This window comes from Dyella japonica, assembly GCF_040545895.1.
In the GTDB taxonomy this organism is placed as follows: Bacteria; Pseudomonadota; Gammaproteobacteria; order Xanthomonadales; family Rhodanobacteraceae; genus Dyella; species Dyella japonica_D.
The window spans coordinates 454,280-511,714 of the sequence record NZ_JBEPMU010000004.1; the positions used below are offsets into that span (position 1 = coordinate 454,280).

The window sequence follows — 57,435 nt, forward strand, 5'->3', positions numbered from 1 at the left end:
CACCACGGCGAGCCGCATCACCAGCGGATAGCGCGCCAGCAGTTTCAGCGAGCCAAGCGGGTGCGCGCTGTGCATCTCGAAGCGCGGCGTGCGGCGTTCCTTCGGCAGCGATTCGGGCAACACGAACAAGCCGTAGAGAAAATTGCAGGCGGCCAGCGCACCAGCCACCCAGAACGGCAGGCGCAGATGGATGTCGCCGAGGAAGCCGCCCAGTCCCGGCCCGATGATGAAGCCCAAGCCGAATGCGCTGCCGAGGATGCCGTACGCCGCCGCGCGCTTTTCCTTGGGCGTGATGTCCGCAATGTACGCATTGGCGGTGGTGAAGCTGGCGGCCGTCATGCCCAGCACCACGCGCGCCACGAACAGCAGCCACAGCGTGGGCGCCATGGCGAGCACGAAAAAGTCGATGGCCAGGCCGGCGTTGGAAATCAGGATCACGGGCCGGCGACCGAAGCGATCGGACAGCGCACCCTGCACCGGCGAGAAGGCGAACTGCACGATGGCGAACACCGTGCTGAACACGCCCACCCACCACGCGGCGTTGGCGATGCCACCACCGGCCAGCTGCTCGATCAGATGCGGCAGCACCGGGATGACGATGCCGAATGCCAGCATGTCCAGCACCACGGTGACGAAGATGAACGCCAAAGCGGCTCGGCGACGTGGGTGGAGCTCGGGAGCGGAGGTCTGATCCATGGACGTGGCTGGCGGCGAGACGCGCACGATAGCCGATTACGTATGACCGCGTGTGTGCAGTGCGGAATAGTTCGCGGGCGGTCTTATCACTGCGGCGGCTGCGTCAGCTCGCGGGCGTCGAGGTAGCCGTCGTGATTGCGGTCCAGCTTGTGGAACTGCCGGCGCAGGTTGTCCTGGAACTGCTTGAGCGTGATCGGCTTGCCGTGGCCACCAGGGAGTTCGTCGGCTTCCAGCACGCCATCGCCATTGCTGTCGAGGCGATGGAAGCCCTCGCTGAGATGCGCCACGTACTCCGCTTCGCTCACCCGCCCGTCGCCATCGGTGTCGAACTCGCGCAGGTAGTCGGCCGGCGTGGATTGCGCCCAGGTGAGCAGCGGCACCAGGCAGGCACCGGCCAACACCATCAGGCGAACTGGCCGGCGCAGGATCATGCGGCTTCGGTCCGGCGACGCAGCACCGCGAGCGGTTGCGCCCAGGTCGCGCCAGGGCGGCGCTTGCTGGTGACCAGGGTGAGGTCGCTGGGCTGGAACACGTTGATGTTGTGCGTGGCCGGCGTGGTGAGGATGTACTGGGCGCGGGTGGATTTGAGGAACGCACCCACCTTGTCGATGTTGAAGATGTCCAGGTGCGCGAAGGGCTCGTCGATGAACACGAAGCCGCCGGGGCGGTCCTCGTCGCGCATCAGCGCCACCAGCAGCAACAGCGACTTCATCACCTGCTGGCCGCCCGAGGCTTCGCCGTCGTCCATGCCGATCCAGCCCTTCTTGTCGAACTCGAAGCGCACGTTGAGGCCGGCCTGCGCCAGCGCCAGGTCTTCGTTCACCAGTTCGGGCAGTTCCGTTTCCACGCCGATGCCGGCCAGGTCCGCCAGCACCTTCAGGTTGCGCGCATAGCGCTTGACCGTGTTGCGCAACACGTTGAGATAAGCGGCGCGCGCTTCGGTGGTGATGCGGCCGGCGCGCTCCAGGTGCACGCGGCGGCGCTGCAGATCGTCGCGCAGGCCTTCGTGGTCGTTGGCGTACTTGTCGCGCAGCGGCAGAACGCCGTCGTCGGTTTCCCAATGGCCTTCGTTGAGGCGGCGCTCGATGCGGTCGATCTCGCGGCGCACGGCGGCCGGCGATTCGTAGCGCTCGCGCAGTTCCAGCATGGCGCGACGCGAGCGATGCGCGGGACGCACGTGGCTGCGCTTGTGGCGGAAGGCCTTGAGGCGATCCACCTGCTCGTTGCGGAACTGCGCGAACTGGCGCGCGCTATCGGCCAGCTGCTGCTGCGCCTGCTTGTGTTCGCGCGCTTCGTTGTCGCGCTGGCGCGAGTTCTGCTGGCGCTTTTCGCGCACGCCTTCGTAATGCGCTTCGGCGGCGGCGTAGCTGTCGGCGCAGCGCTGCACGTCGTCCTGCAAGGCGGACTGTGCCTCGTGCGCGGCGGCGAATTCGTCGGCACGATCGGCCAGCTGGTTGCTGGCGTTGGCGCCGCGCAGCAGGCTTTCGGCGTCGCTGGCTTGTTCCTGGAAAGCCTTGCGTTTCTCGGCGATGGCGCGCAGCTGCTTCTCGATCTGCTGAAGGCGCTCCTCGCCCTCGCGCAACTGGCGCTCGCGCGCCGCGCTGCCGAAGTAGACATCATCCACGCCAAGATGGCGGCCACCGCGGCGTTCACGGAAATAGCCCTGCGGCGTGATCCAGTCCTGATCCTTGCCGAGCTTGGCGCCGTCGCTCACGTCTTCCACGCGGCGGATGCGGTCGAGCTGGCGCAGCAGCCATTCCGGTGCCGCCGCGGTGAAGTCCACCACTTCCAGCAGCGAACCGCGCGTGGGCGCGGTGGTGGGCGCGCGATCGGCCACCACGAAATGCTTGTAGCGATGCTCCTCGCCAAGACGCCACGCGGCCTCGCGATCACGCGGATGATCGAGCAGCACCACGTGGCGGAAGCCGGCGAGCACCGCTTCCACTGCGGCCTGCCAGCGCGGCTCGGTGATCTCCACGATCTCGCTGAGCATGCTGTGGCCGATGCCGGCATCATCCAGCGCACGACGGAACGATTGCTCGAACTCCGGCGTGTAGCGCTGGCCACGCCGCCACGCGCCGAGCTGCGCGGTGAGCGTGGACAGCTGCTCGCGCAGGCGTGCCTCGTCGTTCTGCAGGCGGCCGAGCTGGCTGCGCGCCTCGACGAGCTGCTTGCCTTGCTTCTCGTGATCGGCGCCGTCCTGTTCGGATACCAGCTTGCGCAGGTGTTGTTCCTGCTTGAGCAGGGTGGCGTTCTCGGTTTCAGCGCGGCGCGCATCATCGAGTTGTTGCTTGGCCTGCTGGCGAGCCTGGTCGGCCACGTGCTGTTCGCCGCGCAGCGATTCCTCGTTGGCATCGAGCGACTGCAGTCGCAACTGCAGGTCGACATCGCGTGCGGAAAGATCCCGGCATTTGCGCTTCAAGCCCAACAACTGCGGACGCGCGCCGCGAATGCCGGCATGCAGTTCAGCCAGTTCGGTGCGCGGCAGCGTCTCGGCCACGAGGTCGGCGTGTTCGCGCTTGAGCGCGTCCCACTCCTGCCACGAGCGCACGCGGCCTTCGGCTTCCTGCAGGCTCACGCCGATCAGCGAGAGCTGGTGTTCCAAGCCATGCAGTTCGCGATCGGCCTCGGCCTGTTCGTTGCGTGCGCGCTGGTAATCCTCCAGCACGGTCTTGTCGCCGAACACGTCGAACACCAGGTCCAGCAGCGCCTTCGGCGGCAGCTGGCACAGCTTGTCGGTGGCGCCCTGTTCCAGCGTGAGCACGCGGCGGATCGCCTGCGACAGGCCGGCGCCTTCCAACCGCACGCGGTATTCGCGCAGGCCAAGGAAATCGTTGCGCGCCTCGATCTCGTCCACGCTCACGTCGCCGCCCATCACGGCGTACTGGCGTTGCCATTCGCCGCCTTTCTTCTGGATGCGCACGGCCAGCGTCACTTCGCTGTCCATGATCGGGAAGAACGGACGCTCGCCGCGCGGCCCCGGCGTGTTGCCTACGCGGGCGCGCAGCCAGGCGAACGGTTTGCCGTTGTGGCGCAGGTAACTCTTGTAGTCGCGGTTGCCGGCGCAATCGATGGTGAGCAGCGTGCGCAGCGCGTCGAGCAGCGTGGTCTTGCCGGAGCCGTTGGGGCCCACCACGGTGACGATGTTGGTATCCAGCGGCAGGCTGAAACGCTGCCAGTAGTCCCAGTGGATGACTTCAAGGCTGCGGAAATCAAACATCGTGGATCACTTCGCTGTCTTCGGTTTCATCAGTGTCGTCATAAAGCGGTTCATCGTCGCTGCCGATGTCGTCGCGAGGCGTGAGCCCGGCGAGCAGGTCGCTCAGCGCGCCATCGAGGATGCGTCGCGCGGTGCGCTCGTAGTCGAACACCAGATCGAGCAGCGGACCTTCGGCCAGCTCGCCCTTGCGACGCACGATGAAACCGTGGCGTGAGAGCAGGCCGAGGTTGAAGTTCACGCGCGTCTTGCCGCCCAGCTTCTCGCCGAAGTCGGCCAGCAGCGTGCGTTCGGCCACGATGGGCGAGAGCGCTGCATCGCGCGAGATCGGCTTGCCCTCGGCGAACATCTGCGTCTGCGAGGCATCGGCTTCGGCCTGCTGTCGTTCCAGCTGGCGCTGGCGCTTGGGCAGCACGATCAGCGCCCACAGCACCACCAGCAGCGCGACGGCGTCGCGGTCCAGCTGCAAGGTGTTGGAGATCCAGCTGTCGCTGCCGCCGAACACGTGCTTTTCGTTGGCGCGCGCCACGGCGACGCCGATGAAGGCGGAGTAGGGATGCTCGCGCAGTTCCAGGCCCACCGCGGCGAGGCGGCGATCCAGTTCCTCACGGAACGCTTCGTCGAGCAAGGCCTTGCGCGCCTGCGCGTCGTCGCGCGGCAGCCAGCGTTGCGAGAGCAATCGCGCGACCAGCGCGGCAGTTTCGTCATGCATCGGTGTTCTTTTCCTTGCGAGGATGCAGGCGACCCGCGCTGACCAGCGCGATCGTCGCCAGGCCCGGATCGATCAGGCGCGGTTCGATTTCAAGCTTCAGCGGCAGGCGCGCGAGATCCGCCGTCGCGCCCTGCAACGCCGACGATTCGGGATCGCCGACCAGGCCAAGCAGCGAAAGGCGGTAGGCGCTCAGGGCGTAATCATTGCCGCGCAACGCATCGCTGAGTTCCAGCGGCGCCTGCAAAGCGGCGAGCTGTTCGTGCCATTCCAGCAACGGCGAAAGGTCTTCCTCGTCGATGGGCAGGTCGTGCGTGGTCGGCGTGCTTTCCGCGGTGGGCAAGGCATTGCTTTCGGCGGCGGCGCGTTCGCGTTCGAGCAGTTCGTATTCGGCCACGTCCAGCGCAATCTGGTCCTGCAGGAACGGCGGTTGCACCGGCAGCATGGCGGCTTCGTCCGCATGTTGCGCCAGTGCGTCGGGCGTGAGCGAGCGCAGCCACGCGACGAGGTCGGACGAAGAAAGCCCCGTGCGTCCCAAGTGCACGCGATGCTGGTCGATCTTGTTGAGTTCGCGCTGGAAGATGCCGGCCTGCCGCAGCAGCGCACTCTGCGCGCGACCCACGGCCTGCGCGAGGCGATGCGTGGTGGCGTCGAGGTCTTCACTGTCGGCAATGGCGCTGACGACTTCCGTGCCTTTTTCCACCCACGTCCACACGGAATCGAGGCGCTGCGCGGCGCGGCGAATGCGATGTTCGGAGCCCGACAGCACGGCGCGGTCGAAGTCTTCCTTCAGCTCCGACAGGCGCGACAGCAGATGCGCGAGTTCATCGGCGGACACGCGACCCACCGCTTGCCCGGCTGCGAGCTGCGCCGTGATGTAGCCGAGACCGTCCTCGTCGTCGCGCTCGAATTCGAGCAGCGTGGCGACGGCCGCGAGCGCCTTGCGGCCCAGCGGGCTCACGCGATAGCGCAGCGTTTCGTTGTCCCAGGTGAGCAGCTCGTGTTCCTTCAGGCGCTGCACCACCGTTTCCAGCTTCACCGGTTCGACGAAGGCGAGCTGGTCGCGGATTTCCGCCGGCGTCCATTCCGGCGCGTGGGCGCGTGCGCCCAGCGTGCGCAGCACCAGCAGGCGTAGCAGCACCTGCGTTTCGCTGCCATGGAACAGCGCGTTGAACGCGCGCAGCAGCGAGCGTCCGCGCAACAGCGGAAACACCGCCGGGAGATCCTCGGCGCTGATGCCTTCGCGCAATACGTCTTGCAGACGCTCGTCGGCGTCCGAACTGTCCAGCAGCTGCATCAGGGGCGCGTGCTCAGCGGCCTGCGCCATGGATGCCGATGAACTGGAGGAATTCCGAGCGCGTGCGAGCGTCGTCGCGGAACGCGCCCAGCATCTGGCTGGTGACCATCGATACGCCGCGCTTGTGCACGCCGCGCGTGGTCATGCATTCGTGGCTGGCATCGATCACCACGGCCACGCCGGCCGGGTGCAGGTTTTCCTGGATGCACTGCGCGATCTGCGCGGTGAGCTTTTCCTGCACCTGGAAGCGGCGCGCATAGGCGTCCACCACGCGGGCCAGCTTGCTGATGCCCACCACGCGGTTGGTCGGCAGATAGCCCACGTGGGCGCGGCCGATGATCGGCGCCATGTGGTGCTCGCAATGGCTTTCGAATTCGATGTCGCGCAGCACCACCATTTCGTCGTAGCCGGCCACTTCCTCGAAGGTGCGGCGCAGGTAGTCGCCCGGATCGGTGGCGTAGCCGGAGAACCAGTCCTTGTACGCCTTCACCACGCGCTTGGGCGTATCGAGCAGGCCTTCGCGGCTGGGATCTTCGCCCGACCAGCGCAGCAGCACGCGCACCGCTTCTTCGGCCTGTTCGCGGGTGACTTCGGTCGGTTCTTGACGCTCGCTCATGCGGGTTCCTTCGGGTACGCCTTACAGACGCATCAGTGTAACGCCCCCGTCAAGGTTTGACCCTGTGGATGCGGCACTCGCCAATGGGATCAGTGGCTTGCATGCCTGCATGACGGCCTGGGCGCCGGCAGATAGGCGTTCCTGCCGGCGCCGGCTAGACTCCGCGCACGCAATGACAGGGATGAGTTATGAAGCTCATACGTATCGCTTGGCTGTGCGGTTGGCTGCTGGCATGCACCGTCGGCACGGTGGCAGCGGAAGATGTCCGCAAGACGGCCGAGGCCGGCATGCTGGTGACCGGTTCCATCGAAGTGAATCCGGACGGCTCATTCCACGGTTACACGCTGGACCAGCCGGAAAAGCTGCCGCCGGTGGTGGTCAGCGTGATCGGCCAGACCCTGCCAACGTGGAAGTTCGATCTGTCCAATGCGGCCGCGGCCGTGGTGACGACGCGGATGAGCCTGCGCGTGGTAGCCAAGCCGATGGGCGAGGGCAATTTCCAGGTCGGCGTTCAGGGCGCAACGTTCGGTGGGCGGGACGCGCAGAACGGCCCGCGCGAGGATGTGGTCCATAGCAAGCAGATGGCACAGCCACACTATCCCCAAGCTGCCATTGCAGCCCGCGTAAGCGGTACAGCCTATCTCGTGCTGCGCGTCGGCCGGGACGGCACGGTACAGGACGTGATTGCAGAACAGGTGAACCTGGATCAGTACGGCACGCAGCCCGAGATGAAGCGCTACCGCAAGTGGCTCGCCGATGCCTCGCTCGACGTCGCCCGTCATTGGACTTTCAATGTGCCAAGCAGGGGCTCTCAAGTGAATGACCCGTTCTGGGTCATTCGCGTACCGGTGAATTTCAGTCTCGGCACCATGGGCACCCGGCCGGCCGAAACGCCCTATGGAAGCTGGCATGCCTATATTCCGGGACCGCGTGAGACACCGCCGTGGATCAGCAAGACGCTCGCCAACGAATCGCCGGATGCGTTGCCCGACGGCGCCGTGGGCGGCGGCGACGCGCGACTGCGACTGGTCACGCCGCTCAGCGGCGCTTGACGCCCGGCGTTACGCCACCGAACGGAACAGCGTCACGCGGCCAGCATCCGGTTCGCTGGCCGCACGCAACCACGGCTCGCTCGCCACGGCCGGCGTGCACGGCCCTAGCGTGGCGACGCGGATGCTGCGTCGGCGGGCTTCGTCGTGGAGCCGGTCGAGCATGTGCCGGAGCATGTCGCCGGTGAACGGCGTATAGAGATAGAACACCGTGCCGCGCGAGATATCGGCCTCGCGTGCGTCCTGCGCGAGGAAGGTGGCGCGCTCGATGCGCAGCGTTTCCGCAGCGCGGCGCGCGCTGGCCACGTACGCTTCTTCGCGTTCGATGCCGCAAGCCTTCGCATCCGTGCAGATCGACACGAGCAAGGGCACGTGGCCCATGCCGGAACCCAGGTCGACCAGCACATCATCGCGGCCAAGCCGTGCGCGATGAATCAGGTCGAGCACATGACGCACCGGCGTGGGCTGGTAGAACACCATCTCGGCTTCCAGCGCAGCGACGGAATCGGGCTCATCGAGCGACAGCACGTCGCCGATCAGCGCGTCGAGATGATCGTAGCCCCACGGTTCGCGCAGATCGTCGTGATGCAGCCAGCCGCGCAGCGCATGCGCGCCGGCACCTTGCATGATGGCGTGGCGGATGCCCTCGCACAGGCGTTGCTGGACGTCGGCAAGGACGCCAAGACGTTCGCGTGCGCGACGACGCAAGGTGTTGAAGACCGCACCCGCGGCGGGTGATTCCGCCTGTGGCTCGTGCAGCAGCACATCTTCCAGCCTGTCCATCGCCCGGATGCGCTCGCGCAGCTGCTCCGGCCGCTCCAGCGACCGGTCTCGCTCCACTTCGCAGACGAGGCTATGCAAGGCTTCCAGCATGACGTGACGAGATCCACTGAGGCGCAGCAGGGCTTGGATGTTGTCATGTCCCGGCTTGCCGCGAGTTGAACGCAGGTTGCTGCGATGTCAACGCGGATCGGGCACGAAATGTCCCGGGAACGGATCGGGTCGACCGGCCGGTGGTCGATCGTCGCCGGGAATCACGCCTTGCGCAACCAGGCGTTCGCGCGTGTCGTAGTAGAGCGTGATCGTCTCGTTCGGCGTGGATGAGGCGCGTTCGAAATCGGTATAGCTCACCACCGAGGTTTCCCGTTCGCCGTGGCCGGTGCCGATCGGGCCGCTGTCCAGCGTCTTGGCCGTTGCGCGTGCGGCCGATTCGGCCATGGCGGCGTCCGCAGCAGGCGCTGGTTGCGATGACTGCGCGTCCGGCGCGTTGGCGATCGGTTCGGGCAGGGCGGAGATGGGGCCGGGCATCGGCAACGGGCGGATCATGCGCCGTGGCAGAAACAGCGCGATGCCGATGACGCCCACGTTGGCGGGACGGTCGGTGCGCGCGGCGTAGCTGCGCGAGGCATCGGCGAAGACGAAGTCCGCCACTTCCGAGAGACTCTTGCGCCAGCCGAGGATATCGGTGCCCTCGTAGGCCTGCAGCACGTAGCCGGTCTGCGACCAGTCGGCGGTGTCGCCGGAAAGCACGTTCACGCCGTCCACCGAAAGCACGCCCAGCACGCGGCCACCGTGCTGGCTGCGCAACTGGATCTGGTAGCGATGGCCGGGCTGCCCGGCCACGTAGTAGCGGCCATCGTGGCGATAGACTGGCAGCTCCCGTTGCGAGGTGCGGTCGTAGACGCTCAGGTCCACCAGACGGCCGACCGCTCCCGCCTGCATGCTGGCCGCGAGCGTGGCCAGTCCGATAACCCATCTGCGCAAGCTGTTCATGCCACGACTCCAGTACGCATCGATGACCGATGCATACGGTGGAACGATGCGCGAGCGCGAAAGGGGTTAGGCGACGCCGCTTAAAGTTCTGCCTTCGCCGGCCGATCTGATGGGCGATCAAGCCAAAGGACTGCACGTGAGCATCGGCATCCACCTGGACACCTCCGCCATTCCGCTGAACATCGCCGGTTCGTCTGGTTCGTCCGATGCAGCGGCGTCGGCGTCGAATGCGACGTCGCCGACATCCGTCGCGCAAGGCCAAACACCGGCAGCGAAAGGCGCGGGCGGTGCAGGCGCAGCGCCTGCGCCGAGCAGCCCGGACAGCGGCAGCCCCGCGAGCGCCACCATCAAGGCGCTGCAAAAGGAAATCGCGCAGTTGCAGAAGCAGCTCGCCCAGGAACAGCAGGCGCTGCATGCGGCCATGTCCAGGAGGAACATCGCGGACCCCGGGAGCATGGCGGAAATCGCCACGCTGCAATCGGCCGTGGCGACCACCAGCGGCCAGCTCGAAGCCGCCGTCACGGCACTCTCCGCCGCCTTGATGGGCGAAGGCAGTGGCAGCAGCGGTTCGCTGGTGAGCGCGTCGGCCTGAGCGCCGACGCGAGGGATTACACCTCGGTGTCGTCGTCGCCGAGCTCGTCGATGGCCGGCGCGTCGATCAGCAACTGCTGCGCCTCGTCGCCGTTGAGCGTTTCCACGCCGCGCAGCTTGCGTTCGATGGCGCGGGTGCGCACGCTGGCCTGATCGATCACGTTGCTGGCTTCGTTGAGCTTCTTGCGCGTCTTGTCCAGCACGGCGCCGAACTTGCCGAACTCGGTCTTCACCGCGCCCAGCAAAGTCCACACTTCGCTGCTGCGCTGGGCGATGGCCAGCGTGCGGAAGCCCATCTGCAGGCTGTTGAGCAAGGCGGTGAGCGTGGTGGGCCCGGCCACGGTGACGTGATGGTCGCGCTGCAGCGACTCGAACAAGCCGGGGCGGCGGATCACTTCGGCGTACAGGCCTTCGGTGGGCAGGAATAGCACGGCGAAATCGGTGGTATGCGGCGGCGCCACGTACTTGCTGCGGATGCGCTTGGCTTCCTCGCGCACGCGCACTTCCAGCGCGCGGCCGGCGAGCGCGGCGGCATCGGCATCGGCCGCTTCCTGCGCGTCGAGCAGGCGCTGGTAATCCTCCACCGGGAACTTGGCGTCGATGGGCAGGTAGAGCTGCGCGTGTTCGCCGGCACCGGGCATGCGCACGGCGAATTCCACGCGGTCGTTGCTGCCGGGAACGGTCACCACGTTGGAGTCGTACTGGTCGTTGGTGAGCAGCTGATCGAGCAGCGCGCCCAACTGCACTTCGCCCAGGATGCCGCGCGTCTTCACGTTGGTGAGCACGCGTTTGAGATCGCCCACGCCGATGGCGAGGTTCTGCATTTCGCCCAGGCCGCGCTGCACCTGTTCGAGACGTTCGGACACCAGCGCGAACGACTGGCCCAGGCGCGTTTCCAGCGTGTTCTGCAGCTTTTCGTCCACGGTGGCGCGCATCTGTTCCAGCCGCGCGGCGTTGTCGTCCTGAATCGCCTTGAGCTTGGTTTCCAGCGTGGCGCGCACTTCGTTGAGGCGCTTTTCGTTCTCGGCCGTGAGCGCGGCCAGGCGCTGCTGTTGCTGTTCGCCGAAACGGTTGAGCGCGAGGGTGAGTTCCTCGCGGCTGCGGCGCGCGTCTTCGGTAAGACGCAGCTGCAGTGCTTCCAGGCCGGTGCCGGTGCGTTCGGTGAGCACGTCCAGGCGCTGGCCGAAGTGGCCGATGCGTTCGTGCTGCTGCGCACTCATGCCGCCCAGCTGCTCCTGCACCAGCGAGCGGAATTGCTCCAGCGACTGCGTGACTTCGCCGCGACCGGCGCGCTGTTCCTGTGCCAATGCTTCGCGCAGGTGGCGGTTGTCGTCCTTCAGCGCATCGAGGCGCGCGGTGAGGCCGGCGTCCTCGCGCCCGCGCAGCAGATGCACGACCTGCAGCGCCAGCACCGCGATCACCAGCACGATCAACACGATTTCAGTAACGGACATGGCAGTTCCCAACGGCACACGCTCGCCAGTGTACGCGCTGGCGTCTCAGAATCCGGGACCGCGTAAGGCGATCACATGACGCGGCAGAACACCGCCTTCAGATAACGGCCTTCCGGCACGCTGCTGCTGAATGGATGATCGGCGCCGGCGCCTGCCGTATGCAGCACCTGGATCTCGCGACCGGCGTTGAGCGCCACGCGGCGCAGCATCTCCAGGAAGTCCGCCTCGCTCACCAGGCCCGTGCACGAGCAGGTGAGCAGCAAGCCGCCGGGCGGAATCACGTCCAGCGCCAGGCGATTCATCGCGAAGTATTTCTTCAGCGCGTCCATCACCTTGTTGCGGTCGCGGGTGAGCTTGGCCGGGTCGAGGATCACCGCGTCGTACTGTTCGCCGCGCGCCACGGCGCCGCGCAACCAGTCGAAGATATCGGCCTGCTCGAATACGGCCGGCACGTCGTTCGCGGCGGCGTTGGCGCGGGCGATTTCCAGGATGCCCGCATCCATGTCCACGCCCGTGGCCGACTGCGCGCCCGCAGCCAATGCATGCACCGCGAAACCGCCGGCGTTGCAGCACAGGTCGAGCACCTTGCGGCCCTTGGCGAGGCGCGCGAAGTGATGGCGGTTCTCGCGCTGGTCGGCGAAGAAGCCGGTCTTGTGGCCGTAGCCGGGCGCGGCGTGGAAACGCAGGCCGTGCTCGTGCACTTCCACCGGCGAGGGTGCTTCGGGCGAGCGGCAGTCGAAGGATTCCTGCTTCTGCACGTGGGTTTCGGCGAACCAGTACAGGCGCGCGCCCGGGAAGTGGCGCAGCAGCGCGGCGTGGATCGCCTCGCGGAACCGCCACATGCCGGCGGCGAAGTATTCGATCACGATGATGTCGGCATAGCGGTCCACCACCAGGCCCGACAGGCCATCGCCTTCGCTGTGCACCACGCGCCACGCGTCGCTGACGCGGTCGAGTTGCAGCAGCTCCTGGCGCAGGGTGATGGCGCGGTCGATGCGCGTGGCGATCCACTCGGCATCGATCGTTTCGCCGGGGTCGGTGGTCAGCAGGCGCAGGGCGATGCGCGCGTGGCCGTTCCAGAAACCGCGGCCCACGAAACGGCCCTTGGCGTCTTCCACGTCGACCACGCTGCCGGGCGGCACGCGGGTTTCCGGTTTGTGGACCTGGGCCGACCAGACCCAGGGATGGCCGGGCGCGCGGTCGGTCTTGAGGCGGATGACGGGGAGGGAATCGGGGCTATTCATCCGCCCATGATAGCTGCTGACCGGCAAAAGCCGGCCTTTTGCGGGAGCGCAGCGCCTGCGCTCCCGTCAAAACCGGGGCATCAGCGCAGGCGCAGCGCCAGCCAGGACAGCAGGGCGAGCAGGTTGATGCCCAACCGAGCCACGCCCGGCCCGGCCACGGCCAGCAGGAAACCCTCGCTGCCCACGTGCCAGTCCAGGCCCAATTGCACCGGCAGATGCAGGCTGGCGTACACGTTCACGAAGGCGCCGCAGTGGAAGCCGTAGCTGAAGATCGGCGTGGCGATCAGCGGCAGCTGCATCAGCTGGGCCCAGCCGGAGAAGGTCACGCCGCGCTCGCTGTTCTCCAGCAGCATCACGCCGGCAATCAGCACGAACACGTAGAAGAACAAGCAGATCACGGCCACGATGGAGTCGTGCGAACCGAACGGCAACAGCCGGCGCAGCATGTTCACCATGCCGAAAAAGCCGCCAGCCACTTCGAGGATGCCGATCAGTCGGAAAAGAAAATTGCGCACGTGCCAGGCCCCGGGTCGAAAGCCGCGAGCTTAGCGGATCGCGACGCCGCTGTTGCCTGCGCGGCTTGGCAGTTTGTTGGGCGGCGTACAGCTCGTGCTAGGCGAGCTCGTCAGCCAGTTCGTGCAGGTCGGTGATGTGCTGTTCCCACCAGCGCGCTTCGCCGGCAAAGGGGAACGCGGCGGGGAAGGCCGGGTCGTGCCAGCGCTCGGCGATCCAGCCGGCGTAGTGCAGCTGGCGCATTGCACGCAGCGCGGGCACCAGGGCCAGTTCGCCGACGTCGAAGTCGCGCATCTGCTGGTAGCCGTCGAGCAGGGCGGTCATCGCCTTGTCGTCGTTGGCGAGCATCCACAGATCCTGCACCGCGGGGCCCATGCGCGCGTCGTCGAGATCGACGAAATGCGGGCCGGCATCGGTCCACAGCACATTGCCGGGATGGCAGTCGCCGTGCAGGCGCAGCTGGCGTACCGGGCCCACGGCGTCGAGGCGATCGGCCACGGCGCGATCCATGCGCTCGGCGGCGGCGTGGTACGCCGCGTGCAGCGACGCAGGCAACAGTGATGAGGACAGCACGGCCTGCATCGGCTTGGCGATCAAGGTGGCGCGATCGAGGCGGCCGCGATGTTCGAACGGCTGGCGCGCACCGATGCCGTGGATGCGCGCAATCAGGCGTCCCAGCCATTCCAGTTGTTCGGTCGATTCCAGCGATGGCGCGCGACCACCGCGACGCGGCGTGAGTGCGTAGCGGAAACCATCGTGATGCAGCAGCGTGCGTCCGCCGAACACCGAGGGCGCGACCACCGGAATCTCCGCCTCGGCCAGTTCCCGCGCGAACGCGTGTTCCTCGAGAATCGCCGCGTCGCTCCAGCGATGCGGGCGATAGAACTTCGCGATCACCGGCGAGGCATCCTCGATTCCCACCTGCCACACGCGGTTTTCGTAGCTGTTGAGCGCGAGCAGGCGGCCATCGGGCCACAGGCCGCACGCGGTGACGGCGTCGAGGACGCGATCCGGATCGAGCGATGCGTAAGGCGCGGCGATGCTCAACGCGGTGCCACGACGCGTGCCGGGATCACCGCCATGGTGATGCGCGAGATGCACACCAGCTCGCCACTTTCCGTTTCGATGCGGATCTCCCACACCTGCGTGGTGCGGCCGATATGCACCATGCGCGCCGTGCCGGTGACAGTGCCGCTGCGCACGCCGCGAATGTGATTGGCGTTGATGTCCAGCCCCACCGCCACTTCCGAGGGATCGAGCGAGAGCATGGCGGCCGTGCTGCCCAGCGTCTCGGCCAGCACCACCGAGGCGCCGCCGTGCAGCAGGCCGTACGGCTGGTGCGTGCGGTGGTCCACCGGCATGGTGCCGCGTAGCCAGTCGTCACCGATCTCGGTGATGCGGATGCCCAGCGTTTCCATCATGGTGTTGGCGCTCCAGCCGTTGATGCGCTCGAGCGAGATGTCCTGTTTCCAGATGGCCATGGGTGTTTTCTCCGCGTGAAAGCTTGTGAACGGCCGGCAAGGCCCTCATTGTCGGCTGACGCTCCCGCCGCGACAATGCGTACGTGCATATCGTCACCATCCAATCCACCGGCCGCCATTTCCCCGTTGCGCCCGGCGAAACCGTGCTGGAAGCCGCGCAGCGGGCCGGCATCGCCTTGCCGTATTCGTGCCGCGCCGGCGTGTGCGGCAGCTGCAAGGCCACGCTGATCGAGGGGCATTGCGACTACCCGCGCAATCCTCCGGTGGCCTTGAGCGGCACCTCGCCGGCGCAGCACGCCATCCTGCTTTGCCAGGCGGTGCCGCGCAGCGATCTGCTGATCGAGGCACGCGAAGTCACCTCGGTGGAAGACATCGCCAAGCGGCAGGTCGACGTGGCGGTATCGCGCAAATGGATGCTGGCGCCCGATGTGGTCGGCCTGCATCTGCAACCGGTGTCCGCGCAAGCCAGGCTCAACTGGCTGCCGGGCCAGTATCTGGACGTGTTGCTGGATGACGGGCGTCGTCGCCCGTTCTCCATCGCCAATCATCCGGAGGCGGACGGCAGCATCGAGCTGCACGTGCGCCACGTGGCCGGCGGCGGTTTCACCTCGTGGGTGAACGACGCGCTCAAGGTGGGCGATGCGATGCGCATCGAAGGGCCGCTGGGCACCTTCGTGCCGCGCGAGGATTCCGAGCGCCCGATGATCTTCATGGCGGGCGGCACCGGGTTCGCGCCAGTCAAGGCCATCGTCGAGCATTTCATTGCGCTGGGTACGCGTCGGCCGATGCGCGTGTATTGGGGCGCACGGCACGCGGCCGACATCTACCTCCGAGAACAGGCCGAACGCTGGTCGGGCATGGCGCACGACCTGAGCTTCCAGGCGGTGATCTCGGATGCGGAACAGGCACTCGCCAGCGGCATCCGCATGGGCTTCGTGCATGAGGCCGTGCTGCAGGACCATCCCGATCTCGCCCGCTACGACGTGTACATGAGCGGGCCGCCGGCGATGATCGACGCGGGGCGCAAGCTCTTCATCGACGCGAAGTTGCCGGAAGAGCGCCTTTATTACGATTCGTTCGATTACGCGCCGGATGTGCTGGCGCAGATCCTCGGCAGTCGCGCGGGCATCGTCGGCCTGTAAGCCGCGCCGCGCGTGGTAGGCGAGGGCGTTGCGCCCCCGCACCGCAAAACCATCAACCCGGATTCTTGCCCTTGGCCACCGGCAACTGCGCCTGCTGCCAGCCCATCACACCGCCGCCCAGCGTGTAGACCTTGCTGAAACCGGCCTTGACCAGGCGTTGCGCCGCCTTGTCGGTGGCGCCGCGGCCGTCCTTGTCGATCAAAACCACCGGCACATCCTTCGCCTTGGCGATCTCCTTGTGTTCGGGATCGAACTGGCTCATCGCCACATGGCGCGAGCCCGGCACGTGGGCTTTCTCGTAGTCGGCATAGGCGGAGAGATCGATCAGCAGCGGGCCTTCGCGGTTGATCAACAGCGTGAGGCCGGCCGGCGTCAGCTCCTTGTACTTGCGCAACAGCATCAGCAGCTGCGTGCCGATCAGGCCCAGCAGCAGAACCAGGAACAGCGCGGCGAGCGCGAGGTGGTTGCCAAGGAACTCGGGCAGCTTGTGCAGGACATCGCTCATTTCTTGGGGCTTCCGCTGGCGCGGCCGGGCCGCGCGGGGTGAACAGAGCGGGGGATTATACGGGGTGGCGGGGTGGTTCGCGGTTTTCTCATCGTTCCTGTGGGGCGGATTCAGTGATCTTGGATTCAATTGTCAGGTGATCGTGACCTGGCTCGCCTGCGGCGGGCTTCCGACCTGCTGCCGGAGGCCGGGTCACTTTTCTTTGCTTGCCCAAAGAAAAGTAACCACCGAGATGGTGGCAATGCCAAAAGAAACGGCACCCCGGATGACGCGCCTTCCGGGCCTGCGGCCCTCCAGGTACGCGTGCGGGTTACGGGGTTTTTCGACAGGACATCCGTGTCCTGACGAAAAACTGGCCGGCATCCATGCCGGCCACCCTGCGGGCTTTCCTTCACCCGCCCGCCGCTGTCATACGGGGACCCCAAGAGCCAGAGCCAAAGCTCGCAGCAGTAGTGTTTTCGCGAGCACCCGCCCCCTCTCCCCAACCCTCTCCCACAAGGGGAGAGGGAGAAGTGCCGTGCACGGAGAGGACGTGAAGAACGAAGTCAATGCAAAGGCCGATGCGGAGCGAGGCTCCGCTTTAAGTCCTCTGCGATTCGGGCGCGTTGCGCAGCGCTTGGGAGTGCTCGCTATGTGGCCTCCCATGGGTGTCCCGCCACAACCATCCTCCAGCGTTCGGGCTTATCCCAACACGATGCTGCGAGCCCTTCGCTCTAAAGGCCATTTTCTTTGGGTTACTTTTCTTTTGGGCCAGCAAAAGAAAAGTGACTCGAGCGGCGGCAGCCGATCGAAACGCACGCCGCGTAGGCGGCACGCTGGCGGGATCGCTGCACAAGGGCGATCAAAGGAATCGCGATAGCCGCAACGCAAAGTCACTGGATGACCAGCCTTCGGCTGTTGAAAAGCGCCTCCTGCCTTCGCAGGAATGACGACTAGGAGGGCTTCGGTTGCTGAAGAGAGCTTCCTGCTCTTGCCCCCTTTTGGGGACTGGCAGGAATGACGATCCAGGAGCTGCACTCGTGCCTCCGCCGCTATCGCGAGCAGGCCCGTCGTGCCCTACGAAAACAAACCATGCACCGCAGGCCACACGCCAGCGATCACACCATCACCCCCGATAAATCGCCAGAAAAACCAGCCTTACAACTTACCCGCACTGATATCCGGCAACCCCGTCTCCAGATACCAATGCTTCGACTCGGCGTCATAACGCCACGTCTGGTGATCCGTCACCGTCCGCTCCGCCTGCGTGTTCACGTTGACCAGGTTGATCTTCACCACCTGCTTCGCTTCGAACTCGCCATTGGGCGTGGGACCGTTGCCCTCGTCGTAGCCGCTCACCTTGTATTGCTGGTAGCGGGACATTTCCAGCGGCGGAATCGGGTGTTCCTCGCGCACTTTCGGGTCCACGAAGTTCAGCGCCGAGTTGAAGTCGCCCCAGCGCACCGTGCTGGCATACGCGTTGAGCGTGGTGGTGAGGTCGTCCTTGCGTTTGTTGGTGGCGCAACCACCGAGCGCAAGGATGGACACCGTGACGAGCGGGATCAGTAGGCGACGCATGTGGCTTTCCCCTTGGGCTAGGCCTGCATTGTGCCCAAGGAACAGCACATTTTCATACGGCGTCCGGCGAGCGCCGCTTGGCCACGAAACGGGCCTCCAGCGTGGCGGCCGGCTTCTCGCCGGTGCCGGGCACACGGCACAGCACTTCGACGCGGGCGCGGCCGCGGGTGGCGAGCGTGTCGAAAAAGGTGACCCAGTCCGCACTCTCGGCCAGGCGGGCTTCGCTGATGAAGTCCTCCCACACCGGCTCCAGGTAGCGCACGGTGGACTCGCCCACGAACACGTCGCACTCCAGCCCGCGCAGGCGCAGCTCCAGTTCGACCAGGCCCCAGCCGTTGAGCGTCATCACGCTCACCAGGCTGCCGCCGAACGCGCAACCCTTGTCGTTGATGTTGGGCCCCAGCGGGGCGGCGAGGGAAAGCTGCTGCTCGTCGCAGTCGTGCAGGCTCAAGTCCATGGTCTGCGCGAGGGGGATTTCGTCGCGCATGAAGGTGACCATCTTGCGTGCATGGGTGTGCCGTTCGGTATTGCTCATTGTCGCGGGGTGACCGTGGGGGAAGGCGTAGTTTACGCACCCTGGCGGGGCAGGACCGATAGGGCGACGGCCGCTACACTCGCCGGCATGCTTCTGGAGTGCCCATGACCGCGCGATCCCCGACTCCTGCCGAGCCCGCCTTGGACGGACGCACCGTGGTCATCACGCGCCCCGCCGGCACGGGTTCGCCACTGGCGCGACGCGTGCGTCGGTGCGGCGGGCTGCCCCTGCTGCTGCCCGGCTTATCGTTGCGCGCCGTGGACGAGTCGGCCGCTGCCGCGCCGCTACGCGCCGCCTTGGGCGACGACCTGCTGATCTTCACCAGCCCCGCCGCCGTGCGCTTCGCTGCGCGACTGGCGCCTTTGCGAACGAACGGCACGGTGCTCGCGGTGGGACAGGGAACCGCACGGGCGCTGGCTCGTCACGGTGTCCAGGCGCTTTGTCCCGTGGCGCGCCAGGACAGCGAAGGCCTGCTGGAACAGGTCGCACTCAGCGAAGTGCAGGGGCGGCGCGTGGCACTTATCGGCGCACCGGGTGGCCGAGGCGTGTTGCGCGCTGAACTCATGGCACGTGGCGCGCAGCTTCGCGAGGTGCATGTCTATCGTCGCGGCACGCCGCGCTGGCAGCGCCGACAGATCGACGAGGTCCGACAGCTGTCGACGGAGGCACGCGTGCTGCTCTCCAGCGCCGAAGCGCTGGACAATCTTCGGCAGGGCTTGCCTGCCGACGCGTTTGCGCGGCTGTGCGGTGCCGTGGCCGTGGTCAGCAGCGAACGGCTCGCCGAGGCGGCGCGCAGCGCGGGGTTCCAGCGCGTGGTGGTGGCCGCATCCGCGCTCTCCGAAAATCTACTGACGGCCGCGGCGCGTCCCTAGCCGCTTTTCCGCATCCGCTCCACGCCTTCACGCCCGTTTGATGCGAGCTCCCCGGCGCGGGCTGTTAGCATGTCGCGCATGAGCCAAGACGACTCCATCCTCGATCGCGGCGCGCCTGCGGGCGCGCGTTCCGACACACCTTCACGCGCTCCGCGTGCCACGCCACCGGCACGACGCGGTAGCGGCACCCTCGCCGTGGCACTGCTGCTCGCGCTGGTGGCCATCGGCGGCGCCGGCTACGTGGGCTGGCGCCAATGGCATCAAGAGCAGGGCTACGCCGCGGGCAATGCCGCGCTCAACGGGCTCAAGCAGCGCGTGGACACGCTGGAAAGTGCCTTCGGCGCCAGCGACAGCGAACGCAACCTGCTGCGCCAGCGACTCGGTGACGCCGACCAGGTGAACCGTTCGCTGCGCGAGGAACTACTGAGCCAGGCCGAGCGCACGCGCAATCTCGAAGACGCCGTGGCCAAGCTGTCGGAAAAGACGCTGTCCGGCCACGACGCCATGCTGCTCGACGAAACCGAATCGCTGCTGCGCATGGCCAAGGAACGCTACGAGCTGTTCCACGATGCGCAGGGCGCGCTCGCCGCGTACGCCATTGCCGACCAGACCCTTGCCGCGGTGAACGACGGCGCCTTCTCCGGCCTTCGCCAGAGCATGGGCGCGGAACGCGAAGCACTGAGCAAGACGCAGACGATCAACGTCGATACCGCGCTCACCGCGCTGAGCAACCTGCGCGCGGCAACCATGGCGCTTCCGCTCAAGCCGCTGGATGCCACCGCTTCCGGTGCATCGCCCGGCGGTTGGTCGCGCATCGTGGGTGCGCTCAACGACGTGGTGAAAGTACAGCGCACGAATGGTGCACCGTTGTCGGTGGCGGATGCGCGCTTCGCACGCGAGCTGGCGTCGATCGATCTGGCGCAGGCGCAGGCCGCGTTGCTGGCTTCCGATCGGGACGCCTACGTCGCCGCGCTCAAGCGTGCCGACGCCGGCATCGTGGCGCAGTTCGACACCAACGCCGCGCCCGTGCAGCAGGCGCGCACGCAGCTGGCCACGCTGATCGCGCAGCCGCCGGGTGCCGCGGTACAACTGGGCGCCGCGCTCGGCGAACTGCGCAACCTGCGCGCCGTGCACGCGCTCAAGCCCGCGGCCAGCAGCTCGGCCGGAGCCAAGCCATGAAGTTGTGGCGCTGGATTCTGTTGCTGGTGATCGTGGCGGCACTGGCCGCGTTCGGCTGGCATTGGGTGGCCGAAGATCCGGGCTATGTGCTGGTGCAATTGCGTGGCTGGCAGGCCGAGACCACGGTGGTCGCCGCCGTCGTCATCCTGTTGCTGGCCTGGGCATTGCTCAGCGCGGTGTGGTTTGCCGTGCGCTGGCCGTTCGGTGCGTTCACGCGCCGCCATCGCCGACTCAGCCGCAGGAAGATGAGCGACGGCCTGCTGGCGCTGATGGAAGGCCGTCACGGCGACGCCGAGCGCGATCTGCATCGCGCGTCGCGTCTGGATGTATTGCGTGGTCCCGCCTTGCTCGCCGCCGCGGAAGCGGCGTCGCGTCGTGGCGAAAACAGCCGTGCGCTGGCCACGCTCGACGAGGCCGCGCAGGTGGCTCCGCGTGCGGCGCGCGTGCTGCGCGCCCGCGTGCTGCGTCGCGAAGGACGCCCGGTTGAAGCCGTGAATCTGCTTGCCGCCGATGCGGACGCCGGCAACCTCACGCCAGGCGGCTGGCGCGAACTTGCCCTCGCCGCACTCGCCAGCAGCGACACGCGTCGTGCGCGGCAGGCGCTCGAACCACTGCAAAAAAGCGGCGCGCTGGGCAGCAGGACCTTCGCCACGCTGGAAGGCCAGGTGCTGGCCGCTTCGCTGCGCGGTGCGCCGGATGCCGCCGCACTCAACACCTTGTGGTCGCAACTGCCCAAGGCGCAGCGTCGCGTGCCGGCCGCCATCGATGCATACGCGCGCCAGGCGGCTGCGTTCGGCATGGTGTTGCCGGCGATGGACGAGGTGGAATCGGCGCTGCGTCGCGAATGGTCGCCGCTGCTGATCGAAACCTATGGCGCGCTGGGTGGCGACGACATCGAAGCGCGTTTGCGTCGTGCCGAATCGTGGCTCGATGCGCATCCCAACGACGCCGCCTTGCTGCTCACGCTGGGTCGCATGTGCGCACGCCAGGGCTTGTGGGGCAAGGCCACGCAATACCTGGAACGCTCGCTGGCGCTGGTGCCCAGCAGCGGTGCATGGGAAGCGCTTGGCGACGTGCACGCGGGACAGAACGATGCCGTGCTGGCCCAGCGTTGCTACCGTAATGCCCTGGCGCTGGCGCGCGGCGATGCCATCGAGCCGCTGCCGCAGGGCGCACGTTCGACGCGCCTGGACACGCGCCCCATCGCGGTGGAAGAACGCAGCGAACACGGCGTGCCGCGTCTGCCGGAATAAGTTCGCGTCAACCCGTCCATGGTTGTCAGGTCTGGATCCCCAGCTTCGCCAGCTGGGGATCGGCGATGCGCCAGTGTGGCCATCGACCGCTACGCAGGCAGGACAACGTAGCATCGCGTAGACGATGCAACTGGGTCGGATCCAGCGGCGGCGCCCAGTCCGGCTCGTGCACCACGCCCTCGATCCGTTCGCAATTGCCTGGCGTGATCGATACGTGCTCGGGCAGGGTGAAGGCTGGACGAGACACTAGTGGCGCGGAAGCCGCTGGCGTCGATGCGCTCCGTTCTGGCGTGCGCGACTCGCTGTTGAACGCGTGGTTGAACAGATTGAGCATCACGACAAGGCCGATGACGGCGCCCATCCTGCCGCCAACGTTGGTGCGTCCACGCGCTGGCGCTGTCTGGCGATACGCCGCGGGCGAAGGCAGGTTGGAGAACGACTCGGCCATCGCCTTGTCGCGTGGCGGTAGCGCCGCGTACGCCTGCTCCCAGGCTGCCAGCGCCGAGCGCTCCACGCGTAGCGCGAGGTAGTGCGGATACTGCTGCAGCAACTGCTGCATGTCCGGCCAGCGCAGGGTGGCATCACGCGAGAAATGCGAGGGCGTGAGGTCGGTGCGGTCGAGCGTCGGTACGCCGCCAAGGCGATCGAACAAGTCATGGCAGCCCGTGGCGTCGGCGGTGCGCTTCCAGAAGATTTCTTCCTGCTGCACCGACCGAATCCACTGCCCACGCGCGCCCATCTGCTGCACATGGACGATGTCGTCCCAACCCATCTGATCACGGGCAGTGCCGAAGATCGCAAGCCGTTGCGGCAGGCGCATCGTGGCAAGCCCGTCGATCAGCATGGCTTCGAAGATCGCGGTGGCCTGCAGGTGTTCACCTTGCAGGCCAGCCAATTGCTCGCTGATCACGATGTTGGGTGCTTCGTGCTTGCCTAGCCGCTGCTCCAGTTCTTGGAAGGCCTGCGTCGCCACGTTCATGGGCGCACGCGGATCGGGTAGCGGCAGGTCGCTCACGGGAGCTGCCGTCGAAGGCGACGGCGTCGATGCCACCGACACGGGCGCATGCTCCGCGATCATGTCTTCGTTGGCCTGGCGAGACCACGCGGTGGCGGCGGCATAGGCTTCACGCAGACGCATGAAACCGGCGATATCGGTCGCCTGGTCGATCTGTTTCAGGCGTGCGGCGTAGGCGCGCTTGATATCCGCGGCATCGGCCGTGGTGGTGAGACCGAGATGATCCAGGAACCAGGGTGTCTGCATGTGCGCTCGAAGGTCCGGCCGAAAGACGGGTGCCATGTCGCGCGGGCCATGTGTCCGCGCGACGTGCCAGTGGCTTGTCCGTCATTCCCCCTGACGGCGCGCAAGATCATGGCGCGCCCGGTGCGGCCTGTCACGTCGGTCAACTCGCCGAAATCGCCCAGGTGATGAAGCCGGCGTTGATCGCCGTGAACACCAGTGCCAGCAGGAAGATCGAGTCGGCCATGCGTTCCAGTCGATGGTTGCGACGCAGGCTGCGCGTGCGCAACGCCCAGTACGAGAGCAGGCACGACGACAGGTAGAGCATGGAGTTGAAGGCCAGCAGGTCGTCGCCGAGCAGGTCTTCCTTGCGCAGCGAAATGACCACGCGAAGGATGCCGATCACGGTGAGGCACACGCCCACCATCGCCGCCGAGGCGGTGAAGATGTGCACGCAGATGTCGTGGTCAAGGCGTGCGCGGTTGGCGGCGGCGGATTCTTCTTCTGAAGTGTCGGGCGTCATGGTGTGCCTGGCCTGCGTGGAATGCCTGATTGGGAGGGCCGCGATGAGTCGGCGGTTCCCGTCGAAGCTTCCTGCGTTTAGCCAGCGGATGACAAGCCGGTCTACTCGGCCGGGCGAATCCACCACTGCTGCACGCGCTCGGCCACGCTCACTACCACCATCGCGCTGGCGATGCCCAGCGCCACCTGGGCGATGCGCAGCAGGGCGATCAGCCAGAACGAACCGGTGTACGGCACGAGCATGATGATGGTGGGCGTGATGCAGCTGAGCCGCGCCGCGTTACCCAGGCGGAACAGCCAGCACGTGGTGATGGAGGCGACGATGGCCATCGGGTAGGCGATGTACATGTCGCCCAGCGCCAGCCGGGCGCTGAAGCCGGCCACGCTGCCCACGAAGGCGCCGATGAGCTGGTCGCGCGAGGAGGTGCGCGTTTCCATGTAGCTCTGCTGCGTCACCGCGACGGCGGTGAGCGGCGCCCAGAAGGCCTGCTCGGCATGCAGGGCCAGGCCGAGCCCATAGGCGATGCTGGCGGAGAGTACGGTGAGCAGCGAGAGCCACAACGCCTGCATGAGCCGATGCGTCCACGGCAGGTGGTGGTACATCGTGGCCAGGCCCCGCTCCACGTCGAACAACCGACGGAAGTTCTCGCGCAGTGAGGGCCGGTCGCTCATCGTCGTGTACCTATAGCGGTGTCAGGTTCGCATACGCATAGACCAGCCATTTGCTGCCGCTGCTGGCGAAGTTGACCTGGATGCGCATGTGCGCGCCGCTGCCTTCGGCGCTCACCACGATGCCTTCGCCGAAGCTGGGATGGTTCACGCGCTGGCCAAGTTTCAGCGGCATGGTTTCTTCCAGCGAGATCGAGCCCGAGTTGGGTCGCGCACCGTAGAGTGGGCGACTCACCTGCACGCGCGGGCGCACCTCGTCGATGAGTTCCGGGGGAATTTCCGCCAGGAAGCGTGACGGCCGCGCGAGCATCTCCACGCCGTGCATGCGGCGCGATTCGGCGTAGGTGATGAACAGCCGCTCGCGCGCACGGGTGATGCCCACGTAGGCCAGGCGGCGTTCTTCTTCCAGGCGACCTTCGTCTTCCACGGAACGCTGGCTCGGGAACAGGCCTTCCTCCATGCCGACCAGGAACACCACCGGGAATTCCAGGCCTTTCGCCGAGTGCAGCGTCATCAGCTGCACGCAGTCGTCCCAGGCTTCGCCCTGGCCTTCGCCGGCTTCCAGTGCGGCGTGCGAGAGGAAGGCGGCCAGTTCGCTCAGGCCGGCTTCCTCGTCATCGGGCGTGAGTTCGAAACGGCTGGCGACGTTGACCAGTTCGTCCAGGTTTTCCACGCGCGATTCGGCATTGCCGCGGCTGTCCTTCTCGTAGAAGTCGCGCAGGCCGGTGTGGGTGATGGCGTGGTCGATCTGCTCGGCCAGCGCGAGCGCATCGCCCACGCCGGCACCCGCGAAGGCGCGCGCCATATCCTCGATCATCGACAGGAACGCCTTCACCGCGTTCTTCGCGCGGCCCGCCAGCTCGCTGCCGCCGCTGAGTTCGCTCAGCGAGGCTTCCCACATGGAACTGCCCTCGGCGCGTGCGCGACGGCGCAGCACGTCCAGCGTGCGGTCGCCGATGCCGCGCGGCGGCGTGTTCACGGCGCGCTCGAACGCGGCATCGTCCTGGCGATTGGAGGAGAGGCGCAGATACGCCAGTGCGTCCTTGATTTCCGCACGGTCGAAGAAGCGCTGGCCGCCATACACGCGGAAGCGGATGTCGCGCTGCATCAGCTGTTCTTCGAAGTTGCGCGACTGTGCATTGGAGCGATAGAGAATCGCGCAGTCGCGCGCCTCGCCATGCTCGGCGACGTATTCGCGGATGCGCTCCACCACGAAGCGTGCTTCGTCCTGTTCGTTGTAGGCCGCATACAGCGCGATGCGCTCGCCTTCGCCGCCGTCGGTCCACAGCTGCTTGCCGAGGCGGCCGCCGTTGCGGGCGATCACGCTATTGGCTGCTTTGAGGATGGTCGACGTGGAGCGGTAGTTCTGTTCCAGCTTGATGGTCTTGGCACCGGGGAAATCGCGCAGGAACTGCTGCACGTTCTCCACCTTCGCGCCGCGCCAGCCGTAGATGGCCTGGTCGTCGTCGCCCACCACGAACACCTGGCCGGTCTGGCCGGCGAGTACGCGTATCCACGCGTATTGCAGCGTGTTGGTGTCCTGGAATTCGTCGATCAGCAGGTAGCGCCAGCGATCGCGGTAGTGCTCGAGGATGGCCGGGTTGTGCAGCCACAGTTCGTGCGCGCGCAGCAGCAGTTCGGCGAAGTCGACCAGGCCCGCGCGGCGGCAGGCTTCCTCGTACGCCTGGTAAATCTGCACCAGCGTGCGCGTCATCGGGTGATCGCGATGCTCGATGGTGTCGGCGCGCTTGCCTTCATCCTTCCACTGGTTGATCTGCCAGGTGGCCTGGCGCGGCGGGAAGCGTGCTTCGTCCAGGCCCATTCCCGTCACCACGCGCTTGACGATGCGCTGCTGGTCGTCGGCGTCGAGTATCTGGAAACCTTCCGGCAGGCCCGCTTCGCGCCAGTGACGACGCAGCAGGCGATGCGCGATGCCGTGGAACGTGCCCACGGTAAGGCCCTGCGTACCGCCGGGGATCAGCTGATCCAATCGTGCACGCATCTCGCCCGACGCCTTGTTGGTGAAGGTGACGGCGAGGATCGCCCACGGCGAAATGCCTTCGACCTGCGTGAGCCAGCCGATGCGGTGGGTGAGTACGCGGGTCTTGCCGGAACCGGCGCCGGCGAGCACGAGGTAGTTGCCGGGAGGCGCGCAAACGGCTTCGCGCTGCGCGTCGTTGAGCTTGTCGATCAGGTGGGAGACATCCATCTTGCCTATTGTACCGGGCAGGGCAACGTCGGTCCCGCCTCACCGTCATTCCCCCTTTCGCGGGAATGACGGTGAGGAAAATGAATGTCGGCGGATCGTTTGAACTGACGCTCCGGGCCTCAGTAGTTGAGACCCGGGCTCAGCAGGTGCCAGTGCGCGATGAAGGCGATGGCGGCGAGGCAGGCCAGCAGCAGGATCGTGCCGCTGATCCGGCGCCACCAGCTCCCGCCATGGCGCCAGGCGCGCCATGTTTCCAAGGCCACCGCCAGCGTACCCAGCACGGCCAGGACGCCGATCAGTTGCAGCAGGCGAAGTCGCGTATCGAGCACCGAGGCGCCGAGCCGCGGCAGCATCAGATACCAGCCGCCCGCGAACAGCAGATACAGGATGGCCGTGAGGCGGCTGAGGCGATACCAGCGCAGGTCCTGGTCGGCCAGCGCCGAGATGTCGCGTCGACGCAGCAGCGCCACGATGGGCCACGAGAGGGCGATCAGTGCGAATACGGCGAGCATCGCCGTCACCACGCCGATGACGCGCGCGGGCGACCAGCCGGTGGCGGGCAGGTACACGAGCGAGGGCGACAGCGTATCTACCGACACCATGCCGACCTTGCCATCGCGCATGAGGGCGCCGAGGTGACGTCCCGTGGCATCGTCCAGCCACAGGTAGGGTTTCACTTCGCGCCAGTGCGCGGAGCCAAACATGGGCGCGATCAGGCTGCCGTCCGTTGCCACGCTGATGCGGGCCTGCTGGAAGTAGTCGCGCAGTGCGAGCACGTTGCTGTGCGACGTGATGCTGGAAGCGTAGCGGCCCACCAACTGCGCGGCGTGCTGCTTGTCCGTGCCCAGCGTCGCCGGTTTCAGCTGCGGCAGCGCGGGAAAATAGCGATCCGAGAAATGATTCACCAGCGGTCGCAACAGCGTTCCCGCATGGCCGCCCTGCGTGGCGATGAAGATGCCCGTATGACGTTCGGGGAACAGCGCAAGCAGGCTATGCGAACCGGCGACATCATCGCCGCCGCCGAGGATGATCTGGTCGCCGTGATCGAGATGCATGAAACCCAGCGCCATGCCGGGCAAACCGGGAATCACGGCGCGCTGGTAACCCTGCATCAACTGCACGGTCGCCTGTTCCAGCAACTGCGCATTGCCGGATCGGCCGAACTGCAGGTGCGCGATCATGAAGTGCGCCATGTCTTCGCCGCTCACCGACAACGCGCTCGCCGGCGCGGCCATGCGGAACTCGAACGGATGCGGAGCGGCTCCCTGCCTGCCGTAGTTGAGTGCCAGATCGGCCTGCAATGACGCTGGCAACGGCTGCCGGAAGCTGGCGTGCTTCATCTCCAGCGGCTCCAGCATGTGCCGTTCCATGTAGTCGTTGAACGGCTGCCCGGACACGCGCTGCACGATGTAACCGGCCAACGCCGCGCCATACGCGGAATACGCAGGCACCTCGCCCGTGTTGTAGATGCGCGCCGGCACCCATTGCTTCAACCATGCCTCATAGCGCATCAGCGAGGCGGGGTTGCCGGTGTAGCGGTCCTTGAGCACTTCTTCGAAGCCGGCGGTGTGCGTCATCAGGTCGCGCAACGTGATGGGCTTGCCGTCGCGCGGCGGCACGATGAAGTCGAGATAGCGGTTGATGTCGGCATCCAGGTCGAGCTTGTGCTTCTCGACCAGTTGCATCACCGCCGTCCAGGTGAACAGTTCGGAGATCGAGCCCACGCGGAACATCGTGGCGACAGGATCGACCGGCTTCTTCGCCGCCGCATCCGCGTCGCCATACCCCCTGGCGTACAGCAGCTCGCCGTCCTTCACCACCACGACCACGGCGCCACCGATCGCGCCTTGCCGCATCACGCCGCTCATCTCGGCATCGAGCCAGGTTTGCAGGTCGCGTGCATCGAGATCGGCTGCGCCCAGCTGCTGCACTGTCGCGTGTTTGGCTTCCGGCAGTGGCGTGATCTGGATCGGCGCCTGCGCCCACAGCGCGGCCGGCAGCAGCATCAAGGCGAACGCCGCCACCTGCCTGCGCAGCGAAAACCGGCTCATCACGGTGGACGCGATGGCGAGCATGCAAGACTCCTTGAAGCGGGCGCAGCGGGGACGAACGGCAAGTATGCACCGCCCCTTGTGTCGTGGCGTCGGCGTGGCGTCAACGCGCGTCAGGCTGTTTTCAGCTGGAAGTGTGTGCCAAGTCGCGTTTCATCTTGGCGACGACATCGGCCAGCTCGCGCACCGCGGCCTCGGAAACCTCGCGCTGCGGCGTGGTGTCGGGGTTGTTGAAGTTGCCCGCGTCGCCGATCACCTGCACCATGATGCCGTCGCTGCGCGGCACCACGCTGAGGTTTTGCGTACGCAAACCGTACCGGACTTCGGGCTGCGGTATCAGCCTTGCCGTCTGCCCGCGCACGGGGATTACCGTGTCGTCCTTGAACAGTGCACGCGCGCCGTAGCCGGTGGCATTGACCAGGGTGTGCTCGGGCAGCTGTTGCAGCTGCCCGGCATGTTCGAACTCGCGGATCTCGATCTTGCCGCCGGCCGCGAGGTATTCGCTCATCAGGTAGTTCGCGTAGCTGCTGATGTTGAACATCAGCGTGGTGTAGCGGCGCACGTACGGTTCGGGGAAGGGATGCGTGCCCGGCGCCAGTTCCGCCGGGCGTGGCGTGAGATCGCGCACGCGGTCGCCAAATTCGCCGTACTCCGGTTCATCGGACACGTCGCCGTGGAACTTGCCGAACGGTGCGTCGGCCAGCGAATAACCGTCGATCCATTCGATCGGTTGGCCCGGCAGGCCGAGCAGGCTCTGGTAACGCGCGTAGGAAAGGCGCGTCATCATTTCCCAGCGATCGGCAAGTGATGGCGCATGCGCGGCATCGCAGATGCGCGAGTCGGGCGTCCACAAGCCGGAGGCGCGCATGGAGAACACGTCCGGCGGCAGTGCCTTGGCATAGATGCGCGTGGACAGGCCCGCCTGTTGCGCGAGCAGGGCGGTGGTGAGGCCGATCGCGCCGCAGCCGATCACGCCCAGCTCTCGCGCGCCCGTGGACTGCACCATCTGCAAGGCCAGCGTGCCCGATCCCCACGACAGCGACCAGCCGCTGCCGCCGTGCCCGTAGTTGTGCACCACGGTTTTCGCGCCGACCTTCTCCATCTCGATGCGCGGCCCTTGCGCGCGAAATGGACGGGTGCACACGTAGACGCCGGTGATGCGGTCGGTGCTGGCGCGGATGGGCGCGAGCGAAGCCGGACAGCTGGCGGAGGCCGAAGGCGGTTTCACGGATGGCGCGGTGCAGGCGGCAAGTCCCGCGGTCGAGGCTGCGGCCAGCGTGGCACTGGCCTGGCGCAGGAATTGACGGCGTTCCATCGTGCGCTCTCGGGAGAGTGAAGGCGTCTAATCGTACACGCTCGTCATTCCGGCCTGCGCCGGAATGACGGGCAATCGGCCATCAGCCCTTCTTCATGAACCCACCGAGCGCAAGCAACGCTCCCACCACAACGCCTGCAATGCCTACCCACTGCGGCAGCGCCTTGTCATGCGTGGCACTGACCTTGGCCGAGCCGATCTGCACGAGGGTGTCGGTGGTCTGGTAACTGCCATGGCCTGCCAGGACATAGATGCCGCCGGCCAACAGAAGAACGCCGAGGATGATCAGCACTGCACGCATGGAAAGCTCCTTGGAAAAGGTGAACGGGCCGAAGAATCGCCAGAGCGCGTCACGCCGTTGTGAAAATGCGCCAAGTCGTTGACGCGCCACCATAGGAGCAGAGGGAGAGTGAAAAGTCGACGGCGGCGTGAAGAGGTATTGCCGCCGTCGAGAGGGGTAAGCGTATGTCTAGTCCACGCGGGCGAACAGCGCGCCATGACCGGGCAGGCTCAGGCCATCGGCGGTCGCGATGCCCTGGCTAAGCCCATGGCCGTCGACGAGCGTGAGCTTGCCCAGGCCGGCCAGCGGCAGTTCCACCGGTGCCTTGGAGAGGTTGAACGCGACCAGCAGCGTCTCGTCGCCGTGTTTGCGGGCAAAGGCCAGCACGGGTTCGGGCGTATCGATGAACTGGATGTTGCCCCAGCGCAACGCCGGCTGCGTCTTGCGCCACGCCATGAACTGGCGGAAACCGTTGAGCGTGGAATCGGGCGTGGCGTCCTGCAGCGTCACGGCCAGCGCGCGATGTTCGGCCGGCACCGGCAACCACGGATCGCCCACGCTGAAGCCGGCGTTGATGCCGCCGTTCCACGGCATCGGCGTGCGGCATCCATCGCGGCCCTTGAAGGTGGGCCAGAAGGTGATGCCGTAGGGGTCCTGCAACGATTCGAACGGCACGTCCGCTTCGGTGAGGCCCAGTTCTTCGCCCTGGTACACGCATACCGATCCACGCAGCGAGCACACCATGGCGCTCAGCAGGTTGGCGAGTTTCGGCGACGCGTTGCCATTGCCCCAACGACTGAGTACGCGCGATACGTCATGGTTGGAAATGGCCCAGCACGGCCAGCCTTCGAGCATCTGCGCTTCGAGGTTTTCCACCGTGCCGCGGATATAGCCCGCACTGAAATCATCGGTGAGCAGCTCGAAGCTGTAGCCCATGTGCAGGCGATTGCCGCTGGTGTATTCGGCGGTGGTGGCGAGCGAGTCTTCCGAGGAGATCTCGCCGATGGCGGCGACATCTTCGTACTGGTCCATCAAGGCGCGCAGCTCTTCCAGGAACGCGATGTTCTCCGGCTGCGTGTTGTTGTAGTAGTGGTACTGGAACGCGTATGGGTTGTCCGCGCTGAAGCCGCGGCCCACGCGCTTGTCTTCGGGCTTGGGCGGGTTGTCGCGCAGTTCGCGGTCGTGGAAGCAGAAGTTGATCGCGTCCAGTCGCAGGCCGTTGACGCCCTTGTCCAGCCAGTACTTCACCTCGTCGAGCACGGCGCGGCGCACGTCGGGGTGGTGATAGTTGAGGTCCGGCTGCGAGGTCAGGAAGTTGTGCAGGTAGTACTGGCCGCGGCGCGGTTCCCACTGCCAGGCGCAACCGCCGAACAGCGAGAGCCAGTTGTTGGGCGGCGTGCCGTCGGCTTTTGCGTCGGCCCACACGTACCAGTCGGCCTTGGGGTTGTCGCGGCTCTCGCGGCTTTCCTTGAACCAGGCGTGCTCCATCGACGTGTGGCTAAGCACTTGGTCGATCATCACCTTCAGGCCGAGCGTATGCGCCTTGGCCAGCAGGCGGTCGAAATCGTCGTTGGTGCCGAACAGGGGATCGACTTCGCGATAGTCCGCAATGTCGTAGCCGAAGTCGGCCATGGGCGAGCGGAAGAACGGCGAAATCCAGATCGCGTCCACGCCAAGGCTCGCCACATAGCCGAGCTTGTCGACGATGCCCGGCAGGTCACCGACGCCATCGCCGTTGGTGTCCATGAAGCTGCGTGGATAGATCTGATAGGTGACGGCTCCGCGCCACCAGGGTGCTTCACTCATTCGTTTGTCCCGTTCCCGCCCAATACCTGCGTCGCGTGTCAGGCAAATGGACCTGTAGCGAAGCGCGGGGGGCAGCTTAAAGGCAGAGCGCGAAGCGGATGCGTCGGCTGCATACGTATTCAGAAAATCGCGATATTGCGATGCAGCAGGTGGCAAAGAGATTCGATTGCCGGCAAGGAAGCTTGCGCTCGGCGAGGCGCACAAACGCACGACAAACCGCGCCACCATCCATTTTTCGAGCGTCGTGCGACGTCGCCGCAGACCGTACGCTGACAACGGGCGTGAGACGCGCACCCATTAGGATTTTGTCAAAGGTGCACAAAAAAACCAGGTCATGAATACGTATGCATAGGCCTGTTCGGCTTTTTTTGCAGCCCTACCATGGCCGCCACGCGACGGGGCCCTCCGAATGATCGGCATGCACTGGCGCGTAGCCCGCAGCGCCTGTGGGGGCGACTGCGGCAACTACAAAACCAACGATGAAGTGCAAACCCGTGGGAGGGGAAGACGGTGGAATTGAAACGTAATGTGCTGGCCCTGGCGCTGGCGTCCGGTCTTTGTTTGACGGCGAGTATTCATGCGACGCCGGCCGATGCGGGCGCGAACGCGACCGGCACTGCCGTCGCCACTGGTGCAACGAGCGCGCAGGACACCTCTGCCCAGCAGAGCGATCCCAACGCCAAGAAGGACGACCAGACCAAGCAGACGCAGGACCAGCAGCTGGCCAAGAGCCTCTCCACCATCACGGTGACGGGCTACAACCAGAGCATGGAAAAGTCGATCGACTACCAGCGCTACTCGGACACCATCACCAACGTCATCACCGCGGCCGACATCGGCGGCCTGCCGGACCAGTCCATCGCCGACGCACTGACCCGCCTGCCGGGCGTGTCCGCCGAGCGCATTGCTGGCCAGGCCTCGCAGATCAACATCCGCGGCCTCTCGGGCAACTTCATCCAGACCACGCTCGACGGTCGTGAGCAGCCCTCCACCAGCGGCAGCAACTACATCAACTTCGACCAGTACCCGTCGGAGCTGATCAACATGGCCACGGTGTACAAGTCCTCGCAGGCTTCGCTGATCACCGGCGGCGTGGGCGGCACCATTGCGCTGCAGACGGCCGATCCGCTGCTGGCGCCGAAGGACCAGAACCTCAACATCGACGCGCGCGGCAGCTACGACGGCCAGGCGCACGACGTGAGCGGCGCCAATGCCGTGGGCTACCGCCTGAGTGCGGCCTACCAGGGCAAGTTCCTCGACAACACCCTCGGCGTTGGCCTGGGCGTGGCGCAGCTGTACCAGCCGCACGTGGCCGAGCAGTTCGTGGGCGAAGCCTCGGACGGTTCGAAGTACTCGATCAACTCGCAGCCGGGCGCTGCCACGGGCTACCTGCCCGAAGGCATCCAGCTGCAGCAGAACGGCGGTGAAGAGCGCCGCACTGGCGAAATCGCCACCATCGTGTGGAAGCCCACCGACGAGCTGAAGATCACCGGCGACGGCTTCTACTCCAAGTTCAAGAACGAGTCGTTCGGCTACGGCTTCCGCTCGCAGAACTTCTACGGCAACAACACGCAGATCACCAACCCGGTGTGGAGCTCGCTGGGCACGCTGATCGGCGGCTCGGTGGCCAGCAACCCGACCACGGGCGTGGATCCGCGCACCGGCAATCCGTACGGCAACCAGTTCTCCAACGAGACCACTGCCGACAACTACTCCACCACCACCAGCGTCTTCTCCGGTGGCTTGAACGCAAAGTGGGATCACGGCAATTGGCACATCGATGCCGACCTGTCGCTGTCGCGCGCCACCAGCAACGAGATCAACGTGGACACCACGGCCGATCCGTATTCGGGCTTGGGCACGGCGAATCCGCAGTTGATGGCGCAGGCGATGAACTTCCAGCTGCGCGGCCAGAACGTGGGCACGGCGCAGTTCGCCAATCCGGGCCTGTACACCAACCTCGCCGACATGGGCTTGTCGCGTTACGGCGTGTATCCGTACATCTACCACGACAAGATGAAGGCCTTCCGCACCAGCGTGAAGTACGACATGCCCAACAGTTCGTGGCTGTCCGCGCTGGAAGCGGGCGTGTACATGAACAACCACACGTACAACGCCGATCGCGAAGCGTACGTCTATGGTTCGGAATGGAACACTTCGCCGGTGGCTGGCCAGCCGCCGCTGAGCATTCCCTCCAGCGCCGCCAAGGTGACCTGCTGGAAGGGCAAGTTCTCCGGCTTCCCCTGCTTCCTGACGCTCAATGGCCCGGCGATTCTTGCGGCCCATGGCATCAACGCCAACCCGGTGAAGAACATCACCGACCAGAGCTGGACGTATGTGCAGAGCGGTGAAGTGGCCGAGAAGACGCGCGACATCTTCCTGCAGGCGGATATCGATGCGCAGAACGTGTTCGGTCATGAGCTGAGCGGCAACGTGGGCATCCGCGTGTCGCACCAGTCGCAGTACAGCATGGGCCTGCAGCAGGTGGGCAACGGTGCGGGCATCCCGATCACCGACGGCAACGGCAACACCAGCTCCGACTACGCGCCGCTCACCGTCGGCAAGACCTACACCGACTACCTGCCGTCGCTCAACCTGATCTATCACCTCACCGACGATGACATGATGCGTTTCTCGGCGGCGAAGGTGTTGTCGCGTCCGCCGATCGACAAGATGCTCGCCGGTTCCGGTTCGTGGGTGTCCAACGGCCAGTACAACGTGTGGGGCGGCACCAGCCCGCTGCTCGATCCGCTGCGCGCCACGCAGTACGACCTCGACTACGAACACTACTTTGACGATTCCACCGGTCTGCTTACCGCCGGCGTGTTCTTCAAGGACGTGAAGTCGTTCGTGCAGGACGTGACGTACAACAATTACGACTTCGCTGCGGCCGGCATTCCGGTGCCGATCGATCCGACCACCGGCAAGCAGTACCTCAACGGTGAGTACCAGACGGCATACAACGCCAAGGGTGGCTTGGTGCGTGGTCTGGAACTGTCCGGTTCGAAGACGCACTTCCTGCCCGGTATCTGGGCTGGCCTGGGCGTGCAGGCGAACTTCGCGCTGACCTCCAGCACCGTGCGCAACCCGACCAACCTGGGTGGCCCGACCACCTACGTCGGCCTGCCCGGCTTGTCCAAGCGCGTGGCCAGCGCGGCGGTGTTCTACGACTACGGTCCGTTCTCGGCACGTGTGTCGGGCAACTACCGCTCGTCGTTCCTGTCCGATACGCAGATGGCCGTCAGCAACCAGCTGGTGACCTTCGCGGCCGAGACGGTGTACGACTTCCAGGCCTCGTACGACATCACCCAGCAGTTCAAGGTGGTGTACCAGATGCTCAACCTGACGAACCAGCCGACCCGTACCTACTTCGGCGGCAACCCGCAGCAGACCGGTACGATCCAGTACTTCGGACGCACCAGCTACCTCGGCGTCGAGTTCAAGCTGTAAGCCACGAATCGCGCCGGTCTCGAAAGAGGCCGGCGCGATGCTTTTGGGGCCATGCCGACTGATCGGCACGGCAAATACACACCGCGAGGCCCGGCGTAGCGGTTTCCGGTCCGATGCGATAGTTGCGTTCCGGTGTACCGTTCCGTCGATGGCCAGCGGCTTTCGAATGGAGCACAGCATGTCCCGGAATCGCCTGTTCAGTTCTCTTGCGTTCGCTCTTTCCTTCGCGCTCGGTGCCGCTACGACGAACGTAAGCGCGGCCGATGCAACTCCGGTTCCCGCGTCGACGGCGCAGCAGCCTTCGGGCGTCTACTACGAAATCTTCGTGCGCGCCTGGTACGACACCAACGGCGACGGCATCGGCGATCTCAACGGTGTCACCGCCAAGCTCGATTATCTGAAATCGCTGGGCATCAGCGGCATCTGGCTGATGCCGATCAACAGCTCGCCCAGCTATCACGGCTACGACATCACCGATTACTACGGCATCAACCCGCAGTACGGCAGCACGGCCGATCTGGAAAGACTCGTTGCCGAAGCGCACAAGCGCGGCATCGCCGTGACCATGGACATGGTGATCAACCACACCGCCAAGGACCATCCGTGGTTCGTCGATGCGCAGCACGCCGATGGCGCGCATCGCGACTGGTACAGCTGGACGTCCAAACAACCCGACCTCAAGGCCATCAGCGCCACCGATACGCCGATCTGGCATGCGGGCGACGACGGCTGGTACATCGGCGTGTTCGGCGGCCACATGCCCGACCTCAACTACGACAATCCGGCCGTGCGCGCGGAGATGATCAAGGTCGGCCAGTACTGGCTGGGCAAGGGCGTGGATGGTTTCCGCCTGGATGCGGCCAAGCACATCTATGTCGACTTCAAGTCGGACGTGCACAGCGCCAAGGCGCTGGAGAAGAACGTGGCGTGGTGGACCGAATATCACGACGCGCTCGCCAAGACGAACCCCAACGTGACCCTGGTGGGCGAAGTGAGCGCCACTTCGCCGAAGGAACTTGCTCCCTATCTCAAGCCGCTGGGTTCGATCTTCGATTTTCCGCTGGCCGAGCAGCTGATCGTGAGCGCCAGGAGCGAGCGTGCAGGTCAATTGAGCAATCTGCTCAAGGCCACCTACGACGCGTACAAGGCAGCGGGCGACACGCCGCATATTGACTCCACCTTCCTGTCCAATCATGACCAGGAACGTGTGATGAGCCGCCTTAACGGCAACCTCGATCACATGCGCATGGCCGCCGCGATGCTGCTGACGCTGCCGGGCCGTCCGTATATCTATTACGGCGAAGAGCTGGGCATGGAAGGCAAGAAGCCCGACGAAAACCTGCGCGAGCCGATGCGCTGGACGCGCGAGGCCGGTCCGGGCGAGTCGCGCTGGAAGCCTTCGAGCGTGAACCAGGGGCAGGGCGTGTCCGTGCAGGCGGAGCAGGACGATCCGGCCTCGCTGTACAACACCTATCGCACCCTGATCGGCTGGCGCGCGCAGAACGGTGCGCTGCGCGACGGCGACCTGACCGTGGTCGCCACCGGCCTGCCCAACGTGGTCGCCTACTGGCGCAACGACGGCAAGCAGAAACTTTTGGTGGTGCACAACCTTTCCGGCAAGAGCGCAGTGTGGAAACCTAAGGGGGATCTGCTGCCCAAGGACGCCACCGTGCAATTGACCACCAAGCCCCAGGCCGCGCTGGAACACGGCGCGCTCCACCTGCCCGCCTACACCACCGTGGTGTTGCACTGATGCGGGCGCGGCTGCTCGCGCTGGCGCTGCTCTCGGCCATGGCCATCACACCGGTCGCCGTGGCCGCGCGCAATGATGCCAGTGCCGATCGCATGGAACTCACGCTACCCGGTGGCAAGCTGGAACTGCGCCTGCTGGCGCCGGGCATCGTGCAGTTGCGTGTCGACGGCACGCGCGAGCCAGCCACGCCGGTCATCGACGCGCAGGCCAGCTTCGATCCGGTCGAAGTGACGCGCGAAACGCAGGGCGATGAGCAAATCCTGCGTTCCGCGCAGCTTGCGCTGCACTGGAATCCGCATCGCGCGGAATTGCGCGTGGAAGATCCCGCCGGGCATCTTCTGCTGAGTGCGGATCTCTCGCACGCCATCGATGGCCGCTGGGTGGTGCGCCATGCCAAGGGCGATCCGCAGTACGGCATCGGCGGCCTCAATGCGTTCGATCCGAAGACCGGGGACCTGCTGCGCCAGGGCAAGCAGATCGCCACCGCCGGCGCGCAGGGCCACACAGGCGCGCCGTTCGTATGGAGCACGGCGGGCTATGGCGTGCTCGCCGATGCGGAGCCTGCGCAGTTCGATCTGAGTGGAACCGACATCGCCATCCAGTCCAGGCAGGCGAAGGTTCACACCATCTACCTGATGGTGGGCGCGCCCGACGCGTTGTTCGCCCAGCTGCGACAGGTCAGTGGCGCCGCGCCGATGTTTCCCAAGTGGGCGATGGGTTTCACCAACAGCCAGTGGGGCATCGACCAGAAGGAAGCGCTGACGCTGGTGGATACCTACCGCGCCAAGCACATTCCCATCGACAACTTCACCTTCGACTTCGACTGGAAGGCGTGGGGCGAGGACATGGGCGAATTCCGCTGGAACACCGACAAGTTTCCCGACGGTCCCGACGGCAAGCTCAAGCAGCAGATGGATCAGCGTGGCATGCACATGACCGGCATCATGAAGCCGCGCGTGCATGTGGACACGGTGGAAGGACGCGACGCCACCGCGCGCGGCTACTGGCTGGCGCAATCGAAGGAGGCGCCCGACTATTTCTCGCACAAGCCCGTGCGCGACGTGGACTTCGACAAACCCGAAGTGCGCGCGTGGTTCTTCAACGACGCGCTCAAGCATTCCTTCGCCACCGGCATCGTGGGCTGGTGGAACGACGAGGCGGACGACAGCGGCGTCGACACGCAATTCCTCAACATGCAGCGCGCGCTGTACGACGGCCAGCGCAGCATCAGCGACCAGCGCGTGTGGTCGATCAACCGCAACTTCTATCTCGGTTCGCAGCGCTACGCCTATGGCGTGTGGTCGGGCGATATCCAGAGCGGCTTTGCCAGCATGGCGGCACAGCGCCAGCGCATGCTCGCCGCGTTCGACGTGGGCGCCATGCATTGGGGCATGGACGGCGGCGGCTTCAAGGCGCCGATGCCGTCACCCGAGAACTATGCGCGCTGGATCCAGTTCGGCGCATTCACGCCGGTATTCCGCGTGCATGCCGATTTCGGACAGAAGCGTCAACCGTGGGTCTACGGCCCGGTCGCGGAGAAGGCCGCCACCGAGGCGATTCGCCTGCGCTATTCGCTGATTCCGTACATCTACAGCTACGAGCATCACGCGCATGCCGACGGCGTGGGCCTGGTGCGTCCGCTGCAGTTCGTCTATCCGCAGGATGCGGCGCAGCGTGATCGCATCGATGCATGGATGTTCGGCGACTACCTGCTGGTGGCGCCGGTGGTGGAGCAGGGACAGACAGTGAAGCGCCTGCAGTTGCCGCATGGCCGCTGGGTCAACTGGTTCGATGGCAAGACCTACGAGGGCGACCGCGAGATCACGCTCAAGGTCGATGCAGCGGACTGGAGCGACATCCCGCTGTTCGTGCGCGAAGGCGCGATCATTCCGCAGCAGCCGGTGATGGACTATGTGGGCCAGCAGCCGGTGACGTCGCTCGATGTGCAAGTGTTTCCATCGAATGCCGAAACGCGTTTCGACGTCTACGACGACGACGGCGAAACCTACGGCTACGAGAAGGGGGCTTACTTCCTGCAGGCGCTGTCCGTGCGTCGCGAAGGTAACGTGGTGGACTTCCGCGCGGCGGCTCCCGCCGGCGCGTTCCATCCAGCTCTTGAGGACTATGTGGTGGCGATCCATGGCGGCGCCTCCAGTGCAGTCACCATCGATGGCAAGCCGCTGACGAAGGCGACTGGTGTCGAGGCGCTGCGTGCAACGCAGGGCGAGGGCTGGGCGCAGGGTCATGACCGGTTTGGCGAGGTGACGTACGTGAAGATCGAAGCAGGCAGGGCGACGAACATCCAGCTCACCACGCCGGCGGTGCAGCCGTGAGGGGCGCAGGCATGCGTCGTGCGCGCATCGCATTGGCCTGCGCAGCCGGGTTGATCGCGGGCGCCGTGCAGGCCCAGGCCATCACCGCCAAGGGTGACGTGAGCTGGAACGGCAAGACGACGAGCATGAGCGCGCAAGCCGAGGGCAGCTTCGTACTGCACGCGCCTGCGGGTGATCGCAGCATTGCGGCGCAGAAGCTGCGCGTGCATACGGCCAGTCCGCTGTTCGATGGCCTGTTCGCCATGGCACAGGATGATCTCGGCCACGATTCGGTGTCGGCCATCAAGGATGGCGCCTACGACCACGGACGCGAGATTCCCTGCGTGTGCTTCGCCACCGGCGACAAATGGCCCTACGTGTGGACTCGCGACACGTCGTATTCCATCGACTTGTCACTGTGGCGCATTGATCCGGAGCGTGCGCGCAACTCGCTGCGTTTCAAGCTGTCCGACGTGCGCGAGCCATCGGTGCCGCAAGGCCTGTATGTGATGCAGGACACCGGCTCCGGCGGCAGCTGGCCGATCAGCACCGATCGCGTGGTGTGGTTCCTTGGTGCGCGGCACTTGCTGGACGATGCTTCGTTCGCCGACGACACCTGGCGCGCGTTGAAAGACACGTTGGCGCAGGATCGGCTCTATGTGTTCGATGGCCGGCTTGGCCTGTACCGCGGCGAGACGTCGTTCCTCGACTGGCGCGAGCAGACCTATCCCGCATGGACGGAAAAGGACGTGCGCTACATCGGCGAGTCCTTCGCGCTCTCCACCAACGTGCTGCACTACCAGGCGTTGCAGCTGGCGGCGCAACTGGCCGACAAGAAGCACGATGCTGCCGCGAAGGACTATCGCGCGCAGGCCGATGCGCTGAAGCAGGCGATCAATGCGCATTTCTGGCGCGCCGATCGCGGCATGTACATGAGCTACCTCGGTCCCGCGGCGATGCCGGTCGACAGTTACGATCTGCTCGGCATCGCGCTCGCCGTCACCACCGGCGTTGCCGATACGGCGAGGGCGCGACAGGCGCTCGCGAACTATCCGGCATGGCCGGCTGGCAGCCCGGTGATCTGGCCCGAGCGCAAGGATCAGCCGGTCTATCACAACCGCGCGATCTGGCCGTTCGTGAGCGCCTATTCGCTGCGCGCCGCGCGCACGGTGAACGATGCGCCGCGCATCGTGCACGAAATGGATTCGATCCTGCGAGGCGCGGCGCTCGCTTCGTACAACATGGAAAACTACGAGCTGGTCTCGCAGGCCGTGCATGTGGACGAAGGCAAGCTCAGCGGCCCGGTGGTGAATTCGCCGCGCCAGCTGTGGTCGGTGGCGGGTTACCTCGACATGGTGATCACCGGCGTGTTCGGCGTGGGTGACGACGGTCGCATCGATCCCAAGCTGCCCGCGTCGTGGGTGGCGCCGCTGTTCGGCGACAAGCCGAGCATCACGCTCGATCTCGCGGGCCAGCGCGTGACGCTGGTGCGGCCGGCGAAACTCGATGGTGATTTGCTGGTGGCGCAGTCGCAACAGCGCAAGGGCAACGAAACCACCGTGCAGTTGAAGGCCATGCATTCCGGTGCGAAACCCTTGCGCATGAACGCGCCCCTGTTCGGACCCGAGATGCCGGACGCTCCTGTCGTCGCCGCATCGGCCAAGGGCTGGCAAATCAGTTTCGAGGGCAAGGGCGTGCTGTATCTGGATGGCCGTCGCGTGGGGCCGATCGACGGCAGCCTTGCGGTGCCGAAGGGTACGTCGCGCCAGTGCTTCCAGCTCACCCGCGTGGGCGACGGCGGGCTCGAATCACTGCCCAGCGCGGCCACCTGCAAGGGCGACGAAGCGCGTCTGGCCGGTGCCGGCCCGTGGGAGTGGAAGGCGACCAGCGATGGCGATACGAATGTGTCGTTCGACTACATGAACAACCATGGCCCTATTCAAACCGGTGTCACGGCCGCCGTGAAACTGCTGGACGTGTCGTGCGATGGTGCAGCGCCACAGCGCATTCCGGTCGTGATGCCGCATAGTGTGGGCACGCAGCGCTCCACCACGGCCACGTTCTCGGCACGGGCGGGCGCGCTTTGCCGCTTCCGCCTGGATCAGGGATTCAACATGAGCGACCTGCGCCACAACGCGCACTACACCGGCGAACAGGGCGGGGCCACGGGCCCCGTGAACGATGCCAGCGTCGAGGCGATGCTGCTGTCGCCATTGCCGGGAACGTCCACGCCATGACGCGCAAGCCCGAGCTGTCGTTCTGGCAGATCTGGAACATGTGCTTTGGTTTCCTGGGCATCCAGTTCGGCTTTGCGTTGCAGAACGCGAACGTCAGCCGCATTTTCCAGACGCTGGGCGCGGACGTGGGCGACATTCCCGCGTTGTGGATCGCCGCGCCGTTCTCGGGGTTGCTGGTGCAGCCGGTGATCGGCTATCTGTCGGATCGCACGTGGACGCGGCTGGGCCGTCGCCGGCCGTATTTCCTCATCGGTGCCGTGCTCACCACGCTGGCCCTGCTGTGCATGCCCAACTCGCCCGTGTTGTGGGTGGCAGCGGGCCTGCTGTGGATCATGGATGCCTCCATCAATATTTCGATGGAACCGTTCCGCGCCTTCGTGGGCGACCAGTTGCCGCCACGGCAGCGACCGCTGGGCTATGCGATGCAGAGCTTCTTCATTGGCGTGGGCTCGGTGGTGGCGTCGCTGCTGCCATGGCTGCTGGCCAAGCTTGGCGTGAGCAATGTGGCGGGCGAGGGCGCCATTCCCGACACGGTGAAGTACGCGTTCTATCTCGGCGGCGTGGTGTTGCTGGTGTCGGTGCTGTGGACGGTGCTGACCACGCGCGAATATCCGCCAGGCGAGTTGGAAGCCTTTAGCGATGGCCCGGTGGAAACAGGCGTTGTCCACGCATCCCGCGCATGGCGCTTTGGCGCGGTGCTCATCATCGCGGGACTCGTGCTGCTGGCGGCGATTCGCCATTACGCGCTGGAGAAAGAGCTGTATCTGCTTGCAGGCGGCCTGGTGCTGTTTGGCGGGTTGTTCTCGTGGCTTTCCTTCACGCGCAGCAGCGGCATGCTGCGTCAGGTGATGGGCGATCTCTATGGCATGCCGGAGACGATGCGCCGTCTCGCCGTGGTGCAGTTCTTCTCGTGGTTCGCGTTGTTCGCGTTGTGGATCTACACCACTGCGGGGGTGACCTCGGTGCATTACGGCACCACTGACACGCATTCGGCCGCCTACAACGAAGGCGCCAACTGGGTGGGCGTGTTGTTTGCCGCCTATAACGGCTTTGCCGCGGTGGCTGCTGCGGCGATTCCCTGGATGGTGCGTCGCTGGGGCTTGCGCACCAGTCATCTGGCCAATTGTTGGCTGGGCGGTGCGGGCCTGTTGTCGTTCCTGGTGATCCGCGATCCGCAGTGGCTGCTGCTGTCGATGGTGGGCGTGGGCTTTGCGTGGGCGTCGATCCTGTCGCTGCCATATGCGCTGCTGTCGGACAACCTGCCGGCCGCGAAGATGGGCGTCTATATGGGCATCTTCAATTTCTTCATCGTGATCCCGCAGCTGATGGCGGCGAGCGTGCTGGGCCTGCTGCTGCGCCTGTTCTTCCACGGGCAGCCGATCTGGGCGCTGGCGATGGGCGGTGCGAGCCTGATCATTGCGGGGCTGTGCACGCTGCGTGTGGCCGAGCCTTCCACGCAGTGGTCGGCGGCGCCCGCAAGCAGCAAATAATTCAGCGCTTCAGGCTGGATTTGCGCACGATCAGCTTCGCCGGCAGCATGCCGCTTTCGGCGGGCTCGCCGCGGATCAGCGCGAGCAGGTTGTCCACCAGGATTTCGCCGGCCAGCTTGGTGTCCTGCAACACGGTGGTGAGCGGCGGATTGACGAAGCTGGCCATCGGAATGTCGTCGAAGCCAGCCAACGCCACATCTTCCGGCACCTTCAGGCCGTGGTCGGCGAGGGCGCGCATGGCGCCGATGGCGATCAGATCGCTGGCGGCGAACACGGCATCGAAGGCCACGCCCCGCGCCAGCAACGTTTCCATCGCGTCGTAGCCGGAGCGCTCGGTACTTTCGGCGTTCACCTGCAGCAGCGCTTCCGCGTCCAGGCCCGCGTTGCTCAGGGCGCGCGCATAGCCGCGGTAGCGATCGAAGAATTCGGGGTAATGACTGGAGGCGTCGCCGAGGAAGGCGATGCGCTGGCAGCCCTGCTCGAGCAGATGCGCCGTCACGTCGCGCCCGCCGCTGATGTTGTCGCAACCCACCGACACATCCGGCTGGTCGGGCAGCACCGCGCCCCAGCGCACGCAGCGCGTGCCCTGGTCCACCAGTTTCTGCAGCTTGTCGCGCGTGGCCAGGTAGTCGCCGTAGCCGAGCAGGATGATGCCGTCGGCTTTCTTGCTGTCCGCGTAGTCGGCGTGCCAGTCGCGGGAGAACTGCTGGAAGGAGATCAGCAGGTCGTAGCCGCGCTGCGCGCTGGCGCGCGTGATCGAGCCGAGCATCGAAAGAAAGAATGGATTGATGTGCGACTCGTCGGCGGTCGGATCTTCGAACAGCAGCAGGGCCAGCGTGCCGGTGTGCTTGGCGCGCAGGCCCGAGGCGTTCTTGTCGACCTTGTAGTTCAGCTCTTCGACCGCCGCCTGGATGCGCCGGCGGGTTTCCTCGTTGACCAGCGGACTGCCGCGCAACGCGCGCGACACCGTGGACTGGGAGACCCCGGCCAGGTGGGCAATATCGAATGAGGTGACTTTTCCCTTGATCTGCACGCAGCGGTGACTCTTGAGTCCGTGCGCAGATCCTAGCGGCTTGAGTGCTCGCTGTCCTTTCATGCGCCACATCGGGCGACGGGCATAAAAAAGCCCCGAGGATTAGGGGGGAATCCTCGGGGCCGGGGTGGAAGCGAAACCCAGGGGAGAGGTTCGCTTACCGTTTGGGCTCGTCCAGGGAGGTGGCGAGCCCGCGGACGCCGTTGCGTGCATCCGATAACTAAGAACGCGGCTCGCGGCAAAAGTTGCACGCGCTGCAGCAAATTGGGTTAGGCACGGTTCATTTGACGAATTTCAAACAAATCGGCGCCGCCACCGTCTCAGTCTCAGTGCGCTTCGTCCCAGTTCTTGCCCACGCCCGCTTCCACCAGCAGCGGCACCGACAGCTCGGCCGCGCCCGACATGCGCTCGACCACGCCGGCGCGCACCTCATCGATCACATCCTCGCGCACCTCGAACACCAGTTCGTCGTGCACCTGCATCAGCATGCGCGCTTCGTCCTGGCGCGGCTGCAGCCAACCGTGCACGGCGATCATGGCGCGCTTGATGATGTCCGCCGCCGTGCCCTGCATCGGCGCGTTCACCGCGGCGCGCTCGGCGCCCGCACGCAGCGCCTGGTTGCGCGACTGCAGGTTCTCCAGATACAGGCGGCGACCGAACAGCGTTTCCACGTAGCCATCGCGATGCGCCTGCTGGCGCGTGGCTTCCATGAAGGCGTGCACGCCCGGATAGCGCGCGAAATAGCGCGCCATGTAATCGCTGGCTTCGCCGCGATCCACACCGAGCTGGCGCGCGAGGCCGAACGCGCTCATGCCGTACATCAGGCCGAAGTTGATGGCCTTGGCGGCGCGGCGCTGGTTGGCGCTCACTTCCTCTGGCTTGAGGCCGAACACTTCTGCGGCGGTGGCGCGATGCACGTCGCCGCCTTCCTTGAATGCCTTGACCAGGCCTTCGTCGCCGGAAAGATGCGCCATGATGCGCAGCTCGATCTGCGAGTAGTCCGCCGCCAGCACCACCCAGCCTTCCGGCGCCACGAACGCCTGGCGAATGCGCCGGCCTTCCTCGGTGCGAATGGGGATGTTCTGCAGGTTGGGATCGGACGAAGACACGCGTCCCGTCGCCACCGAACCCTGGTGATAGCTGGTGTGCACGCGACCGGTGCGCGGGTTGACCATCTCCGCCAGCTTGTCCGTGTACGTGGAACGCAGCTTGGCGAGGCCGCGGTAGTCGAGGATCAGCCGCGGCAGCGCGTGATCATCCGCGATGGCTTCCAGCGCTTCCTCGTTGGTGGAGGGTTGGCCGGTGGGCGTCTTTACCTTGGCGGGCAGGCCGAGTTCGTCGAACAGGATGGCCTGCAGTTGCTTGGGCGAATCGAGGTTGAACTCGCGGCCCGCGCCTTTCCACGCTTCCTGCTGCAGTTCCAGCATGCGCTTGCCGAGCTGCTGGCTTTGCATGCGCAGCTCGCGCACATCGATCAGCACGCCGCGCTGTTCCATCGAGGCGAGCACGGGAATCAGCGGAATCTCGATGTTCTCGTACACCGTGCGCAGCGAAGGCTCGCTTTCCAGCTTCGGCCACAGTGCGTGGTGCAGGCGCAGCGTGATGTCGGCATCTTCGGCGGCGTAGCGGCACGCGGTATCCAGGTCGACCTGCGAGAACGGAATCTGCTTGGCGCCCTTGCCGGCCACCTGTTCGTACTTGATGGTGTCCACGCCAAGGTATTTCTTGGCGAGCGAATCCATGTCGTGGCGTGTCGCCGTGGCGTTCCACACATATGACTCCAGCATGGAATCGTGCTTCAGGCCGCGCAGGTGAATGCCGTAGTTCGACAGGATGTTGATGTCGTACTTGGCGTGTTGCCCCATCTTCGGACGGCTTTCGTCTTCGAAGAAGGGTTTCAGCGTGGCGAGCACCTGCTCGCGCGACAGCTGCGCGGGCGCGCCGGGATAATCGTGCGCCAGCGGCACGTAGCACGCGTGGCCCGGTTCCACCGAGAGGCTGAGGCCCACGATGTCTGCCTGCATCGAATCGATGGAGGTGGTTTCGGTGTCGAACGACACCAGCGGCGCCGTGGCGATCTTCGCCAGCCAGCCTTCGAACTGCGCCTGCGTGGTGACCAGTTCGTACTGGCCGGCCATCGCGAGGTTGGCGGCATGGGTGTCTTCGGTCAGCAGCGGCGTTGCCGGCGCCGCGGTGGCGGGTGCGCTGGCGTCGGCAGGTGCGGCACCGGCTTCGTTGTCCAGATCCTTCAGCGCCGCCTTGAATTCGTAGCGCGCATACAACTCGCGCAATTGTTCGATGTGGCGTTCGCGCATCTGCAACTGACTGACCGACGCATCCAGTGCCACGTCGAGCTTGATCTGCACCAGCTCACGCGACAGCGGCAGCTGCGGCAGCGCGGCGCGCAGGCTCTCGCCGATCTTGCCGCCGATCTTGTCCGCGTTGGCCATCAGGTTGTCGAGCGTGCCGTATTCGGCCAGCCACTTGGCCGCCGTCTTGGGGCCGCACTTGGGCACGCCGGGCACGTTGTCGATGCTGTCGCCGGTGAGCGAAAGAAAATCCACGATTTGCGATGGCTTGACGCCGAACTTGTCCATCACACCCGCGTCGTCGGTGGTGGTGTTGGTCATGGTGTTGACCAGCGTCACGCCCGGACGCACCAGCTGCGCGAGATCCTTGTCGCCGGTGGAAATCTCCACCTCGATGCCTTGCGCATGCGCCTGCTCGGTGAGCGTGCCGATCACGTCATCGGCTTCCACGCCGCCCACGCGCAGGATGGGAAAACCCAGCGCGCCCACGATGGCGAGCATGGGTTCCACCTGGGCGCGCAGATCGTCCGGCATCGGCGGGCGATTTGCCTTGTACTGGTCGTACAGCTCGTTGCGGAAGGTGGGCCCCGGCGCATCGCTCACGAAGGCCACGTAGTCGGGCTTCGCCTTGAGCGTGGCACGTAGCATGTTCACCACGCCGAACAGCGCGCCGGTGGGCTCGCCCTGCGAATTGGTGAGCGGCGGGAGCGCGTGGAAGGCGCGGTAGAGGTAGGAGGAACCGTCGATGAGGATGAGCTTGGCCATGCCGCGATTGTCGCACGCGTGCACCGGAACCGACCCGTCCGCGTTCTGGGCCCGCGCCGGCCTGTCATCGCCGCTCTGCGCTGCCCTATGCAGCACACGAGCGCTTCACGAGCCGTGCGGTTCTGCGCTGATATGCTCCACATCCCACAGGAGGCCGTCATCATGAAACCCCTCGCCCTGCTCGCCGTTCTTGGTGTGGCCGTCGCATCGAATGCGCTTGCCCAGTCCTCCGCCAGCCAGTTTCCGCCGGCCCCGCCGCCGCCGGGCATGAACGATCCGGGTGTGAAGGCCACGCCGCCGCCCGCGCCCAAGGCAGCGCCCGCGCCCAAATCCAGTGCCGGCAAGTCGGCATCGGGCAACGTCTCCGCGGATACCGAAGCCACACTGAGCGCACCGGAAACCTCTACGCCCGCGACCTCGGGTGCCCAGCCGCGCGATGCGAACGGGAATGCGCCGCCGCAGGTGAAGGTGCATACGGAAGGCGACCAGACCATCCAGGAATACAGCCGCAGCGGCCAGGTGTACATGGTGGTGGTGACGCCCAAGGGCGGTATTCCGCAGACCTACCTGATTGACCAGAAGGGTGCCTGGACGAACCAGGCTGGCGAACCGATCAAGCCGGTGATGTACAAGGTCATGGAGTGGGGCAAGAGCAAATCCGCGGAAGACCAGGACAACGGCGGCCAGTAAGTTCGTGCAACCGCAGCCGGCGAGGCATCCATGAACCTGCGTGAGAGCTGGCTGCTCTTCGCGCTGGGTTCGGCGTTCTTCGCCGCGCTCACGGCGCTGTTCGGCAAGCTCGGCGTGGCGGGCATCAACTCCAACCTCGCCACTTTCATTCGCACCATCGTGATCCTGCTGGTGACGGCCGGCATCCTCAGTCTTCGTCATGAATGGGCGCGCCCGTTGGGCTTGCCCGCGAGCAGCTGGGTGTTCCTGGTGCTGTCAGGCGTCGCTACGGGACTGTCGTGGCTTTGCTACTACCGCGCACTGCAATTGGGCCCGGTGAGCAAGGTGGCGCCCATCGACAAGCTCAGCGTGGCCATCGCCATTGTGCTGGGCGTGTTGCTGCTGGGCGAGCAGGTGAGCTGGTCGCTCGCCATCGGTGGCGGGCTTATCGTGCTCGGCGCCATCGTCATCGCGGTGTTCTAGCGCTCGTCCAGTTCCGGGTAGCGACGGAAGATGCCGTCCTCGTTGAACGGAATGCGTCGTTCGGTAGCCAGGTAAGCGGCGATGTTCGGTCGTTCGGCCACGCGTTGCTGAAGTGCGCGCAGCCTGGTCGTGCGGCGTCGAATCGACGTCATGGCGTTGGGAAATGCATAGTCCAGTCCCGACATCAGCTGGAACAGCGACAGGTCCACATACGAGTGCCGCCGGCCGATGGCGTGGCGACCATCGCCGCGATCGAGCACCTGCTCGAAATAACCCAGGAATTTCGGAATGCGTTCCTCGCAGAAGGCGTTGGCGCGCTTGCGTGCTTCCGTGCGTTGCTGCTCGTAGTACAGGTCGCCGGAAATCGGGTGATGCGTGTCGTGCACTTCGGCAACGATGTCGGTCACCGTCTGCTGCAATTGCATCGCATAGCGCCGTGCGGGTTCCGAAGCGGGCACCAGACCGTGGCGTGGCCCAAGGAAGGCAAGGATGTTGGCGGCCTGCGCAATGACCTGCTTACCCGCGCGCAGGAAAGGCGGTGCGAACGGAAGGGCGCCGGCATGCTTGCCGTGCAGGAACGGCATCATGGCCTGATCGCCTTTCGTGCGTGCGACGTCGTCGTAGCTGGCGCCGGCGTCTTCCAGAGCCAGTCGCACGAATTCACCGCGGCCCTGGATGCCGCTCCAGTAGTAGAGCTCGTAGCGCATGAGGAACACCTTCGGAAGAAAGACTGGAGGCTAGGCGGCGCGCGCTCAACGAAGCGTGAGCGACACGCCGCCTATTTCGGAGGCGCGTGGCTCAACGCGCGCAGGCGTTCCCATACCAGCATCGCCAACGGCGACAACGAGCGTTGCCTGCGCTTGATCAACACCACGTCGCGGCTCTCCTGCGGCGTGAGCGGTCGCGTGACCAGCGTGGGTGGTGGTGGCGACAGCGCAGGGCTCACGCTGATGCCGAGCCCGGCCTCCACCATACGGAACGTGGTGAGCGTGTGGCCGGTCTGCTGCACGATGTTGGCCTCGATGTTGCGACTGGCCAATGCGCGATCAATCAGGCGGCGGCTGCCGGAGGAGTAGTCGAGCAGGATCAGCGCTTGCCCCTGCAATTTGCGCCAGGGCACGCGATCGAGTTTCGCCAGCGGATGATCGGGCCGGCACACCAGCACGAACGGGTCGCGCAGCAGCAGCTCGATGTCGAACTCACCGGTGAGCGGTGGGTCGATGGCGACGCCGAAATCCACTTCGCCTCCACGCACGCTGTCCAGCACCAGGGTTTGTGCCTGGTCGTGCAACTGGATGGTCAGCTCGGGATAGCGCGCCGCGCAGTCGGCGATGCACTGGGGCATCAGGCCTGCCGAGAGCGTCGGCACGGAAGCGATGTGCACCTTGCCGCGCTTGCGTTCGCTCTCCGAATGCACGTGCGAGAGCACGCCTTCCAGTTCGTCCAGCACGCGCCCGATGGCGCTTTCCAGATAGCGGCCCGCATCGGTGGGCACCACTTCGCGCGTGGTGCGGTCGAACAGGCGGATACCGAGTTCGGCTTCCAGGTCGGCGATATAGCGGCTCACCGCGGGCTGGCTCAGGTGAAGGCTCTCCGCCGCCCGCCGAAAGTGCTGCTGCCGGGCGACGGCGAGAAAGGCACGAAGCTGGCGCAGGCTGATATTCATGCCATTACTGTATCAGTAGATCAGATAAAACGATTTGATTAATCAATGGCCTGGCGTTCCAATAGGCACATTCCCTGATTGCGCGTGCCACGGCCATGTTCCTGCGTCGATTCCTGCCCGATCGCTTTACCTGCGCCCTGATTGTCACCGTGCTGCTGGCCAGCCTGCTGCCCTGCCGCGGCACCACGGCCAGCGTCTTCAACGTGCTGACCGACCTGGCCATTGCGCTGCTGTTCTTCCTGCACGGCGCCAAGCTCTCGCGCGAGGCGGTGGTGGCCGGCATGACCCACTGGCGCCTGCACCTGACCGTGCTGGCCAGCACCTTCGTGTTGTTCCCGGTGCTGGGGCTGCTGCTGCGTCCCGTGCTGTCACCGCTGGTGACGCCGTCGCTCTACCTGGGCGTGCTGTTCCTGTGCACGCTGCCGTCGACGGTGCAATCCTCCATCGCCTTCACTTCGATGGCGCGCGGCAATGTGCCGGCGGCCATCTGTTCCGCCTCCGCCTCCAGCATGCTCGGCATCTTCGTCACGCCGCTGCTGGTGGGCGTGATGCTGGAATCGCACGGGCAGGGCGGTATGAACTGGGATGCCATCGGCGCCATCGTGTTGCAGCTGCTGGTGCCGTTCGTGGCGGGCCAGATTGCGCAGCGCTGGATCGGTCGCTGGGTGGAACGCAACCGCTCGCTGCTGTCGTTCGTCGACCAGGGTTCGATCCTGCTGGTGGTCTATACGGCCTTCAGCGCGGCCGTGCTGCAGGGCTTGTGGAAGCAGATTCCGCTGCCGGTGCTCGGCGGCCTGCTGGTGGTGAATGCGGTGCTGCTGGCCGTGGCGCTGATCGTCACCCGCTACGGTGCGCGTGCGCTGGGCTTCAAGCGCGAGGATGAAATCACCATCGTGTTCTGCGGCTCGAAGAAGAGCCTCGCCAGCGGCGTGCCGATGGCCAAGGTGCTGTTCGCCGGTCACCCGCTGGGCACCATCGTGCTGCCCATCATGCTGTTCCACCAGATCCAGTTGATGACGTGCGCGGTGCTGGCGAAGAAGTATGCGGAGAGAGTGGAGCGCCGTGTCGAGCTTGGCGACCGAGCGCAGACAACCTAATTCGTCATTCCCGCCATCGCCCCTTTCGCGGTGCGCCGGAATGACGATGAAAAAAGGCGCCCCAAGGGCGCCTTTTTTTATCGCGAAGATCAGTGCCTGAAATGGCGAATCCCGGTGAATACCATCGCCATGCCATGCTCGTCGGCCGCGGCAATCACTTCCGCATCGCGCATCGAGCCACCCGGCTGGATCACCGCCTGGATGCCGGCCGCAGCGGCCGCATCGATGCCGTCGCGGAAGGGGAAGAACGCGTCGGAGGCCATCACCGAGCCGCGCACTTCCAGCTTCTCGTCGGCGGCCTTGATGCCGGCGATCTTCGCGCTGTACACGCGGCTCATCTGGCCGGCGCCCACGCCGATGGTCTGGCGATTCTTCGCATAGACGATGGCATTGCTCTTGACGTACTTGGCCACCTTCCACGCAAAGATCAGGTCGTCGATCTCGGTGGGCGTGGGCGCGCGCTTGGTGACGATCTTCAGATCCTCGGCCTTGACCATCGCGCGGTCGGCGGTCTGGATCAGCAGGCCCGAACCCACGCGACGCGAATCGTTGCCCGGATGCGCCTTGGTGAGGTCGCCATCGGCCGGCGGCGGAATCTCCAGTACGCGCACGTTGGTCTTCTTGGCGAAGGCCTTGAGCGCGTCATCCTCGTAACCCGGTGCCAGCACCACTTCCACGAACTGGCGATCCACGATGGCTTTCGCGGTGGCTGCATCCACCACGCGGTTGAAGGCGATGATGCCGCCGAAGGCCGAGGTGGGGTCGGTCTGGTAGGCAAGGTCATACGCACGGCCGATGCCGTCCAGGCTCACCGCGACGCCGCAGGGGTTGGCGTGCTTCACGATTACGCAGGCCGGTTTGGTAAAACTACGTACGCATTCCCACGCGGCGTCGGAATCGGCGATGTTGTTGAACGAGAGTTCCTTGCCTTGCAGCTGGCGGAACGTGGCGAGCGTGCCCGGCGCGGGATACAGGTCGCGATAGAACGCCGCCTGCTGGTGCGGGTTCTCGCCGTAGCGCAGGTCCATCATCTTCACGAAGCGACCGTTGGCCTGCGCGGGGAACGCGTCATGGCCGGCGATGGCGTCGTAGTTGTCGTTGAGCTGGAGTGCGGAGAGGTAGTCGCTGATGGCGCCGTCGTAGTTGGACACGCGATTGAACGCCGCCACGGCGAGCTTGAAGCGCGTGGCGCGCGTGAGGCCACCATGCGCTTCGATTTCCGCCAGTGCCTCGTCGTACTGGTCGGGCGAGGTGAGCACGCCTACGTCGTTCCAGTTCTTGGCTGCCGAACGCAGCATGGCCGGCCCGCCGATGTCGATGTTCTCGATGGCTTCTTCCAGCGTGCAATCGGCGCGCGCCACGGTCTGTTCGAACGGATAGAGGTTGAGCACGAGCAGGTCGATGGGCGCGATGTCCAGCTCGGTCATCACCGCGTCATCGGTGCCGCGACGGCCGAGCAGGCCGCCGTGCACCTTCGGGTGCAAGGTCTTGACGCGACCGTCCATGATTTCGGGAAAGCTCGTGAGCTCGCTGACGTCCTTCACCGGAATGCCCGCGTCGCGCAGTGCCTTGGCGCTGCCACCCGTGGAGAGCAGGTCCACACCAGCCTGGTGCAGGCGCTGGCCAAGCGCAATCAGTCCGGTCTTGTCCGACACGCTGAGCAGCGCGCGGCGAATGGGGGATACGGCAGAGGCGGGCATGGCGGCTTCCAGAACGGGGAAGCCGTGCATTATAGCGGTCTGGAGCGTACGCCGTCCGGACGCGGCGCGTTGGAAAGTTGGACGGCTAAATGCGGAGGGAGGCGCGCCAGCGGATGCGGCGCGCGAAACGCGGAGGATTTACAGCAGGCCGTGCGCGGCAAGCTTCTTGCGCAGCGTGGCGCGATTGATGCCGAGTACGGCGGCGGCGCGGCTCTGGTTGCCGTCATGCCAGGCCAGTACTTCGCGCAGGAGAGGGCCTTCGACTTCGCGGATGACGAGCGCGTGCAAACCTTCGTCGCATTCCGTGTCGCCGATGTCGGCGAGATAGCGACGTACGGTACGGCTGACGCATTCGCTCAAGGCGCTCTGCGACGAAGTCTCTTTCGGAGACTCGCTGGCAGGCAGTCGTACGGCGTTCACGGGCATTTCCCCTCACGTTCTAACGCGGCGGCTACGTGGGCCGCTGCAATTGTTTATGGCAAATACCGCGGGCGGCGGCTCGCATGGAACGCCGGGTGCAGCATAGGACGAAGGAGCGAGTGTACCCTCGCGTGCCGAGAATTTTAAGTACCCGTTTGGTAGAACGGCATCCAAGCCATGAAACCAAAATGTCCTATGGACATTCACTTGCATTGGTGGCACGACCTGTGCCTACGCGAGACGGTCGAACCGCATGGACGATGATCGCCATGCCCAAACCAGCATCCATCAAATGGACGGCTATTCGAAATCGAACTCGAAGGCCACGGCCTTGCCGCTCGGGTCTTCCACTTCAAGCATCAGGGCGGCGCTGCCGTCGGGCGGAATGCCTCGCTGCAAGGTGGCGCCATCGCCCAGATATTCCGCAGGACGCAGGCGTCGCATGGCGAGCTTGTTGCCGTTGGCATCGGACAGCGTGATCGACACCACCGGATAAGGCTGCGCGAACGGTGCGTCGTTGCGCAGGTTGGCGGTGATCAGCAGCGCGCCCGGTACCGACGGATGTGCCTGCACGTCGCGTGCGACCAGGCTCAGGCGCGTGATGTCCTGCACCAGCGGCAACTGGCAGCCCAGCGTGCTGCAGGCGTTGCGCAGCATTGGGCCGACCGTGTCGTCGCCGATCAGTGCGTCGCGCTTGGCCCATGCCAGCTGCGCGCCCAGTGCGAGCAGCAGCACGGTACAGGCGGTGATCCAGGGCCAGCGGCGTTTTTTTTCCGGCTTGCGCGCAAAGCGCGGCGCAATCACCAGGTGGGCGAATTCATCCAGCACATCGCTCGAGGCGGGCGCTTCGGCCTCGGCCGGCACCTCGGCGGGCGGACGATAGACCGCCAGATCAAGCCGCGGCGGTGTTTCGGGCATGCGCGGCAGCAGATGCTCGAACGGCTCCGGCGGCAACTGGTCGCACAGGCTGGCGAGCGCATCGAAAACCGTGTCGCAATGTCCGCACACGACCTCGCCGCGCGCTTGCGCCAGCGTTTCCGTGTTCAGCGAGAACACGGTGAGGCATTCGGGACATTGGGCGTACATGCAGGCCGTGGTGATCGGGTTCCCGCAAGCCTAGTGCACCGCGCGGGACAAATCACCCGCAGGCCCGCCCGTATCGTGAACCGTCACTCAGCGACGGCGGCCGCTGATGCGCACCCAGTCTTCCTGAGTGTCCACGCGCAGTTCGTGGAACCATTCCGCATAGCGCGCCAGCAACTCGTCTTCCTGACCCTGCAGGATGCCCGAGATGGCGAACGGCGCGCCGGGCTTGGCCGCCGCGGCGAAGGTGGGTGCGAGTTCGCCCAGCGGGCCGGCGAGGATGTTGGCGATGAAGACGTCAGCAGGATCGGCAGTCAGGTCTTCGGGCAGGAACACGGTGAGGCGGTCGGCCACGTCGTTGCGTTGGGCGTTGTCGGTCGAAGCGATGAGCGCCTGCGGATCGTTGTCCACGCCCACGGCGCCGGCGGCACCGAGCTTGAGCGCGGCAATGGCGAGGATGCCGGAGCCGCAGCCAAAATCCATCACGCTCTTGCCGTTCAGATCGAGACTGTCCAGCCACGCGAGGCACAGCGCCGTGGTGGGATGCGTGCCGCTGCCGAAGGCGAGGCCCGGGTCGAGACGCACGACCACGATGTCCTCGTCAGCCGGCGGTTCGATGTTCCACGGATAGATCCACAAGCGCTTGCCGAACGGCATCGGCTTGAACTGGTCCATCCACGCGCGCTCCCAGTCCTCGTCGGCCACGTCGCGGAACTGGATGTGATCGGGCTCCAGCCACGGCAGCAGGTCGCCCAACGCCTCGCCCAGGCCGCGCCGGTCGGTATCGGCCTCGAACAGCGCGTTGAGCGTGATGGTAGGCCACAGCGGCAGTTCGCCCACGCCGGGTTCGAAGATGGCCTGCTCGTCGGGCGTTTCCGCATCGGCGTCCTGCAGCGTCACGGAGAGCGCGCCCAGATCGTCGAGGGCCTCCTCGACGCGAGGCTGCTGTTCGGCGCGGATGGTGAGCGAGAGTTCGAGCCAGGGCATGGCGGGTTCCTGCGAGTGAGGTGCGCATTGTCGCCGATGTGCGTGCGCGATGTGCGACAGCGCTTCGTCCCCGCCGATGCGCGGTGACTACAGCGATTGCGGTGCAACGCCGAGGAAGCTGTCGTGGCGTTGGTAATGGTCGAGCGCGCGGGCCAGATCCTCAAGCGTGGGCGAGGGATGATGCCGACGGTGCACGAACAGCACCTCGGCGAAATCCGCGGCCTCGAGGAAATGACGCAGGTGATGCTGCGCGGCGAACGGCGGCAGCGCTTCGCCGTGGTCGGCGATCAGCGCGTCGTCCTCGTCGGCCACATGCGAGAGATACAGCCGGCACGAAGGTTCGGTGATGGCGCCGCGGATGTAGACCCAGCTGTAGCGATCCCAGCCGTCGCCTTCGTCGAACGCATCGGTGATGGCGTCGATCGCTTCGCGAAGAGTGATGAGTTCGGACATCGTGTCGGTGCGAAACCGGCGAGCCGCTTGGCGGCTCGCCGGCCAGACATCAGCCGCCGAGTGCGGCCTTTTCCTTCTGTTCGGCCATGCGCTTTTCCAGGTAGTGGATGTTCTGTCCACCCTGCTGGAAACCGGCGTCGGCCATGATGCGCTGCTGCAGCGGGATGTTGCACTTCACGCCTTCGATCACCGTCTCGGCGAGCGCCAGGCGCATGCGCGCGATGGCGGTTTCGCGATCGGGGCCGTGCACGATCAGCTTGCCGATCATCGAATCGTAGTTCGGCGGAATGCGGTAGCCGTCGTACAGGTGCGTATCCACGCGCACGCCCGGGCCGCCTGGCGCTTCGAAACGCTTCACCGTGCCCGGCGAAGGCAGGAACGAATCGGGATCTTCCGCGTTGATGCGGCACTCGATCGCGTGGCCGGTGATCTTGATGTCCGACTGCTTGATCGAGAGCTTCTCGCCACCGGCGATCAGCAGCTGCTCGCGCACCAGGTCGATGCCGGTAATCAGCTCCGTCACCGGATGTTCCACCTGGATGCGGGTGTTCATCTCGATGAAGTAGAAGCGGCCGTCTTCGAACAGGAATTCGAAGGTGCCGGCGCCGCGATAGCCGATGCGGATGCATGCGTCCACGCACACCTTGCCGATCTGCTCGCGCAGTTCCGGCGTGATGCCCGGCGCGGGCGCTTCTTCCACCACCTTCTGGTGACGACGCTGCATGGAGCAGTCGCGTTCGCCGAGGTGGATGGCGTTGCCCTGGCCGTCGGCGAGCACCTGGATTTCCACGTGGCGCGGATTTTCCAGGAACTTCTCCATGTACACCTGATCGTTGCCGAAAGCAGCCTTGGCTTCCTGCTTGGTCATGGTGATGGCGTTGCCCAGATGCGCTTCGGTGCGCACCACGCGCATGCCGCGGCCACCACCGCCACCGGCGGCCTTGATGATCACCGGATAGCCGATCTCGCGCGCAATGCGCACGTTCTCTTCCACGTTGTCGCCGAGCGGACCGCCCGAGCCCGGCACGCACGGCACGCCGGCGGCCTTCATGGCGCGGATGGCTTCCACCTTGTCGCCCATCAGGCGAATCACATCGGCCGTGGGACCGATGAAGATGAAGCCCGACTGCTCCACCTGTTCGGCGAAGTCGGCGCGCTCGGAGAGAAAGCCGTAGCCCGGATGGATGGCCTGGGCGTCGGTGATTTCCGCTGCGGCGATGATGCGCGGGATGTTGAGGTAGCTGTCGACCGACGGCGCGGGGCCGATGCAGATCGACTCGTCGGCCAGGCCGACGTGCTTGAGGTTGCGGTCGGCGGTGGAGTGCACCGCCACGGTTTTGATGCCAAGGCTGTGGCACGCGCGCAGCACGCGCAGCGCGATCTCACCACGGTTGGCAATGACGACTTTTTCTAGCATGGGCATGGGAGCCGGCCTTAGCCGATCACGAACATCGGCTGGTCGAATTCCACCGGCTGGCCGTTCTCGAGCAGGATGGCCTTCACGGTGCCGGCCACATCGGCCTCGATCTGGTTGAACATCTTCATCGCTTCGATGATGCCCAGCGTTTCGCCGGCCTTCACCTGCTGGCCGACCTTCACGAAGGCGGCGGCGCCTGGGCTGGACGAGGCGTAGAAGGTGCCGACCATCGGCGCCTTCACCACATGGCCGGCGGGCAGGGCCGACTCGGCCGGGGCGGCGGCTTCCACGGGGGCAGCGGCTACCGGGGCGGCTGCCACCGGAGCGGCCTGCATCACC

49 protein-coding genes (2 of these 49 only partly in view) are annotated in these 57,435 nt (G+C 65.7%); 14 read left to right on the forward strand and 35 right to left on the reverse strand.

Annotation, left to right across the window (positions count from 1 at the left end):
• The 6 genes from ABIC75_RS15340 to folE all read right to left on the reverse strand — a co-directional run.
• On the reverse strand, positions 1-696 hold the 5' portion of the coding sequence (locus tag ABIC75_RS15340; protein ID WP_354014749.1) for a TCR/Tet family MFS transporter. The gene continues 654 nt to the left of window position 1, outside the view; only the first 696 of its 1,350 coding nucleotides appear in the window; its start codon is at positions 694-696; its stop codon lies off the left edge, out of view.
• Between the two features lie 86 nt (positions 697-782).
• On the reverse strand, positions 783-1,127 hold the full coding sequence (locus ABIC75_RS15345) for an EF-hand domain-containing protein (RefSeq protein ID WP_436407932.1): 345 nt from the start codon (positions 1,125-1,127) through the stop codon (positions 783-785).
• Positions 1,124-3,916 carry an AAA family ATPase gene (locus ABIC75_RS15350; RefSeq protein WP_354014750.1) on the reverse strand — a complete coding sequence of 931 codons (2,793 nt, stop codon included), beginning with the start codon at positions 3,914-3,916 and terminating at the stop codon, positions 1,124-1,126. Before ABIC75_RS15350 ends, ABIC75_RS15345 begins: the two co-directional genes overlap by 4 nt.
• Positions 3,909-4,625: a hypothetical protein gene (locus tag ABIC75_RS15355; protein WP_354014751.1), complete on the reverse strand. Its 717-nt coding sequence runs from the start codon at positions 4,623-4,625 to the stop codon at positions 3,909-3,911. The genes ABIC75_RS15350 and ABIC75_RS15355 overlap by 8 nt, the downstream gene beginning before the upstream one ends.
• A complete protein-coding gene (locus ABIC75_RS15360; RefSeq protein WP_354014752.1) occupies positions 4,618-5,949 on the reverse strand; it encodes a hypothetical protein in 1,332 nt (443 codons plus the stop codon). The genes ABIC75_RS15355 and ABIC75_RS15360 overlap by 8 nt, the downstream gene beginning before the upstream one ends.
• Positions 5,933-6,535 carry a GTP cyclohydrolase I FolE gene (folE, locus tag ABIC75_RS15365; protein WP_354014753.1) on the reverse strand — a complete coding sequence of 201 codons (603 nt, stop codon included), beginning with the start codon at positions 6,533-6,535 and terminating at the stop codon, positions 5,933-5,935. Before folE ends, ABIC75_RS15360 begins: the two co-directional genes overlap by 17 nt.
• 188 nt (positions 6,536-6,723) lie before the next feature.
• Here folE and ABIC75_RS15370 point away from each other — a divergent pair, with 188 nt between their 5' ends.
• Positions 6,724-7,587 carry an energy transducer TonB gene (locus tag ABIC75_RS15370; RefSeq protein WP_354014754.1) on the forward strand — a complete coding sequence of 288 codons (864 nt, stop codon included), beginning with the start codon at positions 6,724-6,726 and terminating at the stop codon, positions 7,585-7,587.
• Between the two features lie 9 nt (positions 7,588-7,596).
• Here ABIC75_RS15370 and ABIC75_RS15375 read toward each other — a convergent pair whose 3' ends face one another.
• Complete coding sequence (locus ABIC75_RS15375; RefSeq protein ID WP_354014755.1) at positions 7,597-8,457, reverse strand: class I SAM-dependent methyltransferase; 861 nt, start codon at positions 8,455-8,457, stop codon at positions 7,597-7,599.
• Between the two features lie 87 nt (positions 8,458-8,544).
• Complete coding sequence (locus ABIC75_RS15380; protein WP_354014756.1) at positions 8,545-9,357, reverse strand: hypothetical protein; 813 nt, start codon at positions 9,355-9,357, stop codon at positions 8,545-8,547.
• 136 nt (positions 9,358-9,493) lie between these two features.
• Here ABIC75_RS15380 and ABIC75_RS15385 point away from each other — a divergent pair, with 136 nt between their 5' ends.
• Positions 9,494-9,949, forward strand: a complete 456-nt coding sequence (locus tag ABIC75_RS15385) for a hypothetical protein (protein ID WP_354014757.1) — start codon at positions 9,494-9,496, stop codon at positions 9,947-9,949.
• A gap of 16 nt (positions 9,950-9,965) precedes the next feature.
• Here the strand turns inward: ABIC75_RS15385 and rmuC are convergent, their stop codons facing one another.
• From rmuC to ABIC75_RS15410, 5 genes are all read right to left on the reverse strand, one after another.
• Entirely contained in the window at positions 9,966-11,402 is a 1,437-nt protein-coding gene (gene rmuC / locus ABIC75_RS15390; protein WP_354014758.1) for a DNA recombination protein RmuC, read from the reverse strand.
• A gap of 71 nt (positions 11,403-11,473) precedes the next feature.
• Complete coding sequence (locus ABIC75_RS15395; protein ID WP_354014759.1) at positions 11,474-12,646, reverse strand: class I SAM-dependent rRNA methyltransferase; 1,173 nt, start codon at positions 12,644-12,646, stop codon at positions 11,474-11,476.
• 80 nt (positions 12,647-12,726) lie between these two features.
• Complete coding sequence (locus ABIC75_RS15400; protein ID WP_354014760.1) at positions 12,727-13,161, reverse strand: hypothetical protein; 435 nt, start codon at positions 13,159-13,161, stop codon at positions 12,727-12,729.
• 97 nt (positions 13,162-13,258) lie between these two features.
• Positions 13,259-14,206: a serine/threonine protein kinase gene (locus ABIC75_RS15405; protein ID WP_354014862.1), complete on the reverse strand. Its 948-nt coding sequence runs from the start codon at positions 14,204-14,206 to the stop codon at positions 13,259-13,261.
• Positions 14,203-14,640 (reverse strand): hotdog fold thioesterase, encoded by a 438-nt coding sequence (locus ABIC75_RS15410; RefSeq protein WP_354014761.1) that lies wholly within the window; start codon positions 14,638-14,640, stop codon positions 14,203-14,205. The genes ABIC75_RS15405 and ABIC75_RS15410 overlap by 4 nt, the downstream gene beginning before the upstream one ends.
• 83 nt (positions 14,641-14,723) lie before the next feature.
• Here ABIC75_RS15410 and ABIC75_RS15415 point away from each other — a divergent pair, with 83 nt between their 5' ends.
• Positions 14,724-15,782, forward strand: coding sequence for a 2Fe-2S iron-sulfur cluster-binding protein (locus ABIC75_RS15415; protein ID WP_354014762.1), 1,059 nt, complete (start codon positions 14,724-14,726; stop codon positions 15,780-15,782).
• A 52-nt stretch (positions 15,783-15,834) separates the two neighbouring features.
• On the opposite strand, the gene ABIC75_RS15420 is transcribed toward ABIC75_RS15415, so the two are convergent.
• The 3 genes from ABIC75_RS15420 to ABIC75_RS15430 form a co-directional block, all read right to left on the reverse strand.
• Positions 15,835-16,287, reverse strand: a complete 453-nt coding sequence (locus ABIC75_RS15420; RefSeq protein WP_354014763.1) for a rhodanese-like domain-containing protein — start codon at positions 16,285-16,287, stop codon at positions 15,835-15,837.
• Positions 16,288-17,424: 1,137 nt separating this feature from the next.
• On the reverse strand, positions 17,425-17,844 hold the full coding sequence (locus tag ABIC75_RS15425) for a hypothetical protein (RefSeq protein WP_354014764.1): 420 nt from the start codon (positions 17,842-17,844) through the stop codon (positions 17,425-17,427).
• 52 nt (positions 17,845-17,896) lie between these two features.
• Entirely contained in the window at positions 17,897-18,379 is a 483-nt protein-coding gene (locus tag ABIC75_RS15430) for a YiiD C-terminal domain-containing protein (RefSeq protein WP_354014765.1), read from the reverse strand.
• 104 nt (positions 18,380-18,483) lie between these two features.
• On the opposite strand from ABIC75_RS15430, the gene ABIC75_RS15435 reads away from it, so the two are divergent.
• The 3 genes from ABIC75_RS15435 (at position 18,484) to ABIC75_RS15445 (ending at position 21,683) form a co-directional block, all read left to right on the forward strand.
• The gene (locus tag ABIC75_RS15435; protein WP_354014766.1) at positions 18,484-19,251 is read left to right on the forward strand and encodes a uroporphyrinogen-III synthase; all 768 of its coding nucleotides are present in this window, start codon (positions 18,484-18,486) and stop codon (positions 19,249-19,251) included.
• A 78-nt stretch (positions 19,252-19,329) separates the two neighbouring features.
• Positions 19,330-20,430, forward strand: coding sequence for a uroporphyrinogen-III C-methyltransferase (locus ABIC75_RS15440; protein WP_354014767.1), 1,101 nt, complete (start codon positions 19,330-19,332; stop codon positions 20,428-20,430).
• Positions 20,427-21,683: a heme biosynthesis HemY N-terminal domain-containing protein gene (locus tag ABIC75_RS15445; RefSeq protein ID WP_354014768.1), complete on the forward strand. Its 1,257-nt coding sequence runs from the start codon at positions 20,427-20,429 to the stop codon at positions 21,681-21,683. Before ABIC75_RS15440 ends, ABIC75_RS15445 begins: the two co-directional genes overlap by 4 nt.
• A 25-nt stretch (positions 21,684-21,708) precedes the next feature.
• Here ABIC75_RS15445 and ABIC75_RS15450 read toward each other — a convergent pair whose 3' ends face one another.
• From ABIC75_RS15450 to ABIC75_RS15485, 8 genes are all read right to left on the reverse strand, one after another.
• Entirely contained in the window at positions 21,709-22,944 is a 1,236-nt protein-coding gene (locus tag ABIC75_RS15450) for a hypothetical protein (protein WP_354014769.1), read from the reverse strand.
• A gap of 139 nt (positions 22,945-23,083) precedes the next feature.
• Positions 23,084-23,443, reverse strand: a complete 360-nt coding sequence (locus ABIC75_RS15455; RefSeq protein WP_354014770.1) for a hypothetical protein — start codon at positions 23,441-23,443, stop codon at positions 23,084-23,086.
• A gap of 101 nt (positions 23,444-23,544) precedes the next feature.
• On the reverse strand, positions 23,545-24,114 hold the full coding sequence (locus tag ABIC75_RS15460; RefSeq protein ID WP_354014771.1) for an FUSC family protein: 570 nt from the start codon (positions 24,112-24,114) through the stop codon (positions 23,545-23,547).
• A gap of 10 nt (positions 24,115-24,124) precedes the next feature.
• On the reverse strand, positions 24,125-26,320 hold the full coding sequence (uvrD, locus tag ABIC75_RS15465) for a DNA helicase II (protein ID WP_354014772.1): 2,196 nt from the start codon (positions 26,318-26,320) through the stop codon (positions 24,125-24,127).
• A 119-nt stretch (positions 26,321-26,439) separates the two neighbouring features.
• Positions 26,440-28,395, reverse strand: a complete 1,956-nt coding sequence (locus tag ABIC75_RS15470) for a serine hydrolase domain-containing protein (protein ID WP_354014773.1) — start codon at positions 28,393-28,395, stop codon at positions 26,440-26,442.
• A gap of 100 nt (positions 28,396-28,495) precedes the next feature.
• Positions 28,496-29,686 carry an FAD-dependent oxidoreductase gene (locus tag ABIC75_RS15475; RefSeq protein ID WP_354014774.1) on the reverse strand — a complete coding sequence of 397 codons (1,191 nt, stop codon included), beginning with the start codon at positions 29,684-29,686 and terminating at the stop codon, positions 28,496-28,498.
• Between the two features lie 82 nt (positions 29,687-29,768).
• The gene (locus ABIC75_RS15480; protein WP_354014775.1) at positions 29,769-29,987 is read right to left on the reverse strand and encodes a hypothetical protein; all 219 of its coding nucleotides are present in this window, start codon (positions 29,985-29,987) and stop codon (positions 29,769-29,771) included.
• 168 nt (positions 29,988-30,155) lie between these two features.
• Positions 30,156-31,772 (reverse strand): alpha-glucosidase family protein, encoded by a 1,617-nt coding sequence (locus ABIC75_RS15485; RefSeq protein ID WP_354014776.1) that lies wholly within the window; start codon positions 31,770-31,772, stop codon positions 30,156-30,158.
• 510 nt (positions 31,773-32,282) lie between these two features.
• On the opposite strand from ABIC75_RS15485, the gene ABIC75_RS15490 reads away from it, so the two are divergent.
• The 5 genes from ABIC75_RS15490 to ABIC75_RS15510 all read left to right on the forward strand — a co-directional run bounded on the left by ABIC75_RS15490 (position 32,283) and on the right by ABIC75_RS15510 (position 43,014).
• On the forward strand, positions 32,283-35,222 hold the full coding sequence (locus tag ABIC75_RS15490) for a TonB-dependent receptor (RefSeq protein WP_354014777.1): 2,940 nt from the start codon (positions 32,283-32,285) through the stop codon (positions 35,220-35,222).
• A 178-nt stretch (positions 35,223-35,400) separates the two neighbouring features.
• Positions 35,401-36,975, forward strand: a complete 1,575-nt coding sequence (locus tag ABIC75_RS15495) for an alpha-amylase family glycosyl hydrolase (protein WP_354014778.1) — start codon at positions 35,401-35,403, stop codon at positions 36,973-36,975.
• A complete protein-coding gene (locus tag ABIC75_RS15500) occupies positions 36,975-39,308 on the forward strand; it encodes a glycoside hydrolase family 31 protein (protein ID WP_354014779.1) in 2,334 nt (777 codons plus the stop codon). The genes ABIC75_RS15495 and ABIC75_RS15500 overlap by 1 nt, the downstream gene beginning before the upstream one ends.
• Positions 39,309-39,319: 11 nt before the next feature.
• Positions 39,320-41,524, forward strand: coding sequence for a Six-hairpin glycosidase-like protein (locus ABIC75_RS15505; RefSeq protein ID WP_354014780.1), 2,205 nt, complete (start codon positions 39,320-39,322; stop codon positions 41,522-41,524).
• Positions 41,521-43,014, forward strand: coding sequence for an MFS transporter (locus ABIC75_RS15510; protein WP_354014781.1), 1,494 nt, complete (start codon positions 41,521-41,523; stop codon positions 43,012-43,014). Before ABIC75_RS15505 ends, ABIC75_RS15510 begins: the two co-directional genes overlap by 4 nt.
• 1 nt (position 43,015) lies before the next feature.
• Here ABIC75_RS15510 and ABIC75_RS15515 read toward each other — a convergent pair whose 3' ends face one another.
• Both ABIC75_RS15515 and polA read right to left on the reverse strand, forming a co-directional pair.
• A complete protein-coding gene (locus ABIC75_RS15515) occupies positions 43,016-44,041 on the reverse strand; it encodes a LacI family DNA-binding transcriptional regulator (protein WP_354014863.1) in 1,026 nt (341 codons plus the stop codon).
• A 332-nt stretch (positions 44,042-44,373) separates the two neighbouring features.
• The gene (gene polA / locus ABIC75_RS15520; RefSeq protein WP_354014782.1) at positions 44,374-47,121 is read right to left on the reverse strand and encodes a DNA polymerase I; all 2,748 of its coding nucleotides are present in this window, start codon (positions 47,119-47,121) and stop codon (positions 44,374-44,376) included.
• A 162-nt stretch (positions 47,122-47,283) separates the two neighbouring features.
• Between polA and ABIC75_RS15525 the strand changes: the two genes are divergently transcribed.
• On the forward strand, positions 47,284-47,811 hold the full coding sequence (locus ABIC75_RS15525; protein WP_354014783.1) for a DUF2782 domain-containing protein: 528 nt from the start codon (positions 47,284-47,286) through the stop codon (positions 47,809-47,811).
• Between the two features lie 30 nt (positions 47,812-47,841).
• Positions 47,842-48,273 (forward strand): EamA family transporter, encoded by a 432-nt coding sequence (locus tag ABIC75_RS15530; RefSeq protein WP_354014784.1) that lies wholly within the window; start codon positions 47,842-47,844, stop codon positions 48,271-48,273.
• On the opposite strand, the gene ABIC75_RS15535 is transcribed toward ABIC75_RS15530, so the two are convergent.
• Together ABIC75_RS15535 and ABIC75_RS15540 are read right to left on the reverse strand one after the other, a co-directional pair.
• Positions 48,270-48,980: a glutathione S-transferase gene (locus ABIC75_RS15535; protein ID WP_354014785.1), complete on the reverse strand. Its 711-nt coding sequence runs from the start codon at positions 48,978-48,980 to the stop codon at positions 48,270-48,272. The two genes, ABIC75_RS15530 and ABIC75_RS15535, sit on opposite strands and share 4 nt — an antisense overlap.
• Before the next feature lie 71 nt (positions 48,981-49,051).
• Positions 49,052-49,939, reverse strand: a complete 888-nt coding sequence (locus ABIC75_RS15540) for a LysR family transcriptional regulator (RefSeq protein ID WP_354014786.1) — start codon at positions 49,937-49,939, stop codon at positions 49,052-49,054.
• Between the two features lie 95 nt (positions 49,940-50,034).
• Here ABIC75_RS15540 and ABIC75_RS15545 point away from each other — a divergent pair, with 95 nt between their 5' ends.
• A complete protein-coding gene (locus ABIC75_RS15545) occupies positions 50,035-51,036 on the forward strand; it encodes a bile acid:sodium symporter family protein (protein ID WP_354014787.1) in 1,002 nt (333 codons plus the stop codon).
• A gap of 89 nt (positions 51,037-51,125) precedes the next feature.
• Here ABIC75_RS15545 and purH read toward each other — a convergent pair whose 3' ends face one another.
• From purH to accB, 7 genes are all read right to left on the reverse strand, one after another.
• Positions 51,126-52,736 carry a bifunctional phosphoribosylaminoimidazolecarboxamide formyltransferase/IMP cyclohydrolase gene (purH, locus tag ABIC75_RS15550; RefSeq protein WP_354014788.1) on the reverse strand — a complete coding sequence of 537 codons (1,611 nt, stop codon included), beginning with the start codon at positions 52,734-52,736 and terminating at the stop codon, positions 51,126-51,128.
• Between the two features lie 138 nt (positions 52,737-52,874).
• Entirely contained in the window at positions 52,875-53,162 is a 288-nt protein-coding gene (locus ABIC75_RS15555) for a helix-turn-helix domain-containing protein (RefSeq protein WP_046970233.1), read from the reverse strand.
• A 294-nt stretch (positions 53,163-53,456) separates the two neighbouring features.
• Entirely contained in the window at positions 53,457-54,242 is a 786-nt protein-coding gene (locus tag ABIC75_RS15560; RefSeq protein WP_354014789.1) for a zinc-ribbon and DUF3426 domain-containing protein, read from the reverse strand.
• A gap of 87 nt (positions 54,243-54,329) precedes the next feature.
• A complete protein-coding gene (gene prmA, locus ABIC75_RS15565) occupies positions 54,330-55,226 on the reverse strand; it encodes a 50S ribosomal protein L11 methyltransferase (protein ID WP_354014790.1) in 897 nt (298 codons plus the stop codon).
• Positions 55,227-55,313: 87 nt separating this feature from the next.
• A complete protein-coding gene (locus ABIC75_RS15570) occupies positions 55,314-55,679 on the reverse strand; it encodes a DUF7716 domain-containing protein (RefSeq protein ID WP_354014791.1) in 366 nt (121 codons plus the stop codon).
• 49 nt (positions 55,680-55,728) lie between these two features.
• A complete protein-coding gene (accC, locus tag ABIC75_RS15575; protein ID WP_354014864.1) occupies positions 55,729-57,096 on the reverse strand; it encodes an acetyl-CoA carboxylase biotin carboxylase subunit in 1,368 nt (455 codons plus the stop codon).
• Between the two features lie 17 nt (positions 57,097-57,113).
• A protein-coding gene (gene accB, locus ABIC75_RS15580) for an acetyl-CoA carboxylase biotin carboxyl carrier protein (RefSeq protein ID WP_354014792.1) crosses the window boundary here: on the reverse strand, positions 57,114-57,435 show its 3' portion. Its footprint extends 137 nt past the window's final position; only the last 322 of its 459 coding nucleotides appear in the window; the start codon falls outside the window, past its right edge; its stop codon occupies positions 57,114-57,116.

Coding starts and splice junctions, on each gene's coding strand:
- ABIC75_RS15345 (WP_436407932.1), bottom strand. CDS start 1,127: ATGATCCTGCGCCGGCCAGTTCGCCTGATGGTGTTGGCCGGTGCCTGC.
- ABIC75_RS15350 (WP_354014750.1), bottom strand. CDS start 3,916: ATGTTTGATTTCCGCAGCCTTGAAGTCATCCACTGGGACTACTGGCAG.
- ABIC75_RS15355 (WP_354014751.1), bottom strand. CDS start 4,625: ATGCATGACGAAACTGCCGCGCTGGTCGCGCGATTGCTCTCGCAACGC.
- ABIC75_RS15360 (WP_354014752.1), bottom strand. CDS start 5,949: ATGGCGCAGGCCGCTGAGCACGCGCCCCTGATGCAGCTGCTGGACAGT.
- folE (WP_354014753.1), bottom strand. CDS start 6,535: ATGAGCGAGCGTCAAGAACCGACCGAAGTCACCCGCGAACAGGCCGAA.
- ABIC75_RS15370 (WP_354014754.1), top strand. CDS start 6,724: ATGAAGCTCATACGTATCGCTTGGCTGTGCGGTTGGCTGCTGGCATGC.
- ABIC75_RS15375 (WP_354014755.1), bottom strand. CDS start 8,457: ATGCTGGAAGCCTTGCATAGCCTCGTCTGCGAAGTGGAGCGAGACCGG.
- ABIC75_RS15380 (WP_354014756.1), bottom strand. CDS start 9,357: ATGAACAGCTTGCGCAGATGGGTTATCGGACTGGCCACGCTCGCGGCC.
- rmuC (WP_354014758.1), bottom strand. CDS start 11,402: ATGTCCGTTACTGAAATCGTGTTGATCGTGCTGGTGATCGCGGTGCTG.
- ABIC75_RS15395 (WP_354014759.1), bottom strand. CDS start 12,646: ATGAATAGCCCCGATTCCCTCCCCGTCATCCGCCTCAAGACCGACCGC.
- ABIC75_RS15410 (WP_354014761.1), bottom strand. CDS start 14,640: ATGGCCATCTGGAAACAGGACATCTCGCTCGAGCGCATCAACGGCTGG.
- ABIC75_RS15420 (WP_354014763.1), bottom strand. CDS start 16,287: ATGAGCGATGTCCTGCACAAGCTGCCCGAGTTCCTTGGCAACCACCTC.
- ABIC75_RS15425 (WP_354014764.1), bottom strand. CDS start 17,844: ATGCGTCGCCTACTGATCCCGCTCGTCACGGTGTCCATCCTTGCGCTC.
- ABIC75_RS15430 (WP_354014765.1), bottom strand. CDS start 18,379: ATGAGCAATACCGAACGGCACACCCATGCACGCAAGATGGTCACCTTC.
- ABIC75_RS15435 (WP_354014766.1), top strand. CDS start 18,484: ATGACCGCGCGATCCCCGACTCCTGCCGAGCCCGCCTTGGACGGACGC.
- ABIC75_RS15440 (WP_354014767.1), top strand. CDS start 19,330: ATGAGCCAAGACGACTCCATCCTCGATCGCGGCGCGCCTGCGGGCGCG.
- ABIC75_RS15445 (WP_354014768.1), top strand. CDS start 20,427: ATGAAGTTGTGGCGCTGGATTCTGTTGCTGGTGATCGTGGCGGCACTG.
- ABIC75_RS15450 (WP_354014769.1), bottom strand. CDS start 22,944: ATGCAGACACCCTGGTTCCTGGATCATCTCGGTCTCACCACCACGGCC.
- ABIC75_RS15455 (WP_354014770.1), bottom strand. CDS start 23,443: ATGACGCCCGACACTTCAGAAGAAGAATCCGCCGCCGCCAACCGCGCA.
- ABIC75_RS15460 (WP_354014771.1), bottom strand. CDS start 24,114: ATGAGCGACCGGCCCTCACTGCGCGAGAACTTCCGTCGGTTGTTCGAC.
- uvrD (WP_354014772.1), bottom strand. CDS start 26,320: ATGGATGTCTCCCACCTGATCGACAAGCTCAACGACGCGCAGCGCGAA.
- ABIC75_RS15470 (WP_354014773.1), bottom strand. CDS start 28,395: ATGCTCGCCATCGCGTCCACCGTGATGAGCCGGTTTTCGCTGCGCAGG.
- ABIC75_RS15475 (WP_354014774.1), bottom strand. CDS start 29,686: ATGGAACGCCGTCAATTCCTGCGCCAGGCCAGTGCCACGCTGGCCGCA.
- ABIC75_RS15480 (WP_354014775.1), bottom strand. CDS start 29,987: ATGCGTGCAGTGCTGATCATCCTCGGCGTTCTTCTGTTGGCCGGCGGC.
- ABIC75_RS15485 (WP_354014776.1), bottom strand. CDS start 31,772: ATGAGTGAAGCACCCTGGTGGCGCGGAGCCGTCACCTATCAGATCTAT.
- ABIC75_RS15495 (WP_354014778.1), top strand. CDS start 35,401: ATGTCCCGGAATCGCCTGTTCAGTTCTCTTGCGTTCGCTCTTTCCTTC.
- ABIC75_RS15500 (WP_354014779.1), top strand. CDS start 36,975: ATGCGGGCGCGGCTGCTCGCGCTGGCGCTGCTCTCGGCCATGGCCATC.
- ABIC75_RS15505 (WP_354014780.1), top strand. CDS start 39,320: ATGCGTCGTGCGCGCATCGCATTGGCCTGCGCAGCCGGGTTGATCGCG.
- ABIC75_RS15510 (WP_354014781.1), top strand. CDS start 41,521: ATGACGCGCAAGCCCGAGCTGTCGTTCTGGCAGATCTGGAACATGTGC.
- polA (WP_354014782.1), bottom strand. CDS start 47,121: ATGGCCAAGCTCATCCTCATCGACGGTTCCTCCTACCTCTACCGCGCC.
- ABIC75_RS15525 (WP_354014783.1), top strand. CDS start 47,284: ATGAAACCCCTCGCCCTGCTCGCCGTTCTTGGTGTGGCCGTCGCATCG.
- ABIC75_RS15530 (WP_354014784.1), top strand. CDS start 47,842: ATGAACCTGCGTGAGAGCTGGCTGCTCTTCGCGCTGGGTTCGGCGTTC.
- ABIC75_RS15535 (WP_354014785.1), bottom strand. CDS start 48,980: ATGCGCTACGAGCTCTACTACTGGAGCGGCATCCAGGGCCGCGGTGAA.
- ABIC75_RS15540 (WP_354014786.1), bottom strand. CDS start 49,939: ATGAATATCAGCCTGCGCCAGCTTCGTGCCTTTCTCGCCGTCGCCCGG.
- ABIC75_RS15545 (WP_354014787.1), top strand. CDS start 50,035: ATGTTCCTGCGTCGATTCCTGCCCGATCGCTTTACCTGCGCCCTGATT.
- purH (WP_354014788.1), bottom strand. CDS start 52,736: ATGCCCGCCTCTGCCGTATCCCCCATTCGCCGCGCGCTGCTCAGCGTG.
- ABIC75_RS15555 (WP_046970233.1), bottom strand. CDS start 53,162: ATGCCCGTGAACGCCGTACGACTGCCTGCCAGCGAGTCTCCGAAAGAG.
- ABIC75_RS15560 (WP_354014789.1), bottom strand. CDS start 54,242: ATGTACGCCCAATGTCCCGAATGCCTCACCGTGTTCTCGCTGAACACG.
- prmA (WP_354014790.1), bottom strand. CDS start 55,226: ATGCCCTGGCTCGAACTCTCGCTCACCATCCGCGCCGAACAGCAGCCT.
- ABIC75_RS15570 (WP_354014791.1), bottom strand. CDS start 55,679: ATGTCCGAACTCATCACTCTTCGCGAAGCGATCGACGCCATCACCGAT.
- accC (WP_354014864.1), bottom strand. CDS start 57,096: ATGCTAGAAAAAGTCGTCATTGCCAACCGTGGTGAGATCGCGCTGCGC.